This window comes from Cryobacterium frigoriphilum (genome assembly GCF_004403305.1).
GTDB lineage: Bacteria > Actinomycetota > Actinomycetes > Actinomycetales > Microbacteriaceae > Cryobacterium > Cryobacterium frigoriphilum.
Map to the genome: position 1 here is coordinate 1 of NZ_SOHE01000060.1, position 56,621 is coordinate 56,621.

The 56,621-nt window shown below is 68.1% G+C and carries 50 protein-coding genes and 1 pseudogene; 19 read left to right on the forward strand and 32 right to left on the reverse strand.

Annotation, left to right across the window (positions count from 1 at the left end; all coding sequences use genetic code 11):
- The 3 genes and pseudogenes from E3T55_RS14100 to E3T55_RS20955 form a co-directional block, all read right to left on the reverse strand.
- Window positions 1-241 (reverse strand): annotated as a pseudogene (locus E3T55_RS14100) (hypothetical protein); the annotation flags it as partial.
- Window positions 241-789: an orotate phosphoribosyltransferase gene (gene pyrE / locus E3T55_RS14105; RefSeq protein WP_134520204.1), complete on the reverse strand. Its 549-nt coding sequence runs from the start codon at window positions 787-789 to the stop codon at window positions 241-243. The pseudogene E3T55_RS14100 and the gene pyrE, both read right to left, overlap by 1 nt.
- Before the next feature lie 75 nt (window positions 790-864).
- The gene (locus tag E3T55_RS20955; RefSeq protein WP_255455395.1) at window positions 865-987 is read right to left on the reverse strand and encodes a hypothetical protein; all 123 of its coding nucleotides are present in this window, start codon (window positions 985-987) and stop codon (window positions 865-867) included.
- Window positions 988-1,133: 146 nt separating this feature from the next.
- Here E3T55_RS20955 and E3T55_RS14110 point away from each other — a divergent pair, with 146 nt between their 5' ends.
- The gene (locus E3T55_RS14110; RefSeq protein ID WP_134520205.1) at window positions 1,134-2,066 is read left to right on the forward strand and encodes a LysR family transcriptional regulator; all 933 of its coding nucleotides are present in this window, start codon (window positions 1,134-1,136) and stop codon (window positions 2,064-2,066) included.
- Window positions 2,067-2,487: 421 nt separating this feature from the next.
- Here E3T55_RS14110 and E3T55_RS14115 read toward each other — a convergent pair whose 3' ends face one another.
- The 9 genes from E3T55_RS14115 to E3T55_RS14155 are packed head-to-tail and all read right to left on the reverse strand — an operon-like array spanning window position 2,488 to window position 12,490.
- Window positions 2,488-3,996 carry a CoA-acylating methylmalonate-semialdehyde dehydrogenase gene (locus E3T55_RS14115; protein WP_134520206.1) on the reverse strand — a complete coding sequence of 503 codons (1,509 nt, stop codon included), beginning with the start codon at window positions 3,994-3,996 and terminating at the stop codon, window positions 2,488-2,490.
- A gap of 21 nt (window positions 3,997-4,017) precedes the next feature.
- On the reverse strand, window positions 4,018-5,349 hold the full coding sequence (locus tag E3T55_RS14120) for an aspartate aminotransferase family protein (protein WP_134520207.1): 1,332 nt from the start codon (window positions 5,347-5,349) through the stop codon (window positions 4,018-4,020).
- Complete coding sequence (locus tag E3T55_RS14125; protein WP_134520208.1) at window positions 5,349-6,515, reverse strand: ABC transporter substrate-binding protein; 1,167 nt, start codon at window positions 6,513-6,515, stop codon at window positions 5,349-5,351. The genes E3T55_RS14120 and E3T55_RS14125 overlap by 1 nt, the downstream gene beginning before the upstream one ends.
- 58 nt (window positions 6,516-6,573) lie before the next feature.
- The gene (locus E3T55_RS14130) at window positions 6,574-7,350 is read right to left on the reverse strand and encodes an ABC transporter permease (protein WP_134520209.1); all 777 of its coding nucleotides are present in this window, start codon (window positions 7,348-7,350) and stop codon (window positions 6,574-6,576) included.
- Window positions 7,347-8,213, reverse strand: a complete 867-nt coding sequence (locus tag E3T55_RS14135) for an ABC transporter ATP-binding protein (RefSeq protein ID WP_134520210.1) — start codon at window positions 8,211-8,213, stop codon at window positions 7,347-7,349. Before E3T55_RS14135 ends, E3T55_RS14130 begins: the two co-directional genes overlap by 4 nt.
- The gene (locus tag E3T55_RS14140) at window positions 8,210-9,082 is read right to left on the reverse strand and encodes an ABC transporter permease (RefSeq protein ID WP_134520211.1); all 873 of its coding nucleotides are present in this window, start codon (window positions 9,080-9,082) and stop codon (window positions 8,210-8,212) included. Before E3T55_RS14140 ends, E3T55_RS14135 begins: the two co-directional genes overlap by 4 nt.
- Window positions 9,083-9,120: 38 nt before the next feature.
- Entirely contained in the window at window positions 9,121-10,137 is a 1,017-nt protein-coding gene (locus tag E3T55_RS14145; protein WP_134520212.1) for a TIGR03842 family LLM class F420-dependent oxidoreductase, read from the reverse strand.
- 9 nt (window positions 10,138-10,146) lie between these two features.
- Window positions 10,147-11,586, reverse strand: a complete 1,440-nt coding sequence (hydA, locus tag E3T55_RS14150) for a dihydropyrimidinase (protein ID WP_134520213.1) — start codon at window positions 11,584-11,586, stop codon at window positions 10,147-10,149.
- Between the two features lie 46 nt (window positions 11,587-11,632).
- The gene (locus tag E3T55_RS14155) at window positions 11,633-12,490 is read right to left on the reverse strand and encodes a nitrilase-related carbon-nitrogen hydrolase (RefSeq protein ID WP_134520214.1); all 858 of its coding nucleotides are present in this window, start codon (window positions 12,488-12,490) and stop codon (window positions 11,633-11,635) included.
- A gap of 272 nt (window positions 12,491-12,762) precedes the next feature.
- Between E3T55_RS14155 and E3T55_RS14160 the strand changes: the two genes are divergently transcribed.
- From E3T55_RS14160 to cofD, 4 genes are read left to right on the forward strand one after another with little or no spacing between them, the layout of a single operon-like run.
- Window positions 12,763-13,770: a putative F420-0 ABC transporter substrate-binding protein gene (locus E3T55_RS14160; RefSeq protein ID WP_134520215.1), complete on the forward strand. Its 1,008-nt coding sequence runs from the start codon at window positions 12,763-12,765 to the stop codon at window positions 13,768-13,770.
- 5 nt (window positions 13,771-13,775) lie between these two features.
- A complete protein-coding gene (locus tag E3T55_RS14165; protein ID WP_420898006.1) occupies window positions 13,776-14,864 on the forward strand; it encodes a putative F420-0 ABC transporter permease subunit in 1,089 nt (362 codons plus the stop codon).
- On the forward strand, window positions 14,855-15,691 hold the full coding sequence (locus E3T55_RS14170) for an ABC transporter ATP-binding protein (RefSeq protein ID WP_134520216.1): 837 nt from the start codon (window positions 14,855-14,857) through the stop codon (window positions 15,689-15,691). Before E3T55_RS14165 ends, E3T55_RS14170 begins: the two co-directional genes overlap by 10 nt.
- Window positions 15,688-16,689, forward strand: coding sequence for a 2-phospho-L-lactate transferase (cofD, locus tag E3T55_RS14175; RefSeq protein WP_134520217.1), 1,002 nt, complete (start codon window positions 15,688-15,690; stop codon window positions 16,687-16,689). Before E3T55_RS14170 ends, cofD begins: the two co-directional genes overlap by 4 nt.
- A gap of 423 nt (window positions 16,690-17,112) precedes the next feature.
- Here the strand turns inward: cofD and cofC are convergent, their stop codons facing one another.
- The gene (gene cofC, locus E3T55_RS14180) at window positions 17,113-17,757 is read right to left on the reverse strand and encodes a 2-phospho-L-lactate guanylyltransferase (protein WP_134520218.1); all 645 of its coding nucleotides are present in this window, start codon (window positions 17,755-17,757) and stop codon (window positions 17,113-17,115) included.
- 175 nt (window positions 17,758-17,932) lie between these two features.
- Here cofC and E3T55_RS14185 point away from each other — a divergent pair, with 175 nt between their 5' ends.
- Window positions 17,933-18,304, forward strand: coding sequence for a nuclear transport factor 2-like protein (locus E3T55_RS14185; RefSeq protein ID WP_134520219.1), 372 nt, complete (start codon window positions 17,933-17,935; stop codon window positions 18,302-18,304).
- A 136-nt stretch (window positions 18,305-18,440) separates the two neighbouring features.
- On the opposite strand, the gene cofE is transcribed toward E3T55_RS14185, so the two are convergent.
- The 3 genes from cofE to E3T55_RS14200 form a co-directional block, all read right to left on the reverse strand.
- Window positions 18,441-19,217, reverse strand: coding sequence for a coenzyme F420-0:L-glutamate ligase (cofE, locus tag E3T55_RS14190; protein WP_241993070.1), 777 nt, complete (start codon window positions 19,215-19,217; stop codon window positions 18,441-18,443).
- Window positions 19,217-20,218, reverse strand: a complete 1,002-nt coding sequence (locus E3T55_RS20465) for a TIGR03557 family F420-dependent LLM class oxidoreductase (protein WP_174775472.1) — start codon at window positions 20,216-20,218, stop codon at window positions 19,217-19,219. The genes cofE and E3T55_RS20465 overlap by 1 nt, the downstream gene beginning before the upstream one ends.
- A 114-nt stretch (window positions 20,219-20,332) precedes the next feature.
- On the reverse strand, window positions 20,333-20,728 hold the full coding sequence (locus E3T55_RS14200; RefSeq protein ID WP_134520222.1) for a hypothetical protein: 396 nt from the start codon (window positions 20,726-20,728) through the stop codon (window positions 20,333-20,335).
- A gap of 146 nt (window positions 20,729-20,874) precedes the next feature.
- Here E3T55_RS14200 and E3T55_RS14205 point away from each other — a divergent pair, with 146 nt between their 5' ends.
- Both E3T55_RS14205 and E3T55_RS14210 read left to right on the forward strand, forming a co-directional pair.
- On the forward strand, window positions 20,875-21,711 hold the full coding sequence (locus E3T55_RS14205) for an exodeoxyribonuclease III (RefSeq protein ID WP_134520223.1): 837 nt from the start codon (window positions 20,875-20,877) through the stop codon (window positions 21,709-21,711).
- 80 nt (window positions 21,712-21,791) lie between these two features.
- Window positions 21,792-22,397: an antibiotic biosynthesis monooxygenase gene (locus tag E3T55_RS14210; RefSeq protein WP_134520224.1), complete on the forward strand. Its 606-nt coding sequence runs from the start codon at window positions 21,792-21,794 to the stop codon at window positions 22,395-22,397.
- A 12-nt stretch (window positions 22,398-22,409) separates the two neighbouring features.
- On the opposite strand, the gene E3T55_RS14215 is transcribed toward E3T55_RS14210, so the two are convergent.
- The gene (locus E3T55_RS14215; protein ID WP_134520225.1) at window positions 22,410-23,330 is read right to left on the reverse strand and encodes an AEC family transporter; all 921 of its coding nucleotides are present in this window, start codon (window positions 23,328-23,330) and stop codon (window positions 22,410-22,412) included.
- Between the two features lie 87 nt (window positions 23,331-23,417).
- On the opposite strand from E3T55_RS14215, the gene E3T55_RS14220 reads away from it, so the two are divergent.
- The gene (locus tag E3T55_RS14220; RefSeq protein WP_134520226.1) at window positions 23,418-24,233 is read left to right on the forward strand and encodes an alpha/beta fold hydrolase; all 816 of its coding nucleotides are present in this window, start codon (window positions 23,418-23,420) and stop codon (window positions 24,231-24,233) included.
- 250 nt (window positions 24,234-24,483) lie between these two features.
- On the opposite strand, the gene E3T55_RS14225 is transcribed toward E3T55_RS14220, so the two are convergent.
- The 10 genes from E3T55_RS14225 to arsD all read right to left on the reverse strand — a co-directional run bounded on the left by E3T55_RS14225 (window position 24,484) and on the right by arsD (window position 37,219).
- Complete coding sequence (locus E3T55_RS14225) at window positions 24,484-25,659, reverse strand: glycoside hydrolase family 1 protein (protein WP_134520227.1); 1,176 nt, start codon at window positions 25,657-25,659, stop codon at window positions 24,484-24,486.
- Window positions 25,660-25,667: 8 nt separating this feature from the next.
- On the reverse strand, window positions 25,668-27,434 hold the full coding sequence (locus E3T55_RS14230; protein ID WP_134520228.1) for an ABC transporter ATP-binding protein: 1,767 nt from the start codon (window positions 27,432-27,434) through the stop codon (window positions 25,668-25,670).
- A complete protein-coding gene (locus E3T55_RS14235) occupies window positions 27,431-28,354 on the reverse strand; it encodes an ABC transporter permease (RefSeq protein ID WP_134520229.1) in 924 nt (307 codons plus the stop codon). Before E3T55_RS14235 ends, E3T55_RS14230 begins: the two co-directional genes overlap by 4 nt.
- Entirely contained in the window at window positions 28,351-29,331 is a 981-nt protein-coding gene (locus E3T55_RS14240; protein ID WP_134520230.1) for an ABC transporter permease, read from the reverse strand. The genes E3T55_RS14235 and E3T55_RS14240 overlap by 4 nt, the downstream gene beginning before the upstream one ends.
- Window positions 29,332-29,407: 76 nt before the next feature.
- The gene (locus E3T55_RS14245; protein WP_134520231.1) at window positions 29,408-31,063 is read right to left on the reverse strand and encodes an ABC transporter substrate-binding protein; all 1,656 of its coding nucleotides are present in this window, start codon (window positions 31,061-31,063) and stop codon (window positions 29,408-29,410) included.
- Window positions 31,064-31,260: 197 nt separating this feature from the next.
- Window positions 31,261-32,820: a glucoamylase family protein gene (locus tag E3T55_RS14250; RefSeq protein WP_241993071.1), complete on the reverse strand. Its 1,560-nt coding sequence runs from the start codon at window positions 32,818-32,820 to the stop codon at window positions 31,261-31,263.
- 100 nt (window positions 32,821-32,920) lie between these two features.
- Entirely contained in the window at window positions 32,921-34,024 is a 1,104-nt protein-coding gene (locus E3T55_RS14255) for a LacI family DNA-binding transcriptional regulator (RefSeq protein WP_134520233.1), read from the reverse strand.
- A gap of 74 nt (window positions 34,025-34,098) precedes the next feature.
- Complete coding sequence (locus tag E3T55_RS14260) at window positions 34,099-34,938, reverse strand: class II glutamine amidotransferase (RefSeq protein ID WP_134520234.1); 840 nt, start codon at window positions 34,936-34,938, stop codon at window positions 34,099-34,101.
- A gap of 36 nt (window positions 34,939-34,974) precedes the next feature.
- Window positions 34,975-36,786 carry an arsenical pump-driving ATPase gene (gene arsA / locus E3T55_RS14265; RefSeq protein WP_277613504.1) on the reverse strand — a complete coding sequence of 604 codons (1,812 nt, stop codon included), beginning with the start codon at window positions 36,784-36,786 and terminating at the stop codon, window positions 34,975-34,977.
- 7 nt (window positions 36,787-36,793) lie between these two features.
- Complete coding sequence (gene arsD, locus E3T55_RS14270) at window positions 36,794-37,219, reverse strand: arsenite efflux transporter metallochaperone ArsD (protein WP_134520235.1); 426 nt, start codon at window positions 37,217-37,219, stop codon at window positions 36,794-36,796.
- Window positions 37,220-37,326: 107 nt separating this feature from the next.
- Here arsD and E3T55_RS14275 point away from each other — a divergent pair, with 107 nt between their 5' ends.
- The 6 genes from E3T55_RS14275 (at window position 37,327) to E3T55_RS14300 (ending at window position 42,914) form a co-directional block, all read left to right on the forward strand.
- Complete coding sequence (locus tag E3T55_RS14275) at window positions 37,327-37,749, forward strand: SRPBCC domain-containing protein (protein WP_166791797.1); 423 nt, start codon at window positions 37,327-37,329, stop codon at window positions 37,747-37,749.
- Window positions 37,750-37,837: 88 nt separating this feature from the next.
- On the forward strand, window positions 37,838-38,650 hold the full coding sequence (locus E3T55_RS14280) for a methionine ABC transporter ATP-binding protein (RefSeq protein ID WP_134520237.1): 813 nt from the start codon (window positions 37,838-37,840) through the stop codon (window positions 38,648-38,650).
- Window positions 38,643-39,308 (forward strand): methionine ABC transporter permease, encoded by a 666-nt coding sequence (locus E3T55_RS14285; protein ID WP_134520238.1) that lies wholly within the window; start codon window positions 38,643-38,645, stop codon window positions 39,306-39,308. The genes E3T55_RS14280 and E3T55_RS14285 overlap by 8 nt, the downstream gene beginning before the upstream one ends.
- A 27-nt stretch (window positions 39,309-39,335) precedes the next feature.
- Window positions 39,336-40,784 carry an NtaA/DmoA family FMN-dependent monooxygenase gene (locus E3T55_RS14290; RefSeq protein WP_134520239.1) on the forward strand — a complete coding sequence of 483 codons (1,449 nt, stop codon included), beginning with the start codon at window positions 39,336-39,338 and terminating at the stop codon, window positions 40,782-40,784.
- Window positions 40,781-41,995: an acyl-CoA dehydrogenase family protein gene (locus tag E3T55_RS14295; protein ID WP_134520240.1), complete on the forward strand. Its 1,215-nt coding sequence runs from the start codon at window positions 40,781-40,783 to the stop codon at window positions 41,993-41,995. The genes E3T55_RS14290 and E3T55_RS14295 overlap by 4 nt, the downstream gene beginning before the upstream one ends.
- A gap of 34 nt (window positions 41,996-42,029) precedes the next feature.
- Window positions 42,030-42,914, forward strand: coding sequence for a MetQ/NlpA family ABC transporter substrate-binding protein (locus E3T55_RS14300; RefSeq protein WP_134520241.1), 885 nt, complete (start codon window positions 42,030-42,032; stop codon window positions 42,912-42,914).
- Window positions 42,915-42,963: 49 nt separating this feature from the next.
- On the opposite strand, the gene E3T55_RS14305 is transcribed toward E3T55_RS14300, so the two are convergent.
- The 3 genes from E3T55_RS14305 to E3T55_RS14315 form a co-directional block, all read right to left on the reverse strand.
- The gene (locus E3T55_RS14305) at window positions 42,964-45,105 is read right to left on the reverse strand and encodes a hypothetical protein (RefSeq protein ID WP_241993072.1); all 2,142 of its coding nucleotides are present in this window, start codon (window positions 45,103-45,105) and stop codon (window positions 42,964-42,966) included.
- A gap of 211 nt (window positions 45,106-45,316) precedes the next feature.
- A complete protein-coding gene (locus E3T55_RS14310; RefSeq protein ID WP_134520242.1) occupies window positions 45,317-46,930 on the reverse strand; it encodes a carboxyl transferase domain-containing protein in 1,614 nt (537 codons plus the stop codon).
- Between the two features lie 169 nt (window positions 46,931-47,099).
- Entirely contained in the window at window positions 47,100-48,485 is a 1,386-nt protein-coding gene (locus E3T55_RS14315; RefSeq protein ID WP_134520243.1) for an LLM class flavin-dependent oxidoreductase, read from the reverse strand.
- A 112-nt stretch (window positions 48,486-48,597) separates the two neighbouring features.
- On the opposite strand from E3T55_RS14315, the gene E3T55_RS14320 reads away from it, so the two are divergent.
- Window positions 48,598-49,902, forward strand: coding sequence for an ATP-binding protein (locus E3T55_RS14320; protein ID WP_134520244.1), 1,305 nt, complete (start codon window positions 48,598-48,600; stop codon window positions 49,900-49,902).
- Here the strand turns inward: E3T55_RS14320 and E3T55_RS14325 are convergent.
- On the reverse strand, window positions 49,899-50,621 hold the full coding sequence (locus tag E3T55_RS14325; protein ID WP_134520245.1) for a DedA family protein: 723 nt from the start codon (window positions 50,619-50,621) through the stop codon (window positions 49,899-49,901). The genes E3T55_RS14320 and E3T55_RS14325 overlap by 4 nt on opposite strands.
- 123 nt (window positions 50,622-50,744) lie before the next feature.
- On the opposite strand from E3T55_RS14325, the gene E3T55_RS14330 reads away from it, so the two are divergent.
- Window positions 50,745-51,758, forward strand: a complete 1,014-nt coding sequence (locus E3T55_RS14330; RefSeq protein ID WP_134520246.1) for an acyl-CoA thioesterase — start codon at window positions 50,745-50,747, stop codon at window positions 51,756-51,758.
- A gap of 9 nt (window positions 51,759-51,767) precedes the next feature.
- Here E3T55_RS14330 and E3T55_RS14335 read toward each other — a convergent pair whose 3' ends face one another.
- Complete coding sequence (locus E3T55_RS14335; protein WP_134520247.1) at window positions 51,768-52,028, reverse strand: hypothetical protein; 261 nt, start codon at window positions 52,026-52,028, stop codon at window positions 51,768-51,770.
- Between the two features lie 197 nt (window positions 52,029-52,225).
- On the opposite strand from E3T55_RS14335, the gene E3T55_RS14340 reads away from it, so the two are divergent.
- On the forward strand, window positions 52,226-54,760 hold the full coding sequence (locus E3T55_RS14340) for an excinuclease ABC subunit UvrA (protein ID WP_134520248.1): 2,535 nt from the start codon (window positions 52,226-52,228) through the stop codon (window positions 54,758-54,760).
- Window positions 54,761-55,049: 289 nt separating this feature from the next.
- On the forward strand, window positions 55,050-56,447 hold the full coding sequence (locus E3T55_RS14345) for a DHA2 family efflux MFS transporter permease subunit (protein WP_241993087.1): 1,398 nt from the start codon (window positions 55,050-55,052) through the stop codon (window positions 56,445-56,447).
- The last annotated feature ends 174 nt before the right edge of the window (window positions 56,448-56,621 follow it).

Consider the following 56,621-nt stretch of genomic DNA (forward strand, 5'->3'; position numbering starts at 1 on the left):
CAGGCTCTGCGGGGTCTGCGGGGGCGGCGGGGGCGGCGGGCTCCGCGGGGTCGGCAGGCCCTGCCTGGGCGGCAGGCCCTGCGGGGGCGGCGGGAGGTGCGTCGTTCTGCGAGGCGGGACCCGGGCCATCCGTCGGCTGCGTCGGCGTCGGCGTCGGCGTCGATGCAGGCTCGGACTCGTCGGCGCCGAGCTGAGCGCTCAGCCAGCGCAGATCGCCGTCGCGATCGTCGTCGCGGGGCACTAGCTCAGTCCCAGGTCCTCAAGGGAGATGGCGGCGAAGTAGGGGTAGCCGGCGGCTTCGATGATTTCGCGGGCGCCGGTGGCGCGGTCGACGACCACGGCGACGCCGGCGATGATGGCGCCGACCTTGAGCAGGGCCTCGATGGCGGCCAGGGGGGATCCGCCGGTCGTCGACGTGTCTTCGAGCACGATGACCCGCTTGCCGTCGAGGTCCGGGCCCTCGACCTGGCGGCCGCGGCCGTGGTCCTTGGGCTCCTTGCGCACGACGAAGGCGTCGTAGGTCGCACCGCGAGCGGCACCCTGGTGCAGCACCGCGGATGCGATGGGGTCGGCTCCCATGGTGAGGCCGCCGACGGCCGCGACATCGGGGATGTCCTTGATCAGGTCGAGCATGACCTGCCCGATGAGGGGGGCGACCCGATGGTCGAGGCTCACGCGGCGCAGGTCAACGTAATACGTTGCCTTCTTGCCGCTCGTGAGGGTGAAATCCCCGTGGAACACGGCCTCGGCCGCGATGTAGTCGATGAGCTGCTGCCGTGTATCCGTCACAGTAAGTACTGTACCGGCTCCCGGTCTGCGCCGGCACGGTGCCGCGAGACGGGGAGCGCGCGAGAAGGGGTGCTGTTAGAAGGCGCGAACGAGGTTGCGCTCGGGGAGCTTGCGGTAGCCGTCGCGGGAGACCTCGCCGACGAGGGCGGTGAGGGAGGTGAGGGCGACGATGACAATGACAGCAATGAGGACGAACACGAGAATGCCTTTCGGAAGGGGGTGGATGGCCGCGCACGGAGGCACCATTGCTCGTGTTGACCCTTCAGTTGACCACGCCGCACTCTTCACCACAATCGTATTGTTCTGCACTTTATATGTAGCTCTGCTACCGATAGATTGGCTGAATGGACGTGCAACGGCTCGAACTCCTCCGCGAACTCGCCGACCGGGGCAGCGTGACCGCGGTCGCCGCCGCTACCCACCGCACCCCGTCGGCGGTGTCGCAGCAGCTCAAGGTGCTCGAACGCGAGGCCGGCCTGCCCCTCACCGAACGCCGCGGTCGGGGCCTCGTGCTCACCGATGCCGGTCGCGCCCTCGCCCGCAGCGCGGCGGATGTCGCGGTGTCCCTCGCGAAGGCCACCGCGCTCTGGGACGAATTCCGCAACCAGGCCACCGGCGAGGTGAGCCTCGTCACCTTCCCGACGGCCGGCCAGATGCTGCTGCCCGGCGTGATCCAGGACCTCTCGGCCGTCACCGGCCTCGTGCTCAACTGCTCCGACGAAGACCCGGAACTCAGCGACTTTCCGGCCCTCACCGCCGACTACGACATCGTTCTCGCCCACTCGATGCGCGGCGCTCTCTCGTGGGCCGGGCGCGGGCTCACGGTCGTACCGCTCATGACCGAGCCCCTCGACGTGGGCGTGCCGGTCGGACACCGTCTCGCCGCCCGCGCGTGGGTCGCTCCGCGTGACCTCGACGGCGAGACCTGGATCGGGGTGACCGACGGATATCCGTTCGAGCGGGTGCTGCAGGCGATCGAACAGGAGGCCGGCACCCGGCTCTCGATGGCGCAACGCTTCGCCGACCTGTCACTGATCGAGTCATTCGTGATCGCCGGGCTCGGCATCGCGTTGGTGCCGCGCTATACCTCGAGCGGCGGGCGGCCCGGCCGGCTCGCACTGATCCCGCTGCGCGGGGTCGAGGCCGAGCGGCAGATCGTGGCACTGATGCGACCCGATCGGGCCGAACGCCTCGCCGTGCGCACCGTCGTCGATCTGCTGCGCACTCGCGCCTCTCGTGTGCAGGCGGCGCACGCGCATCCGTCGCCTGCCGTCTGAGTCCCCCCTCGCTGGTTGAGCCGCGAGCTTGCGAGACAAGCCACAGTCCGAGGGTCGGCCCGCTAGGTTTCGACCAGCGCGCTTCGCGCGCAGGCTCAACCAGCGAGTCTCCGCTGGTTGAGCCGCGAGCTTGCGAGACAAGCCACAGTCCGAGGGCCGGCCCACCAGGTTTCGACCAGCGCGCTTCGCGCGCAGGCTCAACCAGCGAGTCTCCGCTGGTTGAGCGGCGAGCTTGCGAGACAAGCCACAGTCCGAGGGTCGGCCCGCCAGGTTTCGACCAGCGCGCTTCGCGCGCAGGCTCAACCAGCGAGTCTCCGCTGGTTGAGCGGCGCCCGTTTTTGGCGCCGTCGAAACCCCGCAAGCCGACCCACAGTCCGAGGGCCGGCCCACCGGGTCGACCAGCGGAAATTGGGCGGGGCCGCTAGTCGTGCTGGGGGAAGCCGAGGTTGATGCCGCCGTGGCTCGGGTCCAGCCAGCGGCTCGTGACGGCCTTCTCGCGGGTGAAGAAGTCCACCCCGGCCGGACCGTAGGCCTTCGAGGCGCCGAACAGCGAGTCCTTCCAGCCGCCGAAGGAGTGTGACGCGACCGGCACCGGAATCGGCACGTTGATGCCGACCATGCCGACCTGCACCTCGTTCTGAAACCGCCGGGCGGCCCCGCCATCGTTGGTGAAGATCGCGGTGCCGTTGCCGTAGCGGCTGCGGTTGATGAGCGCGAGGCCCTGAGCGTAGCTGTCGACCCGCACGATCGACAGCACCGGGCCGAAGATCTCGTCTATGTACACGGCCGAGTCCACGGTGACCCGGTCGAGCAGGGTCGGTCCGAGCCAGAAACCGGATGCCTCGCCGTCGACGGCGACGCCGCGTCCGTCGACGACGACCTCGGCGCCATCCGCCGCCGCCACGTCGATGTACCCGGCAACTTTGTCGCGGTGCGCCTGGGTGATGAGCGGGCCCATGTCGCAGCCCCGCAGGCCGTCGCCGACCCGCAGGCCCCTCATGCGCTCGGTGATCTTCGCGATCAGATCGTCGGCGACCGGTTCAACGGCGACAATCACGCTGATGGCCATGCAGCGTTCCCCGGCCGAACCGAAACCGGCGTTGACGGCCGCATCCGCTGCGAGGTCGAGGTCGGCGTCGGGCAGCACCAGCATGTGATTCTTCGCGCCGCCCAGGGCTTGAACGCGTTTGCCGTGCCCGGCGGCGGTCTCGTAGATGTACTTCGCGATCGGCGTCGACCCGACGAAGCTGATCGACTGCACGTCGGGGTGCACGAGAAGCGCGTCGACGGCCTCCTTGTCGCCGTGCACGACGTTGAAGACGCCGTCGGGCAGGCCCGCCTCGGCGAGGAGGGCGGCCATCCAGTTGGCGGCGGACGGGTCCTTCTCGCTCGGCTTGAGCACGACGGTGTTGCCGGCGGCGATCGCGACCGGGAAGAACCAGAGCGGCACCATCGCGGGAAAGTTGAACGGGCTGATGATGCCGACCACGCCGAGCGGCTGCCGCAGCGTGTACACGTCGACGCCGGTCGACACGTTCTCGGAGTAGGCCCCCTTCGACAGGTGCGGCATGCCCAGGGCGAACTCGACGACCTCGAGCCCGCGGGCGATCTCGCCGAGCGCGTCGGCGGTGACCTTGCCGTGCTCGGCGGTGAGGATGTCGGCGAGCTCACCCTTGCGGGCATTCAGCAGCTCGCGAAAGTTGTACATCACGCCCTGGCGCCTGGCCTGGCTGGCGTCGCGCCAGCCCGGGAACGCGGCGAGCGCCGCGGAAACGACGGCGTCGACATCCGCCGCGCTGGCCAGGCTGACCCGTTTCGCGACCCGGCCGGTCGCGGGGTTGTAGACGGGGGCGGTGCGCGTCGACGCGCCGGCGAACGCCGCGTTGCCCCGCCAGTGCGCAATGGTCGGGGTGGTGGCGGTGCTGGTCATGGCACATCCTTCTCGTGGGGGTCAGGCAAGCAGGTCAAGGGCGAGCACCTCGTCGATGATCGCGATGCCCTCGGCGACCTCCTCGTTGGTCACGACGCACGGCGGCACGACGTGGATGCGGTTGTCGATTAGAAACGGCAGCAGCCCGCGGCCGAGCAGTTCGGCCTTGATGCGGGCCATCACGGCCGCGCCCACCGGTTGCCGGGTCACCGGGTCGGCAACCAGGTCGAGTGCCCAGAAGACGCCCTCCCCGCGCACCTCACCGATGATCGCGTGCTTCGCCTGCAGGGCGGCGAGCGCCGGGCCGAGCACATCACGCCCGATGCGAGCGGCGTTCTGCACGATGCCCTCGGCGCTCATCGCGTCGAGCGCGCCGACGATCGAGGCCATGGCGAGCGGATGCCCGCTGTACGTCAGCCCGCCCGGGAAGACGGTCTCGTCGAAGTCGGCCGCGATCGGGTCGGAGATCAGCACCCCGCCGGTGGGCACGTACCCCGAGTTCACCCCTTTCGCGAAGGTGATCAGGTCGGGAACGACCCCGTACCCCTCGAAGGCGAACCAGCGGCCGGTGCGGCCGAAGCCGCACATGACCTCGTCGAGGATCAGCATGATGCCGTAGCGGTCGCAGAGTTCTCGCACCCCGGGCAGGTAGCCGGGTGGCGGCAGCATTACCCCGGCGGTGCCCGGGATCGTCTCGAGCAGCACCGCGGCGATCGAGGCGCTGCCCTCACCCACGATGACGTGCTCGAGGTGCTGCAGCGCACGCTCGCACTCCTGTTCCGGGGTCGTCGCCCAAAACTCGGAGCGGTACAGGAACGGGCCGAAAAAATGCACGTGCCCGCGGGCGTACTCGTTGGGCACCCGCCGCCAGTCCCCGGTCGCGACGATGGCCGCACCGGTATTGCCGTGATACGAGCGGTACGTCGACAGAATTTTGTCGCGCCCCGTGTGCAGGCGGGCCAGGCGGATGGCGTTCTCGATCGCATCCGCCCCGCCGTTGGTGAAGAAGACCCGGTTGAAGCCCTCCGGGGCGCGGGCCACGATGCGCCGGGCCGCCTCGCCGCGGGCGAGGTTCGCCGTCGCCGGCGAGATGGTGGTGAGCAGGGCGGCCTGATCGGTGATCGCCTTCACGACCTTCGGATGCTGGTGGCCGATATTCACGTTCACCAGCTGACTCGAGAAATCCAGGTAGGTGCGGCCGTCGTGGTCCCAGACCCGACAGCCGAGGCCCCCGGCGATCACGAGCGGTTTCACGGCGGCCTGCGCCGACCAGGAATGGAACACGTGCGCCCGGTCGAGCGCGGTGGTGCGGGCGTTGAGGCTGGTTGTGGTGGTGTTCGTGGTGCCGGTCATCAGTTACCGCCCTCCTTCAGGGTCACGTCGATGGGCTCCCAATCGGCGCCCTTAACGTCTACTCCCTCGGTCTCCAGTTCGTCGAGCGCCTGTTGCACATACTCGTTGGAGAACGCCGTGGCGCGCGGGTCGGCCGTGATGATCGTCGCGCCGGTCTCGTTCGTGGTGCCCATGGCGATGTCGACGGTGTTGTCCCACGCGGCCTGGTCGATCAGGCCCACACCGTTCGTGGACGGAAAGATGAGCTTGCTGATCTCGTTGGTCATCCACAGCTGGTGGCTCTGGCCGAGGGTCGAGCCGGCGGCTGTCACGATACCGGCGGCCTCTTCGGGGTTCTGCGAGGAGTAGATCCAGCCGCGGATCGAGGCCTTGATGAACTTGACCGTCGTGTCGGCGTAGTCCGCGTCGTCGGCAAGCCGGTCGGCGTCGGCCCAGATGGCATCCTGCAGCATCGCGGTGCCCTCGTCGTTCCAGTCGATCACGTTGAGGTCGTCGGGCTGGTAGAGCTCCCCGGTGTCGGGGTTCACGGTCTCGAGCACCTGGGCGTACTCGTTGTAGGTCATCGCCTGGGCGGCGTCGATGTCCCCGCTGAGGAATCCGCTCATGTCGAAGGCCTGCTGGATCAGGGTGATGTCATCGAGCGTGACGTCGGCCTGCTGCATGCCGGCGAAGAGTTCCCACTCGTTGCCGAAGCCCCAGCTGCCCACGTTCTTGCCGGCCAGGTCGGCGGGCGTCTCGATGCCCTTGTCCGCGAAGGAGATCTGCGTCGTGGCGCTGCGCTCGAAGATCTGGGCGACATCGGTGATGTTGGCGCCCTGTTCGATCGAACCGAGCACCTTGGGCACCCAGGAGATGGCGTAGTCGGCGTCGCCGGCGGCGAGCACGTCCTGCGGAACGATGTCGCCGCCGCCCTCGGCGATGGTCACGTCGAGGCCCTCGTCTTCATAGAAGCCCTGGTCGACCGCGGCGTAGTAACCGGCGAACTGGGCCTGGGCGACCCACTGCAGCTGCAGGGTAATCGGGGTCAGGTCGCCCGAGGCATCCGTGTCGCCGTTCGGGCTGGCGGCGCCGCTGCTGCAGCCGGCGAGGGCAAGCGATCCAACGCTCAGCAGGCCGATCGTGGCGAGAAAGCGGATGCGGCGGGTCTGGCGGGTCAGGTCAGTCATGTGAGTCCTCCAATAGCGGTGCGAAAGGCGGTGCGACAGAAGCGGTGCGGGGTGAGGTTCAGGTGCGGCGTAACGCCAGGCGTTCGAGGCCGAGGGATCCGCCGTAGAAGACGAGCCCAAGAATGACGGACCCGAGCACATAGGCCCAGGCCAGGCCGTAATTACTGCTCGCGGCGGCCGACGTGATCGACTTTCCGAGGCCGCCGACCGGACCCCCGAAGTACTCGGCGATGAGCGCGCTGATCACGGCGAGCGACGACGCGATACGCAGTCCCGTGAACACGAACGGCAGCGCCGTCGGCAGGGTGACGGCCCGGGTGGCCTGCCAGCTTGAGGCTGCGTAGGAGCGCATGAGGTCGCGGTGCACCGGGCGAACCTGCCGGAGGCCCTTGAGGGTGTTGAAGTAGACCGGCACGAACACGGCGAGCGCGGCGACGAGCTGTCGGGCGGTCTCGGCACCGGCGCCGAACATCGTGTAGAGCACCGGGGCGAGCGCCACGATCGGCACGACGGCGATCGCCGACACGATCGGTGCGGCCATTGCGTCGAAGACCCGCACGAGGGCGGACACGATGGCGAGCAGCACCCCGATCACGACTCCGAGCAGCAGCCCGACGAGGGCGTTGCGGCCGGTGACGGTCATGCCCGCGACCACGCTCTGCAGGTTGCCCGCAAATTGCGCGCCGATCGTGAACGGAGCCGGCAGAATGAACGGTTTGATCGCGAAGGCGAGAACGGCCCCCTGCCAGGCCAGTACGACGATCAGCCCGAGCACGATCGGGGCGAGCACGGCCTGCAGGGGCCGCGCCCGGCGCGGAGAGGCCGCCGTGCTCATCGCGTCTCCACCCCGCGCGGCAGCCCGGGGCCGGGCCGGTCGTCTCCTGATGGATCGCCGTGCTCGTCAGCGTGCAGCAGATCGCGCACCGTGCTGAGCGAGCGGAAGAAGTCGGCGTCTTCGCGCAGGCCCTCCCCGCGGGTGGTCACGTCGCCGAGGCCGACCGGAACGATGGAACGGATGCGTCCCGGTCGCGGCGACATGACCACCACTCGGTTGGAGAGAAACACCGCCTCGGGAATCGAGTGCGTCACGAACACCACGGCGGCGGCGGTTTCGGCGCAGATGCGCACGAGTTCGTTCTGCATGCGCTCCCGGGTCATCTCGTCGAGTGCTCCGAAGGGTTCGTCCATCAGCAACAGGCTCGGGCGTTCGGCGAGGGACCGGGCGATCGCCACCCGCTGCTGCATGCCGCCCGAGAGCTGGTCGGGATAGTGCCCGGCGAACTCACTCAGCCCGACCAGGTCGATGAGCTCCGCGCCCCGGGCGCGTCGGCCGGCCCGGTCAACGCCGTGCAGTTCGAGCGGCAACTCGATGTTGCCGGCGACCGTGCGCCACGGCAGCAGTCCGGCCTGTTGAAAGGCGATTCCGTAGTCCTGGTCGATGCGGGCCTGCCGGGCCGGCTTGCCGAACACGCGGATGTTGCCGCTCGTGGGCACGTCGAGGTCGGCGATCAGTCTCAGCAGCGTGCTCTTGCCACATCCGCTTGGTCCGATCAGCGACACGAATTCGCCCGGCGCGACCGTGAGGCTCACCCCGTCGAGCGCGATGACGGATGCCCCCCTGCGCCCCGCGAAGACCCGGCCCACGCTGTGCACATCAACGGCGGGTACAGCACCGGCGGACCCGCTGCCGGCGGTCATGCGCTGACCTCGTCCCGACGAAAGCGACGCAGGAACAGGCCGATCAGACCCACAAAACCAGCGGCGACGAGGCCGACCAGCACCGATCCGAAGATGGGCGCCCACGGCTTGCCGGGGTCACCGCCGGCGGCTCCGGCGTACTCCACGATCAGCCGCCCGATGCCGCCGCGCAACCCGATCGAGACCTCGGCGACGACGCTGCCGATGACCGCGCTGACCGCCGCGAGGCGCAGCGCCGGCAGCAGGTAACCGACGCTCGCGGGCAGGCGCAGCCGCCAGAGGGTCTTCCACCAGCCGACCGCGTAGCAGTGCATGAGGTCGACATGGTGGGCATCGGGTGAGCCGAGGCCCCGCAGGGCGCCGACGGACACCGGGAAGAAGGCGAGGTACGAGGCGATCAGGGCCACCGACATCCAGTTCTCCCAGGCGAAGGCCCCGATTTCGACCTGGGCGCCCCAGCGGCGCACGAGCGGCGCGATCGCGATGAGCGGCACGGTCTGGCTGAGCACGATCCACGGCAGGATGGCCGATTCGGCGAGGCGAAACCGCTGCATCAGCAGCGCGAGCGCGAGCCCCACGGTGACCCCGACGATCCAACCGACGGCGGCAATGCCGAGCGTGAAGGCGCACGCCCCCAGCACGGCCAGCCAGAGCGGCAGCGCCGTGGCTGCCCCGGTCACGGGCTCGAACAGCCGCGCCACCATCGTGGCCAGGTGCGGCATGGCCAGGTCGCTCGTGCGGGGCAGCACGGTCAGGTCGCCGATCACGACACCGTTGCCCGGGCCGAAAAACTTGTATAGCTCCCAGACCAGTGCGAGACCGACCACGCCGAGAACGCCGAACAGCGCGGGGCGGGCGAAGCGCGGCATCCGTCGATCGCGAACCGCCGCGCGCGTGGCAGGCGGCGTCACTGCGTGGCCACGATGTGCTCGGCGAGCGCGGGAATCACGGTCTCGCCGTAGACGCGCAGGGTCTCCTCTTTGTTGTCGTGCTGCAGGTAGCCGGCAAAGTGGTCGACGCCGATGGCCTGCAGCGCCCGCAGCTTCTCGATGTGGTCGTTCGCGGTTCCGAGCAGGCAGAACCGGTCGACGATCTCGTCGGGCACGAAGGCCGCGTGCTCGTTGCCGACCCGGCCGTGCTGGTTGTAGTCATAGCCGGCGCGCCCAGAGATGTAATCCGTGAGGGCCTGCGGAACCGCAGAGTCGGTGCCGTATTTGGCGACGATGTCTGCGACGTGGTTGCCGACCATGCCGCCGAACCAGCGGCACTGGTCGCGCATGTGGGCCAGGTCGGTGCCGATGTACATGGGCGCGGCGACGCAGAATTTAATGGATGCCGGATCCCGGCCCACATTCGCGGCCGCGGCCCGAACGGTGGTGATCATCCATTCGGCCACGTCGAGGTCGGCCATCTGCAGAATGAAGCCGTCGCCCACCTCGCCCGCGAGCTTCAGGGCGAGGGGGCCGTAGGCGGCGACCCAGACGTCGAGGGTGGAGCCACTGCTCCACGGAAACCGCACGGTCGCGCCGTTGTAGTGCACCGGGCGGGAATTGGCGAGCTCACGAATCACATGGATGGATTCGCGCAGGGTCTTCAGCGTCGTCGGCGCGCCGTTGGTGGCGCGCACCGCGGAGTCGCCGCGGCCGATGCCGCAAATGGTGCGGTTGCCGTACATCTCGTTGAGGGTCGCGAAGGTCGAGGCGGTGACCGTCCAGTCCCGGGTGGCGGGGTTCGTGACCATGGTGCCGACGATGATTCGACTGGTTTCGGCCAGAATACGGCTGTAGATCACATAGGGCTCCTGCCAGAGCAGGTGCGAGTCGAAGGTCCAGACGTGGCTGAAGCCGTGCGCCTCGGCCAGCCTGGCCAGCTGCACCGTGCGGGCCGACGGCGGATTGGTCTGCAGTACTGCTCCGAAGTCCATGGGGCTCCCTTAGATGAGGTACTGGCTCAGGCCGCGCTTGATGAACCGGCCGTCACCCTTGGCGCCGAGGTACTCTCCGCGGTCGATCACGACCTTGCCGCGGCTGATGACCGTGTCGACGTGGCCGTCGATCTCGAACCCCTCGTAGGCGGAGTAGTCCATGTTCATGTGGTGGGTTTTGCCTGGCCCGACTCCGATGGAGGTGTGCCCGTTCGGGTCGTAGACCACCACGTCACCGTCGGCACCGGGCTGCAGCACCCCCTTTGTGCCGTGCATGCCGAACATGCGTGCCGGGGTCGTGGAGCAGACCTCGACCCAGCGCTCGAGGGAGATCTTGCCGTCGACCACGCCCTGGTAGAGCAGGTCCATGCGGTGTTCGACCGAACCGATACCGTTGGGAATCTTTGAGAAGTCCGCGAGGCCCATGTCTTTCTGACCCTTCATGCAGAACGGGCAGTGGTCGGTGGAGACCATCTGGATGTCGTTGGTCGCGAGGCTCTGCCACATGTGGTGCTGATGCCCCTCGGCGCTGGCCCGCAGCGGGGTCGAGCAGACCCACTTCGCGCCCTCGAAGCCGCCCCACTCGTCGCTCCGGGCGCCGAGGTTGTCTTCGAGCGAGAGGTACAGGTATTGCGGGCAGGTCTCACCGAACACGTTCTGGCCCCTGTCACGGGCCTGGGCGATCTGATCGACGGCCTGCTTCGCGCTGACGTGCACAACATAGAGAGGAGCGCCGGTGAGGTTGGCGAGCATGATCGCCCGATGGGTGGCCTCCTCCTCGGCCTGCCAGGGACGGGTCAGCCCGTGATACAGCGGGCCCGTGTTGCCGGCGGCGACCGCCTGCTGCACGAGCAGGTCGATGACGCTGCCGTTCTCGGCGTGCATCATGATCATGCTGCCGTTGCTCGCGGCGCGCTGCATGGCCTTGACGATCTGGCCGTCATCGCTGAGAAACACGCCCTTGTAGGCCATGAACAGCTTGAAGCTCGACACCCCCTCGGCGACGAGCTCGTCCATCGCGGTCAGCGAACTGTCTTGCACGTCGGAAAGAATCTGGTGGAAGCCGTAATCGATCGCGCACTGACCGGATGCCTTCTCGTGCCATTTTCGGTACTGCTCCAGCACGTTCTCCCCCGCGTACTGCACCACGAAGTCGACGATGCTCGTCGTGCCGCCCCACGCCGCCGCACGGGTGCCGGTCTCGAAGGTATCGCTGGCCTCGGTGCCGCCGAACGGCATCTGCATGTGGGTGTGGGCATCGATGCCGCCGGGAATCACATACTTTCCGCGGGCGTCGATGACGCGATCGACGTTGGCTTCCACGTCGAAGCCCAACAGCGTCGAGCCGGGCGCCAGCACCGCGGCGATGGTCTCCCCGTCGATCAGCACGTCGGCCGTGGCAGAACCCGTGGCGTTCACCACGGTGCCGTTTTTGATGAGCGTCTTCATGGCATCCTCTGTTTCGGTGCTGAGTCAGAAACGGCTGGCGAGAGGGTTAGGGCGCGACGAGTTCCTCATAGCTGTCGGGGCGACGGTCGCGGTAGAACTGCCAGGAGTTGCGCACCTGACGGATCAGGCCGAGGTCGAGGTCGCGGATGACGATCTCCTCGGTGTCGGTCGAGGCGACCGCGCCGACGTAGTTGCCCTGCGGGTCAACGAAGTAGGAGCTGCCGTAGAACGTGACGGCCTCGTCGCCGAACTCGCCGTTCTCGGTGCCGATGCGGTTGTTGGCGCCGATGTAGTACTGGTTGGCGACCGCCGCGGCGGGCTGCTCGAGTTCCCACAGGCGGTTGCTGAGACCGGGTTTGGTCGCCGAGGGGTTGAAGACGATCTCGGCGCCATTGAGGCCGAGCGCCCTCCAGCCCTCGGGAAAGTGCCGATCGTAACAGATGTAGACGCCGACCTTGCCGACCTTCGTGTCGAAGACGGTGTAGTCGGTGTTGCCGGGGCGAAAGTAGAATTTCTCCCAGAACTGCGGCAGGTGCGGAATGTGATGCTTGCGGTACTTGCCGAGAACCGTGCCGTCGGCGTCGATCACCACGGCCGTGTTGTACAGCACCCCGGGGCGTTCCTCCTCGTACATCGGCACAATGATCACCATGCCGAATTCGCTCGCGAGCTTCTGGAAGCGCGCCACGATCGGGCCCGGAATCGACTGGGCATAGTCGTAGTAGTTGGCGTCCTGCACGATGCCGAAGTACGGCCCGTGAAACAGCTCCTGAAAGCAGATGATCTGCGCGCCCTGCGCGGCGGCCGTGCGCACGAATCCCTCGTGCTTGGCGATCATCGACTCTTCGTCGCCGGTCCAGGTCGCCTGGGTGATTGCCGCTCGCACGATGTTCGTGTCGCTCATACTGTGCCTTCCGCTTGAGTTGCTCTGGCCGTGTTCGTCAGTCTGTGTTCGTCAGTATCTGGGGTGCAGATTTCTATATTGTTTCTGCCGGTGACGCGCGCATTAAGCATCCTGTCGGCGCCGGGGCCCGCGGGCAAGCAATTTCTCGTCGCGTGTCCAGATTGGAATAGGCTGAGTTACAGACCGCCGGTTGGCTATGACCGGTCGAGCTGACCTGGATTTGGGCAGCAGTCCCGCACCTGCCCGCACCACCTCTGACTCGAAAAGGTCTCATGACACGTCGCTCTGTCCGCGCGCGCACCGTTCTTGCCCTGCTTGCCGGTTCGGCCCTGTTGCTGAGCGGCTGCGCCACTGACCCGGGCTCGCCGCCCGAGGGCCAGGTGGCGACCCGGGAGGCGGGGTATCCGCTGACCCTGAGCAACTGTGGTGTGCAGGTCACCGTGCCGGCCGCGCCGGAGCGCGTCGTGACGATCAAGTCTTCGACGACCGAGTTGATGCTCGCGCTCGGACTCGGCGACCGCATTGTGGGTTCGGCCTTTCTCGACGGCCCGCTGCCGGACTCTCTCGCCGACGCCGGCGCCGACCTCACCGTGATCAGCGACTTCGTGCCCGGGCCCGAGGCCACACTCGGCCTGACCCCCGATTTCGTCTACGGCGGCTGGGAGTCGAACTTCTCCGCCGACGGCGTCGGTGAGCGGTCGGCCCTGACCGAGATCGGCGTGGGCAGCTACGTCTCCCCCGCCGCCTGCAAGGGTGACTTCATGCCCGACCCGCTCACCTTCGACACGGTCTTCGACGAGATCAGGGAGGCCGGCGCCATCTTCGGGGCAACGGATACCGCGGCCGAGCTGGTCCAGAGCCTCGAGTCCGACCTGGCCGCCCTCGCGCCCGTCGACACTGCGGAGTCTCCGACCGCCCTCTGGTATTCCAGCGGCACAACGACACCATATGTCGGTGCGGGCATAGGTTCACCCGCGATGATCATGCAGGCCGCTGGGCTCACGAACATATTCCAAGATGTGCATGACACCTGGAGTTCGGTGGGCTGGGAGTCGATCATCGAGGCGAACCCCGACGTAATCGTGCTCGTTGACGCCACCTGGAACACCGCGGCCGACAAGATCACGAACCTCGAAACGAGCGCCGCAACGCAGAACCTCGACGCTGTGCTGAACGAGCGCTACATCGTGCTGCCGTTCGCGGCGACCGAAGCAGGCATCCGCAATGTGGAAGCCGCCGCGTCGACGATCGACCAGCTCGCCGCATTCGACCTGGACTGAGGGCGATGATGGGTCGGGCGATTCGGCAGGCACCGGGCAGGGCGCCGCGCACCACGAGGTCGCTCGCGCACGCCCGATTTCTGCTCGCGCTCACCCTCGCCGTGGTGGGCCTCGTGCTGATCGTGATGCTCGCGGTGACCATCGGACCGGCGAATGTGAGCCTCGCGCAGGTGAGCGGCAGCATCCTGGGCCATCTGGGGCTGGGCGCAACCGGCACGGATTCCGGGGCGGTGCCGCTGCTGATCGACTCGATCGTCTGGGAGCTGCGGCTGCCGCGGGTGCTGACGGCGGCGATCGTCGGTGCCGGGTTGGCCGTGAGCGGCGCGGTCATGCAGAGCGTCACCCGCAACCCGCTCGCCGACCCGTACCTGCTCGGGCTCTCGAGTGGCGCGTCGCTCGGCGCGGTCTGCGTCGTCATTCTCGGTGTCGGCTTCGCGCTGCCGGCCGCCGCGTTTCTCGGCGCCCTCGCCGCGCTCTTCGCGACGCTCAGCATCGCCAGGGTCGGCGGCACGATCACGCCAGCGCGGGCGGTACTCGCCGGCCTCGCGATCGCCCAGCTCGCCGGCGCCGGAACCTCGTTCATCATCTTCTGGTCGGCCAAGGGTGATTCCTACCGGGAGATTCTGAACTGGCTGCTCGGCTCCGTTGCCGGTGCCACCTGGAACAGCGTCATCATCAGCGGCACGGCCCTCGCGCTCGTCGGTACCGGCGTGGTGCTCGCCGCGACCCGGCTCGACGCCTTCGCGTTCGGCGACACCGCCGCCGCGAGCCTCGGCATCAACGTGAACGCGACCCGCTGGGCGCTGCTCGGCTCGGTAGCGCTGCTGACCGGCGCGATGGTCGCCGTGAGCGGGGCGATCGGCTTCGTCGGGCTGATTCTGCCCCACCTCGTGCGCGGCCTGAGCGGGCCGAGCCATCGTCGGCTGCTGCCGCTCGTCGCGGTCTGCGGCGCCCTGTTTCTCGTCGTGGCCGACACCCTCGCCCGCACCATCTTCGACCCGCGCGAACTTCCGGTGGGCATCATCACCGCCTTCATCGGCGTTCCGGTCTTCATTGTGCTGATCAAGAGAAAGAAGTCCTCCGCATGGTCGTAGCAGTACCGGGGTCAACCGCGGGGGTCGTGATCGAGAACCTGAGCTTCTCGATTGACGAGCAGGTCATTCTGGCGGGGGTGAGCGCATCCGTCGCCGCCGGAACCGTGACCGGCCTGCTCGGGCCGAACGGCGCGGGCAAGTCCACCCTGTTGCGGCTCGTCGGCGGGCTCGCCACGCCGGCCTCGGGGTCGGTGACCCTGGGCGGCGATGAGATCGGTGCCATGCCGCGGCGGGAGGCGGCCCGGCGCATCGCGCTGCTCGAGCAGAACACCGCGCCGAGCGTCGACCTGTCGGTCGAGGATGTCGTGCTGCTCGGCCGCATTCCGCACCGCACCCGCCTGCTCGGCACCTTCGGCGGCGATGACGACCGGGCCGTCGCGGCCGAATCACTCGCGGCCGTCGGGGCCGGTGAACTCGTCGACCGGATGTGGCACACCCTCAGCGGCGGCCAGCAGCAGCGCGTGCAGATCGCCCGCGCACTCGCCCAGCGGCCTAGCCTGCTGCTGCTCGACGAACCGACCAACCACCTCGATGTCAGCGCGCAGCTCTCGCTGCTGAGCCAGGTCGGCGGCCTGGGGACCACCGCGATCATGGCGCTGCACGACCTCAACCTCGCGGCCGCGTTCTGCGACCACATCCTGCTGCTGCAGGACGGAAAGCTCGTCGCGGCCGGAACCCCCGCCGAGGTACTCGTGCCCGAGATCATCGGCGAGGTCTACGGGGTCGAGTGCGACATCATCGAGCATCCCCGTGACGGACATCCGGTGATCGTGTTCTCGGCGCCGCGCACCGCCGTGGCACCCATGCGTGCGGCGGCGTCGGCATGAACATCGTGCTGCTCGCCGGCGGCGTCGGCGGCGCCCGCTTCACCCGCGGACTGCTGGCCGAACTCGCGCAGACTCAGCCGGGGGCATCCGTCACCGTGATCGTCAACACCGGCGACGACATGTGGCTCGACGGCCTGCGCATCTGCCCCGACCTCGACACGGTCATGTACACGCTCGGCGGCGGCATCAACGAACAGCAGGGCTGGGGCCGGCCCGAGGAGACCCGGCGGGCCTCTGCGGAGATCGCCGCGTACGGGCGCGGCTGGTCGTGGTTCACGCTCGGCGACCTCGACCTGGCGACCCACATCGTGCGCACCGACCTGCTGCGCTCCGGATCGACGCTCTCGCAGGCGACCGAGTTTCTCTGCCGGCGCTGGAAGCCCGGCGCGCGGCTTTTGCCGATGAGCGACCAGCCCGTCGAGACGCATGTGCGCCTTGAGGCGGATGCCGACGAGCACCGGGCGGGCGAGCTGATCCACTTCGAGGAGTGGTGGGTGCGCTACCGGGCGGCCGTTGAGGCGACCGAGTTCGTGCAGCGGGGGCTCGCTGACGCCGTGCCAGCGCCCGGGGTGCTCGCGGCGATATCCGAGGCCGACCTGGTGGTGCTGCCGCCCTCGAACCCGGTCGTGTCGATCGGCACGATCCTCGCTGTTCCGGGCATCCGCGCGGCACTGGCCGCCACGTCGGCGCGGGTCGTGGGGGTATCGCCGATCATCGGCGGCGCGGCCGTGCGGGGCATGGCCGATGCCTGCCTGCGCACGATCGGCGTGGAGACGAGTGCGCTGGCGGTGGGGCTGCACTATGGCGGGCGTACTGGTTCCGGCATTCTCGATGCGTGGCTGATTGATGAGACGGATGCCGCGGCGCTGCCCGAGCTCGCGGCCGCCGGCATCCGCTCGGTCGCCGTGCCGCTGTGGATGCACGACGCGGCCACCACGCGGGCCCTTGCCGCCGCGGTGCTTGCGGTGGCGGGCCTCAGCCCAGTGCCCCAACCCTGAACCGGCAGCGAGCTGCGCGCACTTGAGCACAGCAAGGGCGCAAATATGGCATGCGCGGGGTGCTTTTCGTGGCCATCGAGCGTCGGCGAGAAGACTCTGACGCGCGGTGGTGCAGGTGACCCCGTGCCCCGCTCACGAGTGGGCTCAAAAGGCCCCATGCGAATTCAAGGAGCTATGTGCGCCCACTCGCGGCGGGCGCGTCCCCCTCAAGGGGCATATTTTGGCTTCTCGTCAGCGAGACGCCAACAATGGCCCCTTGCGGGGTATCCGCACGCAGCGAGAAGCCAACAATGGCCCCTTGAACTCGATCCAAGGGGCGTATGTTGGCGTCTCGCGGTGGCGCGGGGTGTCCCAAGGGGCATATTTTGGCTTCTCGTCAGCGAGATGCCAACAGTGGCCCCTTGAGCACGCAGCGGCCCAGCGTCATCGGGGCTGTCCGGCGGGGAGGGCATCCGCTGCCAGGAGTGCGGCGGTGTGCGGGCCGAGGCCGAGCGTTCGCGCCACCTCGAGGTCGGCGGGGGTGTCCACATCACGACGGATGCTCGCGGTCGCCGCCACCTCGAGCGGCACGTGCCCGGCCGCCTCGTGAGCGGCGCGGGATCCGAGCCCGAACCGGGGGGTGAGGCTGACGCCGACCCGCGCGAGCAGCATGGTCGTGCCCGTCCCCTCCGCGTCGGGCATCATCGAGCATTCGTGCCTCGCGGCGAGGCGCAGGGCGTGGTCGACATCATCGCTGCGGAGGGCGGGCAGGTCGCCGGTGACGATGGCGAGGTGGGCCGTCGGTGCCAGGCGGCGCGCGGCATCCGCCCCCTGAACGATCGCGGCGTTGAGCGGATCACCCGCCGCACGCGTCTCGGGCACAATCACGGCGCCGAGCGCGGCCAGCCGGACGCCCAGGGCGGCGTCGGCCGTCACCACGACGACCCGCTCGACAGTGGATGCCGCCACCAGCGCAGCAACGGTGTCGAGCGCGAATGCATCGGCGAGCGCCGCCCGTTCCGGCAGCGCCTCGAGTCGGGTCTTGGCGCCCGGGTTGCCCTTGACCGGCACGACCACCACCCAGCTCACTGCGGGTTAGACCTGTCGTCGAGCGTTGCGTCCATGAGAAAACGCTACCAGCGCCGGCCGCGCAACCCCCCGCAACGTGGGGCAACGCCGCGCGGGCGGCGACCGCGGTACCCTCAAGGGTCGGCCGCACGCATCCGTCGACTCGATTTTTCAGATGAGCGGCCCAGGAGGTCCCATGTCACCGTCACTCACGTCCGAGCCCGTCGCCACGCAGTCCCCCGTGCTGGCCACCGCGATCGTCACCTACCTCGACCGCAGCGTCAGCGCCCGTCCGCAGTCCGCCGCCCTCACTTTCGTCGACGATGCCGTCGTCGTGGATGACGGCAAGACCTACAACGGCCAGGCGGCCATTGCGACGTGGCTGTCCGCCACCGCCGCGGAGTTCGAGTACACGACGACGCAGCTGAGCATTACGAGCGACGACACCGCGGTGACCGTGGTCAACCGCATCGAGGGCAACTTTCCGGGTCGTAGCGTCGACCTCAAATACCGGTTCGAGCTGAACGCCGAGAGCGGCCTGATTCAGAAGCTGACGATCTCGCTCTAGGTCGCGCTTCGGGTCTCGCCGCAGCGCTCACGAGGCCGGGCGCAGGTTCGTTACGCGGGCGCAGGTAGAACCTGCGCCCGCGTAAATAAGGTGTGCCACGGCATCCGCAAGTCGTGTTCCCGCGCCAGAGCGGGGCTCAGCGCGCCCGGCCGGCGGTCTGGCCGGCGGCGAAACCTTCGGCGTAGGCCTCGGCGGTTCCGAGGCGAAACATGTCGGTGGCGCTCGGGCGCTGCAGGGCGCGGGCGCCGACGGATGCCGCGGCATCCGTCGGCGCTACCACCAACTGCCCCAGCCCGCGCACGACGGCGACGGGGTTGCCGCTGGTCTTGCCCTTGACCAGGTCGGCGGCTCCCGCGATCTCGTCGCCGACCGCGGCGACCGTGACCTCGAGGCGGCGACCGGAGGCATCCGTCTGGCCGCGGAGGTCATCGAGCACGAGCAGGCCGGCGGCGCCGATCGCGATGTCGGTCTGGCCTTCACGCCAGGGGCGGCCGGCGGTGTCGGTGATGACGACGCCGAGGCGCAGGCCGGTCGCCGCGACCAGGGCACCGAGCAGCGAGCGCGCGGAGGCATCCGGATCGACCGGCAGCAGCAGCACGACCCCGTCGGGCGCGTTGCTGGTGTCGACGCCGGCGGCGGCCATCACGAGGCCCTGTCGATTTTCGACGATGCGGGTGACTCCGCCGGGATACTCCCGACTCGCCACGACCCGCACGGTCTCGTCGGTGATCGCCTGCTCGCGGTCGGCGGCCGCGACGGCGCGCCCCTCGGCCTTCGAGACGATTTTGCTGGTCACGGCGAGAATGTCGCCGTCCTGCAGCAGGCCGGCCGCGGCATCCGCGATCAGGGCGGCGAGATCGTCACCCGCCGCGATCTCGCCCAAGCCCGTGAGAGCGAAAACGCTGAGTGGCACTAGCGAACGAGCTTCGGCAGCACCTGCGCGCCGAAGACGTCGATCCACTGCTTCTGGTTGCGGCCCACGTTGTGCAGGTAGATGCGGTCGAAGCCGAGGTCGACGAACTTCTGAATGTACTTTCGGTGCTCGTCGGGGTCGGCCGAGATGATCATGCGGCCCTCGAAGTCCTCGGGGCGCACGAGCTTGGCGATCTGCTCGAACTCGAAGGGTGAGCGGATGTCCCCCTTCGGAAACTTCATGCCGCCGTTCGGCCATTCGAGCAGTGCGTTCTTCATGGCTTCTTCGTCGGTCTCGGCCCAGCTCATGTGCAGCTGCAGCACCTTCGGCATCGTGGACGGGTCCTTGCCGGCATCGCGGGCGCCGTCATCGAACTTGCCGAAGAGCATCGAGATCTTCTCGAGCGGGGCGCCGACCGTGATGAGGCCGTCGGCGTGGCGGCCCGCGCGCTTGGCCGTGACGGGTCCGGCGGTCGCGACGAGAATCTCGGGGGCGACCTCGGGCATCGTCCACAGCCGGGTCGACTCGAGCTTGTAGAACTGGCCGGAGTGCTTCACGTCTTTGCCGGCGATCGAGCCGGTGAACAGCTTAGAGATGATCTCGATGGCCTCGAACATGCGGTTGATGCGCTCGGGGGCCTCGGGCCAGTAGGCGCCCACAATGTGCTCGTTGAGGGCTTCGCCCGAGCCGAGGCCGAGCCAGTGCCGGCCCGGGTACATCGCCGCGAGGGTCGCGGAGGCCTGGGCGACCATCGCGGGATGCCAGCGAAAGGTCGGGGCGGTCACGCCGGGGCCGAGGTCACCCGTGGTGCGCTCGGCGATCGCGGCGAGCACGCTCCAGACGAAGCTCGACTGCCCCTGCTGCGGCACCCAGGGCTGAAAGTGGTCGGCCGCCATGACGCCGCTGAAGCCGTGCTCTTCGGCGTAGGCCGAGAGGGCCACCGCCTCGGCGGGGGCGAACTGCTCCAACATGGCCGCGTAGCCAATCTGCAACTCCGTCATGAATGACCCTTCTGGTGTCGATCGCTGGTCCGTGAACGTGTGCTCACCAGTTAACCGCAACACGAGCCGGGCCGACTTCGTTACCCGACCCGCGGCATCCGCTTCGATCAGAGATCAGAACCAACGCAGGCGGCGACGCGAGAGTCCAGTGCGGTCGGGTGCGGGATGGACGATGCGCGGTCCGAGAGCACCAGCCTCGTCGACCGCGTAAAAGCCGGTGCCGAATCGATCGGTCAGCGACAGGGCGGTGATGGCGGCGGCGCAGCCCACGGTCACTCCAGCGATGAAGAAGTCCGGAAATCCCAGTCCCAGCCCGAGCATGGTTGCGGCCAGCACGAGTGCGGCGAGCTGTGCCCGCCGCCCGTTGATGTGTACCGCGAACACGAGCCTCGCTGGCGAGCCAGGAACCACGTCGTCGCACCAGATGGTGTGCGCCGCGAGTGCCGGCGGCAGCTCCGCCCCTGGCAACAACGCGTGGGCCGTCGATAAGTGTGTGCGTTCCCCGGTCATGCGCCCCCTGGCTCCCCGGCGCCCTGCGCGCCACCCCAAGCATACCGACTGACCCGGTTATCGTGTCCGATCAGGGCGGCGTCCGCGAACAGCCCGTCCCCGAACGGCCCGTCCCCGAACGGCCCGCCCCCGAATAGGCTGGGTGCATGCGTATTGCCACCTGGAACGTCAACTCCATCCGTGCCCGCGTCGATCGCACTGTGGACTGGATGGTGCGCGAAGACGTCGACGTGCTCGCGATGCAGGAGATCAAGTGCAAGCCGGAGCAGTTTCCGGCCCAGGCCTTCGAAGACGCCGGCTACGAACTCGCCATCCACGGGCTGAACCAGTGGAACGGCGTCGCGATCGCGAGTCGGCTGCCGATGACGGATGTCGTCACCGGCTTCCCCGGCATGCCCGGCTTTCTGAAAGGCCAGGAAGGGCCGGACCAGCCCCTTGAGGCCCGGGCGCTCGGCGTGACCGTGAACGAGCAGCGACTCTGGAGCCTCTACGTGCCCAATGGCCGGGCGCTCGGCGACCCGCACTACGCCTACAAGCTCGACTGGCTCGCCGCCCTGCGCGAGCACGCCCGCGCCGAATTGGCCGCGAACCCGCGGCTCGCCCTGGCGCTGATGGGCGACTGGAACGTGGCGCCGCGCGACGAGGACATGGGTGACCCGAGTTTCGTACCCGGCGAATCGACGCACATCTCCCAGCCCGAACGCGATGCCTTCGACGCCTTTGAGAGCGCCGGCCTGACCGACGTGGTGCGCGAACTCGTGCCGGAGGGCTTCACCTTCTGGGACTACAAACGCCTGCGGTTTCCGCGCAACGAGGGCATGCGCATCGACTTCATCCTCGGCTCCCCCGCCTTCGCCGAACAGGTGACGGATGCCAGCATCCACCGCAACGAGCGCAAGGGTGAAGCCCCGAGCGACCACGTTCCGGTACTCGTCGACCTGATCACCGCTGATGAAGACGACGACCGGCCGATGATCTTCTAGCAACTGCTCGTCATCCGCGGCGCTTCTGATCGTGACACGGTTGACATCTGGCGTGTAGGCGGCTCCGTGATACTGAGTGGATGACTTCACAAGAGTCGGATCTGCTCACCCCGGCGTCACCCCCGCCCGCGTCAGCATCCGTCACCGTTTCCATCACCCGAACCGTCGACCCCGCCCGGTTCACCGAGGCGAGCGAGTGGGTGCAGTTCGGAATCAATCTGGCCCACAAATACCCGGGCTTTCTCGGGTCGGGCTGGGTGCGCGGCAGCGAGGACTCCGCCACCTGGAACATGCTCTACCGCTTCTCGAACAGCGACAGCCTCGAGGCCTGGGAGAACTCCGACGAGCGTACCGAATGGCTCGAGGCCGGCACCGACATCGTGCTCGACGCCCACGTCGAGAAACGCACCGGCATCGAGGGCTGGTTCGACGGCATGCAGCCGGGGGCGCCCGCACTGCAGCCGCCGCCGCGGTGGAAACAGGCAGTGAGCATCTGGCTGGGCTTCTTTCCGGTCAACCTTGTTTTCACGCTGCTCGTCACTTGGCTGGTTCCGGGCTGGGGCGACCTCAACACCCTGCTCAAGGTGCTGCTGACGACGCTCGTGTTGACCCCGTTGATGGCCTACTACGTTCTGCCCTGGGTGACGCGGATGCTGCGGCCCTGGCTGCAGCGCCCGCCGCACTAGTTCTGGCTCGCGTTACGCCAGCAGCGCCGCCACGATAATGAGCGCGGGCACCGAGGCGAGCGTGGTCAGCAGCACCGTGTCCCGGGTCGCCACGACCGCGCGGTTGTACCGGGAAGCGAAGTTGAAGATGTTCTGGGCCGTGGGCAACGCCGACACGGTCACGACGGCGAACAGCTCCGCTGCGTCGAGGTCGAAGACGAAACGACCGAACAGGTACGCGATCACCGGCATCAGGGCGACCTTGATGACCGTCGCGACGATGACCTGAGCACGACCCGAGCCCGCCTCGAGCAGGCGCTGGCCGTGCAGGGACATGCCGAAAGACATCAGCACCATCGGAATCGCGGCCCCGCCGATCAGGTCGAGCGGCGCCATCACGGCCTCCGGGACCGGCACCTCCAGGGTCGCCAGCAGCACGCCGGCGACGGATGCGATGATCATCGGATTGCGCAGCGGCTGGGTGAGAATCGACCGCACCGAGACCTTGCCGCTCGTGGTCATGTCGAGCACGGCGAGGGTGATCGGCGCCAGGATCAGCAGCTGCAGAAGCAGCACCGGCGCCACATACTGGGCGCTGCCGAGCACGTAGATGGCGACCGGCAGACCGATGTTATTGGCGTTCACATACGTCGCCGACGTCGCCCCGAGCATAGATTCCGGAACCGGCATACGAAAGAAAATGCGCGAAACCACGAGATAGAGCAGCATGCCGAGCAGCACGCTGCAGAGCACGGTCACCAGGAATGACGAGAATAGCACGCGCACGTCGGAGTGCACGAGCACGGTGAAGAGCAGTGCGGGCGTCGCAACGAAGAATGCCATGCGGTTGAGCACTCGGCCGGCGCCTGGCCCGGCCACGCCGAAACGCTCGACGAGATAACCCACCAGGATCACGAACCCGATGATCGAGAACCCGATCAGTACTCCACCCATTTCACTCAGCCTAAGCGACAAGCCGAGGCACGAAATTCTTGCCCGCGGGCCCTACTCGGTTGCGACGAGCGCTACTACGCTCGGACCATGCCGAACCTCAACGTTGCGGGAGCCGAGCTGTACTACGAGATCGACGGCGACCCGGCTGCGCCCGCGCTGCTGCTCATTCACGCGGGCATCGCCAATCTGCGCATGTGGGATCCCCAGATCACCGCCCTCGCCCGGCACCACTTCGTCGTGCGCTACGACACCCGCGGTTTTGGCCACACGGTGACCCAGAATGTGCGGTTCTCCAACCGAGCGGATGCCCTCGCGGTGCTCGATCACGTCGGGGTTGACGCGGCGACCCTCATCGGGTGTTCCCGCGGGGGGTCGATTGCCATCGATGTGGCCGTCGAGCACCCGGAACGCGTGACCGGGCTCGTGGTCATCGGCGGCGGCCCGAGCGGGTTTCCCGAGGTCGAGCTGACCGATGCCGAGGATGCCCTGTTCGACGCCCTCGACGAGGCCTTCGATGCGGGCGACTGGACCAGGCTGGCCCGGCTCGAGGTAGAGCTGTGGGCGGTCGGTCCGCAGCGCCGCGCGGCCGACCTCGACCCGACGTTCGTCGCGGCCGCGCAGACGCTGAATCTGGGCAACGTCGTTCACGCCGGGGAGGCTCCGGTGCCGGAACCGCTGGATCCGCCGGCCGTCGACCGGGTCATCGACCTGGAGGTGCCGGCCCTGATCACGGTCGGCGAGTTCGACATCACGCCCGCGTTGGCCCAGTACGAGTACCTGCTCGAGACCGTGCCCCTGGCCAGCGGATGCACGTTTCGCGACACCGCGCACCTGCCGAGTCTGGAGCATCCGGAGGAATTTCAACGGGTGCTGATCTCCTGGCTTGCCCAGAATGACCTCTAGAGCAGAATGACCGATAGCTGAGGCATAGTGAGGCACAAAAAGGCCGGAGCCCCGGTCTCGTGGTCACCATCCCTCTCGGGTCAGTGCCGACAATTATTGACTCGGGACTCCAGCTACAAAGAATAATAATCCGCTCCCGAACGGTGTCAAGTGGTCCGGAGAAAAAATCCGGAGATTCGCCGAACCGTGAGTTAAGCATCCATTTCGGGTCAGAACGGATGCTTAACTCACGGTTCGGCGACAGAGGAGACTAGGGCAGGGCGTTCGCGCGGGCGATCCCCCCGAGCCAGGCGAGGCTCGGCTTGGGGGTGCGCACGAATGTCTCCCGGTCGACGGCGATGAGGCCGAAGGTCGGGCGGAATCCGCTCGCCCACTCGTAGTTGTCGAGGGCGCTCCAGTGCTCGTAGCCGATGACCTCGATGCCGTCTTCGATCGCGGCGTGCAGGCCGCGCAGGGCGCCGTCGGTGTAGTCGATGCGGCGGCTGTCGTCGGCGGTCGCGATGCCGTTCTCGGTCACGAAGACGGGCACGTGCTCGGTGAGCTCCCAGGCGGCGCGCACGCCGAGTTCGAGGGCCGGCGGGAAGTACTCCCAGCCCGTGAGGGTGGTCTCGACGTCGCTGCGCACCGGGATGGGGCCGTCGGGGCCGATAAAGGTGCGGGTGTAGGCCTGCACGCCGATGAAATCGTCGCCGCGGGCGTTTTCGAGGTACCAGTCGTCGCTCGGGTAGGCGTATTCGCGCAGCTTCTCGTCGGCGCCGGGTTCGCCGGTGGAGTGGAACGCCTGCGTCGCAACCGTCCAGCCGCTCTTCAGGCCGGGGACCGAGGCCAGCACCTCGCGGCTGGCCTTGTGGGCGGCGAGCAGGGCATCCGCTACCTGCAGATCGGGCCGGGGCAGGCCGAACGCGACCAGGTTCGCGGCGGTCTCGCCGCCGGCGAGCATCGCGGCGATGTTGGGCTCATTGATGGTGCAGACGTAGTCGACGCCGTCGTTGACGATCGGCAGGGCTGCCTCGGTGAACCGGGCGAACAGGTTCGCGGCGTCGGGGTTGCGCCAGAATCCCTGCTCGAACATCCACTGCGGAACGGTGAAGTGCAGCAGCGAGACCACCGGGTTGAGGCCGAATTCGCGGGCGGTGTCGACCATGCGGCGGTAGTGGTCGATTTCGGCGCGCGAGACGAAGCCCGGTTCTGGTTCGATGCGGCTCCATTCGAGGCTGAAGCGGTACGAGGTGAGGCCGGCGTCGGCGAGCAGGCGCATGTCTTCGCGGTAGCGATGGTAACTGTCCATGGCGTCGCCGCTCGGTTCGACGATCGTCGTGCCGGGGGCGTGCTCTTTGACCCACCAGTCGTTGTTGGTGTTGTTGCCTTCGACCTGGTGGGCGGCCGTGGCGGCGCCCCAGAGGAATCCTTCGGGAAAGTTAAGCATAGGGTTCCTTAGTTGTGTTCGGGCGTGGGAGTGGTGGGGTGCGGAATGGCGTCGAGCAGCCGGATCGTGTATTCGTCCCGCGGGTTTTGCAGAACGGATGCCGTGGCCCCCTCTTCGACGACGGCTCCCTGATTGAGCACCATGATCTGGTCGGTGACCAGGCGTGCCGAGAGCAGGTCGTGGGTGATGTAGAGCATGCTCACGCCCCAGGTCTCGCGCAGGCTGTCGAGCAGGGCGAGCACCCCGGCACGGAGCGACACGTCGAGCATCGACACCGGCTCGTCGGCGATGATCACCTGCGGGTCGCTCGCGAGCGCCCGGGCGATGACGACGCGCTGCCGCTGCCCGCCGGAGAGCTGGTGCGGCAGCCTGGCCGCGAACTGTTCCACCGGGGTCAGGCCCACGGTTTCGAGCAATTCGAGCATGCGGCGGCGGGCGTCGCGGCCGCGCAGTTTGGAGAAGTTCACGATCGGCCGGGTCAGCGTGTATTCCACGGTGTGCAGCGGGTTCAGGGCCGAGTACGGGTCCTGGAACACCATCTGCACCTCGGTGTGCAGGCGTTTCAGTGAGCGACGCTTGATGCGGTCGACCTGCAGATCACCAAAGGTAATGGTGCCGCTCGTGGGGTGTTCGACGCCGGTGATCATCTTCGCGATGGTGCTCTTGCCGCTGCCGCTGGCACCGACGAGCGCCATCGACGCCCCCGGTTCGAGGGTGAAGGAGACATCGTTCACGGCCCGCACGGGCTTCTCGCCGCGGCGCGGCGGCGGGTAGATCTTCGACACGTTGCTGACGACGATGGCCTCGCGGGCGGCGCGGCCCTCGCGGCGCTGCACGCCCTCGGTGCCGGCGGCCCGGGCGCGAGCCTCGGCGGAAACCGGCACGAAGTCGGTCTTCAGGTGCGATACCTCGGGGGCACGTTTGGGTCCGCGGGCGGCGAGCCCGGGCACCTCGACGATCTCGGCCCGCGGGTCGCCGTAATGGCTGAGCAGCATGCGGGTGTACGGATGCTGCGGCGACGCGAGAACGTCGGCCGCCGGCCGGTCTTCCACGATCAGTCCGTTGTGCATGACCATGACCCGTTCGGTGACCTCGAGCACCATGCCGAGGTCGTGGCTGATCAGCACCGCGGTGAAGCCCTCCGACTTCTGCAACTCGCGAATCGTGTTCATCACGGCGTGCTGCACGAGCACGTCGAGGGCCGTGGTGGGCTCGTCGAAGATCATCAGCTGGGGTTCGAGCGACAGGGCGAGGGCGATCGACACGCGCTGGCGCATCCCGCCGCTGAGTTCCCCGCTGAACCGGTCGAGTACCCCGGCGGGCAGTTCGACCTTGCCGACGAGTTCGATGGCACGGGCCTCACGCTCGCCGCGGCCGATGTGGCCGTGCGCGGCGAAGATGTCGTAGAAGTGGTTGCGGATGCTGCGCACCGGGTTGAGCGCGTTCATGCCCGACTGCAGCACCATCGCGAAGCCGCCCTGCCGCTGCACGCGCAGGTCTTCGCTGCTCATGCCGGCAATGTCGACGCCGTTGAAGAGGATGCTGCCGCCGCCGACCCGCGCCGGCGGCTTCGAGAGACCGGTCAGTGCAAAACCGAGCGTCGACTTTCCGGAGCCGCTCTCGCCGACGAGTCCCACGAAATCGCCGCGGCCGAGGTCGAAGGTGGCGCCGCTGACGGCGTGCACCGGCTCGCCGCCGGTGGGTTCGTAGACCACGGAGAGGTTCTGCACGCTCAGCAGGGTCGCGGCCGGGGCCTCGGTATCGGTGGCGCTCATCGTTTCGCTCCTTCGCGCAGGCGCGGATTGCTGAGGCCGTCGACGCCGAAGTTGATCAGGCTCAGCGAGGTCGCGAGCAGGGAGATGCACAGGCCGGGGGCGAAGAGCAGGATCCACTGCCCGGTGAGCAGCGCATTGCTGTTCTGGGCCCAGAACAGCATGGTGCCCCAGCTGATCGTGGTGGAGTCGCCGAGTCCCAGAAAGGACAGGCCGGCCTCGGCGAGAATGGCGGCGGTCGCGGCACCGAAGAAGCTGCCGACGATGAGCGAGGTCATGTTCGGCAGAATCTCGCGGAACACGATGCGCCCCGAGCTTTCACCGCTGAAGATCGCGGCGGTCACGAAGTCCCGTGAGCGCAGGGACTGGGTCTGCGAGCGCAGCACTCGGGCGCCCCAGGCCCAGCCGGTGATTACGACGACGAGGATGATCATGCCGATGCCACCGTTTTGCAGGTAGGCGGCGATCACGATCATGAGCGGCAGCGCCGGAATCACGAGGAACAGGTTGACGATGAAGTTGATCACGTCGGCCGTCTTGTTACGCAGGTAGCCCCAGCTGAGGCCGATCAGAACGGCGATGATCGTCGAGAACAGACCGGCGATGAAGCCGACGAACACCGAGACGCGGGCGCCGTAAATGACCTGGGAGAGCACGTCCTGGCCGGCGGCGGTGGTGCCGAGCAGGTGCGCGGCGGTCATGTCCTCGCTGCGGCCGAAGTCGTTGTTGGTGGGGCTGTACGGCGCGATGAGCGGGGCGAAGAGGGCGCCCAGCACGAAGACGCCGAGCATGACCACGCCGATGCGGGCCTTCGGCACGCTCCAGATCGTGGTGACCGCCCGCCAGAGCACGCCGAGCGGATGCGCCGGGCCGGCAACATCCGTCGCCGGCTTCTGGTCAGGACTTTTGTCGGTGAGGGTCATCGTCTCGTCCTCGGGTCCAGGATGCCGTACAGAATGTCGACAATGAAGTTGGCCAGGAGCACGCTGATCGTGATGATCAGAAAGAGCGCCTGCATGAGCGGAAAGTCCTGGTTGGTGACGGCGGTGTAGAGCAGATAACCCACGCCGGGGTAGGCGAAGACCCGCTCCACGAGCAGCGATCCGCCCACGACACCTCCGAGCGCGAGCCCGAAGCTCGTGAGGTTCGGCAGAATCGCGTTGCGGGCGGCGTAGCGGATGGCCACGGTGCGGGGCTTGAGTCCGTTCGCTTCCGCAAAGGTCACGTAGTCGTCACCGAGGGTGTTGATCATGGTGCTGCGCATGCCGAGGATCCAGCCGCCCAGCGAGGTGATGAGAATCGTGGTCGCCGGCAGGATCGCGTGGTAGATCGCGTCGAGCAGAAAGGCGGCGCTGAATTCGGGGGTCGTGCCGCGACCGTAGGCTCCGCTGGTGGGAAACCAGCCGGCGACGTAGCCGAGAAAGAACAGCAACAGCAGGGCGGTCCAGAAGTAGGGGAACGCGCTCGCGAAGGTGCCGCCGACGGTCGGCAGGGTGTCGAGCCAGGTGCCGCGCTTCCAGGCGGCGAGCACGCCGAGCAGGGTGCCGAAGATGAAGGCGATGATCGTGACGAGGCCGACGAGCACGAGGGTCCACGGCAGAGCGGCGGCGACGAGGCCGGCGACGGGCTGCGGAAAGAAGGTGTACGAGACCCCGAAGTCGAAGGTGGCCACGTTGCCGAGGTACTGCAGGTACTGGTCGAACATGCTGCCGGTCGGTACGCCGAGCTGCGCCTCGATGGCGGCCTTGGTCGCGGGGCTGACCGGGCCGTTCTGGGCGAGTTTGGCGAGGGCGGCATCCGCCGGCGATCCCGGCATCAGCCGGGGCAGCAGAAAGTTCAGCGTGACGGCGGCCCACAGGGTGAGCAGCAGCAGGCCGATTTTAGTGAGGACGAAACGCACGGGGACAGCACCTTTCTCGAAGAGCCCCGCTGGGTGGGCCCGCGCTCACGTGAGAGCGGGCCCGTCAGCGTACGGGTTAGTTGGCCTTCTCGAGGTTTGTCAGAATCAGCAGCGGCGTCGAGTTGTACGTGTTCGGCGGCGCGTAGGGGTCTTCCTCGGTGGGCCAGCCCGTGTAGTTCTCGTCGGAGTAGAGACCCCAGAGGCCGCCGTAGAACATGCTGATCACGGGCAGTTCCTCGTAGACGGTCTGCTGCAGCTGAGCGGCAATGGTCTTCTGCTCGGCCTCATCGGTGGAGGCCTTCAGGTCGGCGAGCAGGGCATCCGTCTGCGGGTCGCTGAAGCGGCCGAAGTTACCCGTCGTGGTGGTGCCGATCGGGGTGGCGAACTCGCTGTTGAGCAGCAGGTTCATGTCCTGGAACACGCTGCCGGTGCCGCCGAAGCCGGTCATCGCCATGTCGAAGTCGCCGTTGCCGAGGGACTGCTGGTACGCGGCGGGCTGCGGCTGGCTGAGGGTGACCTCGATGCCGATGGCGCCGAGCTGGGTCTGCACGGTCTGCAGGCCCTGCAGCCAGTCGGTGTAGCCGTTGGCGGTCATGATGTTGATCGCCAGCTGGGTTCCGGAGGCATCGACGAGCTTGTCGCCGTCCATCGTGTAACCGGCCTCTTCGAACGCCGCGAGGGCGGCATCCGTGTCCTGGGCGATCTCGCCGCCGTCGGGGAGGTCATCGCTGAGCCAGGCTTCCTGGTTGGGAAGCAGCAGGCCGCTCTGGCCGGCGGCGTCAACGTAGCCCTGCTCGGCGTCGTCGGCGATCTTCTCGCGGTCGAGCGCGAGGCTCAGGCCTTCACGAAAGTTCACGTCGTTGTAGGGCGCCTTGGTGAGGTTCGGTACCAGGGCGATGGTGCCTCCCGGCGGGAACCAGTAGTCGTTGTGCTCCTGGTTGGCGTTGACCCAGGTGCCCTCGACATCGGTGATGAAGGCGTACGCCCAGTCGTAGCCGTTGTTGACGACGTCGAGCTGGCTGTTCGCGGCCGGCAGGATGAGCTCTTCGACGGCGACCTTGTCGGCCTGCCAGTAGTCCTGGTTCTTCGCGAGCTTGTACTGGTTCGGGGTGAAGTCGCCGAGCACGTACGGCCCGGTCGCGATGGGGTCTTCGTTCGTGAAGGTGAGCGGGTCTTCCACATCGGCCCAGATGTGCTCCGGCACGATCAGCTGCTGGTCGATGATCGACGCGGCGGGCACGTCCTCGGCCAGCAGGTGGAAGACGACGGTGTTGTCGACCACCTCGAGGCTTTCGATGTGCTGCCAGACGCCCTTGTTGTCGAGGCCAGGAACCTCCTTCATGAGGTTGAAGGTGAAGAGCACGTCGGCGGGCGTGAAGTCGGTGCCGTCTGACCAGGTCACGCCCTCGCGGATCGTGTAGATCAGCGTCTTCGCGTCGACCTGCTCTGAACCGGTCGCCAGAAACGGGGTCGACTTGCCGTCGAGGGTGTTGACGACCTGCAGCGGCTCGTACATGTACGTCGCGGTGACGCGTTTGCTCGTGGAGAAGGGGTTGAAGTTCTTCTCAAAGGTCGGGGATCCGTTATCGGCGGCAACGAGCATGGAGCCCTCGGTGCCGGTGTTGTCGGACTTGCTGTCAACGTCGATGCTGCAGGCGCTCGTGGCCAGGACGGCTGCGACGGTCGCTACGGCGAAAACCGTGCGTGTGCGGCGCCCTCTCGTGTGCTTCATTGCGGGGAACTTCCTTCGTGTCGTCTTTGACCGTGCGGGGTGTGTGGGAGGCCAGGGGCCTGCACACGCATTAGAGCGAGTGTATGCGCATACATCACGCATTGCAAGGATTTCTCGAGTTCTTTTTCGCGAGCGGATGCCGCGGCCGCCGTGAGCGGGAAGAGCTGCGCGGGAGGCGAGCGCCCGTGTCGCGGCAGCTACTCCAGCTTCGACCCAAACACCTGGGCCTCGACCAGCGGCTTCACGGCCGCCTCAAACCCGGGGTCGACGAAGTACTCCTTGAGCCGATCGTCGAGCAGCTCATTGGCGATCGCGCCCATGATCATCGACTGGTCCAGCGACAGGTACCGGTCGGCGAGGGTTCCACTCTTCGTCGCCACAGCGTCATAGAACCCGCCGGGCCCATAGGCCGCCAGCTCATCCTTGATGCCGGCGAGGTTGCTCATGACGGCGGGCTTGTCGTAGGGCAGCGCGAGGAACGAGGCGTGCGGGGTGACCACGCCGTCACCGAAGGTCGGCGTCGGGTTGGTGGCTTCGCGGCATCCGTCGTAGCCGGCGTCAACGTTGGTGCGCTCCCGGTCGGAGGCGTAGCCGTCGGTCGACATGCCGATTCCCTCGACGCCGTATTCGGCGTACTCGCCGAACGGATCACTGGCCGGGGAGAAGCCCCAGTAGCCGTAGCCGGCCTCGTCGATGCCGTGCTCGATCTGGGCGCGAACGGATGCGGGGTGGTTGACCGCCCAGGACTGCGTGCCCCAGTCGCTCTCTGGCACGAGCAGGTCGGGCATCAGCGCCTCGAACATGCTGCCGCCCCAGGCCGGAACGAGCTTCATGCCGCGGTACTCGTAAACACCCTCGTAGACGCTGACGCCGAGGTACTCGCGGGTCTCGCCGGTGGGCTTCTGTTCCTGCCAGGAGAAGTCGCAGCCCTGATCGGGCATCGTGCGCAGGGTGCCGTAGTACGCCTCGGCCGGGATCTGGCCGTTCGCGATGCCGAGGTAGGTCGCGATGCGGGCCTCACTCACGGTCGTGTCGTAGTGGTGGCAGGTGTAGAACACGTCGGCACCCTCGTCGCCGTAGTTGCCGGGAACGCTGCAGCCGGGGGGCGGGGTCACCCAGAATCCGCCACGGTTCAGGCCGACCTCGGCCCGGGCGTCGAGGTTGTGGAACCAGCCGAAGTCCATGCTCGCGTAGAGCGCGTCGGCCTGCTTGTCGAGGCGGGGCTCGGCCTCGCCGACCATGCGGAAGGCCGCCGCGAGCCATCCGTTGTCGACGGTGCTGAGGAACGGATCGACCGGGTCGCCGCTGCCGGGCCAAGTGGTGAGCTTGTGGCCGTCGAGGGGCGAGTACCAGTTGTAGAACATGCCGCTCGGCTCGTGCCGCTCGATGTCCTCGAGCGTCTTGAGCGTGGTCTTCATGCGGGTGAAGGCTTCGCTCGTGCTGATGATGCCGAGATCACGGGCCGAGATGGTCGACCACAGGTAGCCGCCAATGTTGGTGGGGCTGGTGTTGTCGCTCGCGACGGTGAGGTCGCCGGAGAGCTTGTCGGCGGGCAGACCGGTCTTCTTGTCGGTCATGGCCGCGAGGGACTTCCAGGTGTCGGCGGCGTAACCGCGCAGCACGGCGTCGTCACCGCCCGTGGCTGGGCCGCCCGTGGCTGGGCCGCCACCCGGGGCCGCGAGGGCGGCTGGAGTGATGAGGAGCGTGCCCGCCACAATGGCGGCGCAGACCGCGGCGAACGTGGATGTTCGTTTCACAGGGTTTCCTTCGTGTCGTCGTTGACCTTGGTGCCCTGAGTGTAAGCGCATACATCTGAGAAAGCAACGATTCCTCGACAACGTCGAGCGAGACATCAGGCTAGCGGCGCCCCTCGGAGCTTTCGCGCAGTAACACTTTCACCGGCAGCCGCAGCGAAATCGGGGGCTGTTCCGGGTTCTCGAGGCGGCTCAGGATTGCCCGCATTGCCGCCCGTCCGAGGTCAACCATCGGCTGACGCACGGTCGTCAGGCGCGGCGCGGCCTGCCGTCCGGCCTCGATGCCGTCGAACCCGGTGACGATCACGTCGCCCGGAACGTCGACGCCGTGGGCACCGAGCACGTCAAGCACGCCGAGCGCCATCTGGTCGTTCGCACAGACGACGGCCCGGGGCATCCGCCGGCCGGCCAGTAGGGTATCGGCGACGGCCCGACCGCGCAGCCGAGAGAACTCGCCGCGGTGAACCGGCACCGCCCTCGGGTCGAGGCCGCGGGCGCGCAGGGCCGCCACGAATCCCGCGTGCCGTTCGGCGTCGTCGGGGGAATCTGGGGGGCCGGCGACGTAGGCGAAATCGGTGACGCCGCAGCCGTCGATGAGGTGCGTCGTGAGGGCCTTCATGCCCTCGGTATTGCTCACGCTGACGTGGTCGAAGTCGTCGCCGCGGCGAGGGCCGGCGATCAGCACGACCGGGATACGTCGGGACACGTGCTCGAGCACCTCGTCGGAGACGCTCTGCGCGAGAATCGCCATGCCGTCGACACGGCCGGCGATGTCGTTGACCATGTCCGTCGGATTACTGCCGCGCCCGACGCCGACCATGAGGGCGAAACCCTGACGCCAGGCCTCGAACTCGCTGCCGCGCAACACCTCGTCGAAGTAGAGGTTGGGTGGGCGCACCGCACCGGAGTCCGGCATGTCCACGACCAGGTCGACGAGCGCAGCCCCCGGTCCGGGCAGAAACTCGGCGTCGTCGAGCTCTTCCATGGCGTCGAGCGACGGAAAGTACAGCCCAAGAACACCGGTGCGCGAGGCCGCGAGGCCGCGAGCTGCCGCGCTCGGTACGTAGCCGAGCTCGCGCACCGAGGCGAGCACCCGCTCGCGAGTGGATGCGCGTACATCGTCCGGCCGTCGCAGCACTCGGGAGACGGTGGCGATGGAGACACCCGAGTGGGCGGCGACGTCATAGACGGTCGAGGCCTTGGCCACATGTCCCCACTTCCATCAGTCGAGAGTCTAGCCCCCGCCTCGACGACCACTGAGACTGCGGCTGAGGCGGCGGCTCAGACGGCGGAGAGCACCCGGGTTTCCGTGACGAGGGTCGCCAGATCGACCCGGGTGACGCTCTCGGCGGGCAACGGCTCCCAGCCCACGATGTCGAGGCCGCTCGAGGCGAAGATCATCGTGCCGTCGTCGAGGCGGCGCTGCCGCATCAGGTAGTAGGCGGTGCGGTGGTCCTGGGGCAGGTCGGCCTCCGAGAGGCCGCTCGCGTCGAACAGGTCGTGCGGAACCTCGGCGTCGGCGCTCGCGTGCACCGCCACGAGGGCGTCGTGGGACAGGATCAGGGCGTTCATGCTCGCGTCGGGAAAAAGCGGGCGCAGCTCGGCGACGGTCTCGCAGACGGCGTCAAAGAGGTCGAGGCCGGCCGCGATCTTGCTGCGAATCACCGCGAAATAGCGTTCGCTGTCGGTGTCGCCGCGCAGGCCGGCGAAGATCCTCGGATCGATGAACGCGTCGATGCTGGCCGCGGGCGTCAGGGATCCGTTGTGCGCAAAGGCCAGGCCGTCGACCAGAAACGGATGCGTGTTCTCGGCGTGGCAGGCCATGCCGTCGGTCGCCATGCGCAGGTGCACGATCTGGGCACTCGAGAGCCGTTCGGCGAGGGCCTGGGTCAGGTCGAGGCTGCCGGCCCCGGTTTCGGGCGAGCGCTGCTTGTGCACGGTGGTGGGGGCATCCGTCGGCGCGCCCCCGGCGGCGGGCGCCGCATCGGCGGCGAGCCAGGCGCTGCCCCAGCCGTCTTTGTGCAGCTGGGTCATGTCCTGAAAGACGGCGCTCTGGTTACCGCTCAGAACCGAGCGGGTGGTGCGGGGCGACGGAGCCGCGTAACCGAGCAAGCGGCACATGTGAAACCCTTCTTCTTCCCCGTGGATCGCTTAAGGTTACCCATGATTGTGTTGCGCAAGAGCCTGCAGGGCGCGGATGCCCACGGGCACCTCCCGCTGCAACGGTACGATCGCGAGGCGGGCCGCGTGCACCGCCCGAACCCGCGTAATTTCGGCGACCTCACCCCGGGCACGCTCCCGCAGCAGCAGTGCGTCAGGATTCGCCGCCGCGAGCGAGTTATTGACGATCCAGGCCCACGGCGTGATTCCGGCGCGCTGCAGCTCGGCCTGCAGACCCACGGCCTCGAGCACCGGGGTCGTCTCGGCGAGGGTGACGATGATGACCTTGGTCTGCGCGGGGTCCTGCAGTTTCATCATCGGTGTGCTCTGGTTCAGTCCCGGAGCGAGCTGGCGTTTCACCTCGCGGTCATAGCTGCCGGTGGCGTCGATCAGCAACAGGGTGTGGCCGGTCGGGGCGGTGTCCATGACCACAAAGGTGTCGCGGGCCTCGCGCGTCGCGCGGGAAAAGGCCTGAAAGACAGCGATTTCCTCGGTGCAGGGCGAGCGCAGGTCTTCACGCAGCATCGCGCGGCCGGCGTCGTCGAGGGCGGCGCCGCGGGTGCGCAGCACGCGTTCGGTGTAGCGGGCGATTTCGACGACGGGGTCGATCCGGGAGACCTTCAGGGTGGGCAGGCCCGCACCCGCTTCTTCGCCCAGCGTCTGGCTCAGGTGCGCGGCGGGATCCGTCGTCGTGAGGTGCACGGGCAGCCCCCGCTCGGCGAGGGCTACCGCGATGGCCGCGGCGAGGGTCGTTTTGCCGACGCCGCCCTTGCCCATCAGCATGATCAGGCCGTGGCCATCGGCCGCGATGTCGTCGATCAGGGCCGAGAGCGGGGCACCCGCGAGTTCGACCGGAACATCCTTCGGGCCGGTGACCGCGGTCGCAGCGCCGTCATCGTCGCCGAACAGCCCACGCAGGGCCGCAACACCGACCATGTTGCTGCTGTGCAGGGCGACCCGGTCGAGCTTCAGCGCCGCGAGGTTCGCCGGCAACGCGGCCAGGGCGCGCTCTTCGCGCGCGTGAATGGCCGCGGCGAGCGGGTCGGCGTCGACGGCCGCGGTCGGCAAAATGCCGTTCACGACGAGAAACTGGCGTCCGAGCCCAATGCCGGCGAGTTCGTCATGGGTGCGCGACGCCTCGGCGAGGGCGCTGGCCGCCGGTCGCGCGACAAGCACGAGGCGGGTGCGGGCGGGGTCGGCGAGGGCCGCGACGGCGTCCGCGTAGATGCCGCGTTGCTTGTCGAGGCCCGAGAGCGGCCCGAGGCAGGAGGCGTCCCCGGTTCCCTCGGTCAGAAAGTCGGTCCACGATCCCGGCAGTTGCAGCAGGCGGATCGTGTGCCCGGTCGGTGCCGTGTCGAAAATGATGTGGTCGTAGGCCGCGGTCCAGGCGGCATCGGTGAGCAGGTCGGTGAACTCGTTGAACGAGGCAATCTCGGTCGTGCAGGCCCCCGAGAGCTGTTCCTCGATCGCGGCGACCTCGATCGCGGGCAGCAGGCCACGCACCGGACCGACGATGCGCTCCCGGTAGGCGCGCGCGGCCTCGGCCGGATCGATGTCGAGCGCCGACAGCCCGGGCACCGCGGCAATCGGCGTGACGTGCGCGCCAACGGTCACCCCGAAGACCTGGCCCACGTTCGAGGCGGGGTCGGTACTGACGAGCAAGACGGATGCCCCGCCAGCGGCCAGTCGCACGGCCGTCGCACACGCGATCGACGTCTTACCCACGCCGCCCTTGCCCGTGAAGAAGAGAAACCGCGGCGGATCCCGCAGAAAAGCGGGTGTCGTGCTCACACTCATGGTGGCCGTCATGGTGGGCTCAGCAGCATCCGCTGCCCACGGCGCAACTGGTGCCGTCGGCGTCGGGGGCCATCATCAGCAGGCGCGGGGAGGCATCGGGCTGCAGAGCGGCGTTCTTAGAGGCGGCATCCTGCCCGCCCGCGGCGATGCCGGCCCACTTCGCGAGCTCGGCCCGCGACGGGTAGCGCCCGGTGAGGGCGGTCATGCCGTCGACGAGGGTGAGCGGCAGGCCGTCCTGACCGACGGTGTGCACGAAGGCGCGCACGAGTTCGTTGTCGACGAAGGCGAGCGGTTCCTGGGCGAGGTTGAAGCGCGTGACGGGTGCGCCCTGGGCGCGCAGCCAGTCGAGGTCGGCCGATACGGTCACGAGGCTCTGGTCGACGTCAACCCCACAGATGCCGGTGCCGCAGCACAGACCCGGTTCAAAAATCTCGATCTGCGCCATGGCTGCCCCTGTCTTCGTTCCCGTTGAAGTCTGTGCCCCCACTATATCGACAAACATCGATAAAGCCTGTGGGTCCACCGGACTCGACGCGGGCTAATATGACTCCCATGAAGCGCTTTGCAGCCGACATTCAGATTGATGCCGAACCCGACGCCGTGTGGGAGGTCATCACCGACGCCGGCCGCTACACCGAGTGGGATTCCGGAGTCACCCGCGTCGACGGCGAGATCCGCGACGGCGAGAAGATCGTCGTACGCGCCGAAGTCGGCGGCGACCGGGCCTTTCCCGTCAGGGTCGAGCAGGCGCCCACGCACCGGTCGATGACCTGGACCGGCGGCATGCCGTTCGGCCTGTTTCGCGGCGTGCGCACCTTCACGCTCACCGGGCAGGGCGGCGGCACCCACCTCGACCTGCACGAGGAGTTCACCGGCCCCCTGCTCGGGCTGATCGGCCGCTCGATGCCCGACCTCGGACCCTCGTTCACGCGGTACGTGCGCGGGGTCAAGGCCGAGGCCGAGCGCCGCCCCTGACTGCGCCGCTCGATCCGTCCCGGCGCAGATTACGCTTCGCGTCACGCTGGCGAGCGGCGGTGCCGCTGCCTTCACTAGCGTGACGTGCATGATTGACATCCAGAACGTGTCGAGCGTCTTCGACACTCCAGACGGCCAGCTCACCGCCGTCGACGACGTCTCCCTGCACGTGCCTGAGGGCTCCATCCAGGGCATCATCGGCTTCTCCGGGGCGGGCAAGTCGACACTGCTGCGCACCATGAATCTGCTCGAGCGACCACGCAGCGGCCGGGTGATCATCGACGGGACCGACCTGCTCGGCCTCGACGTGCACCAGTTGCGCACCGCGCGCCACGGCATCGGCATGGTCTTTCAGCACTTCAACCTGCTGAACAACCTGACCGTGCAGAAGAACGTCGAGCTGTCGCTCAAGTTCGCCGGCGTCGGCCGCACCGAGCGGCGCCGGGCCGCCGCCGAGGCCCTCGACATCGTCGACCTCGCCGACAAGGCCGGCTCGTATCCCGCACAACTGTCCGGTGGCCAGAAGCAGCGCGTCGGAATCGCCCGCGCCCTGGCCACCCAGCCCCGCGTGCTGCTCTGCGACGAGCCAACGAGCGCCGTCGACCCGCGCACCACGGCCTCGGTCCTGCAGTACCTGAGCGACGTGAACGCCCGCCTCGGCATCACCCTCGTGATCGTGACGCACGAGATGAACGTGATCAAGGCCATCGCCGACAATGTCGCCGTGATGGAAGACGGCCGGGTCGTCGAACGCTTCGACCTCACCGCTCTGCAGAACCCCGGTTTCGTGCCCGCCACGCCGATCGGCCGTTACCTGATCACCGACGACATCGAGCTTGATCGCCGGCCCCGAGCGAATACCGTAGCCCCAGCGGATGCCGCGAGGTACAGCCGTGTTTGACCGCCTGATCGAACTGTGGCCCGAGATCGTGCTGGCCCTGGCGCAGACCGGCACCATGCTCATCGTCTCGATTCCGCTGGCCATTCTGCTCGGTACCCCCCTCGGCATCCTCTTGTACGGAATCGGGCCGACCGGGCTGCACCATCGGCCCCGGCTGCACCGCGTGCTCGACGGCACGGTCAACGTGATCCGGTCGTTCCCGTTTCTGATCCTGCTGATCGCGATCATCCCGATCACCCGGTTCATCGTGGGCTCGTCAATCGGTACGGCGGCGGTCATCGTGCCGCTGACCATCAACGCGATCCCCTACTTCGCTCGCTTCGTGGAGCAGAACCTGAGCCAGCTCGACGGCGGCGTGGTCGAGGCGGCCCGGTCGATGGGCGCCAGTCGCGGCCAGATCATCCGCGACGTTCTGCTCGTCGAGGCCCGCCCGGCTCTCGTCACGTCGATCACGATTATGACCGTGAGCTTCATCTCCTATTCGGCCATGGCCGGACTCGTCGGCGGCGGCGGCATCGGCGACTTCGCCATTCGCTACGGCTACTACCGCTACGAGACCGACATCATGATCGCCGCGATCGTACTGCTCGTCGTGATCGTGCAGATCGTGCAGGTCAGCGGCAGCCGACTGTCCCGCAGCCTCGACAAACGCCTCTAGTCCACCGCTCCAACCCCGTAGGGAATCATGTCTGACACCGTTCGCCCCTCCACCCGCACCTCCACTCGATTCCCGGGCGGCCCCCGCCCGCGCCTGCTGCTCAGCGCCTTCGTCATGAACACCACGAGCCACATTCTCGGCGGCCAGTGGCGCCACCCCGACGCGCAGCAGCACCGGTTCAACGAGCTGTCGCTCTGGGTCGACCTGGCCAAACAACTCGAAGCCGCCAAGTTCGACGCGATCTTTCTCGCCGACGTCGTCGGACTCTACGGCGACCACGAGGGCGGCTGGGCCTCGCACATCAAGCGCGGCCTGCAGGTTCCCTCGAACGATCCGCTGATGCTGCTCGCGGCCCTCGCCACGGCGACGAGTGACATCGGGCTCGCGGCGACCTCCTCGGTCGTGCAGTCGCATCCGTTCCAGTTCGCCCGTCAGATCTCCACCCTCGACCACCTCAGCGGCGGGCGCGCGGCGTGGAACATCGTCACGAGCGCCCTCGAGAACTCGCACCGCAACTTCGGGTCAGACGGCCTCGCGGGCCATTCCGACCGCTATGACTGGGCCGACGAGTACGTCGACGCCGTCTACAAGCTTTGGGAAGGCTCGTGGGACGAGGGCGCGCTCGTTCAGGACAAGGCCACCGGCCTGCACGCCGACCCGGCCAAGGTGCACAAGATCAACCACCGGGGTGAGCGCTATTCGATCGAGGGCCCGCACCTCGTGTCGCCCTCACCGCAGCGCACCCCGCTGCTGTTTCAGGCCGGCAGCTCCGGTCGCGGCCAACAGTTCTCCTCCGCGAACGCCGAGGCCACCTTTCTGTTCGCGCCGAACACCGCCTACGCGGCGAAGGTGTCGGCGGCGGTGCGCGCGCAGGCCGTCGCGGCCGGTCGGCAGGCGAACGACGTGAAGCTCTTCACCGGGCTGAGCTTCGTGGTCGGCAGCACCGAGGCCGAGGTGGCGGCGAAGAAGGCCGACCTCGAGCAGTACCTCGACCTCGACTCCCTCATCGCGCACATCGGCGGCGGGCTCGGCATCGACCTCGGCGGGCTGCCGCTCGACACCCCGCTCGGCGACGTGCAGACCGAGGGCGGCCAGGGCCTGCTGCAAGCCATCCTCGACTCGACCCCCGGCGGCAACCCGACCCTGGCCGATGTGGCGCAGTACCGGGCGAGCGCGCAGCAGATCGTGGGCACCCCTGAGCAGATCGTCGACGCCCTCGAACTCTGGCAAGACGCCGGAATCGACGGCATCAACATCATCAACCAGACCATTCCGGGCTCCTACACCGACTTCATCGACGGTGTGCTGCCCGAACTGCGCCGCCGGGGCCTCGCCCAGACCGAGTACACGCCCGGAACCCTGCGGCAGAAGATGTTCGGCGCCGGCCCGCACCTGCCCGCGAGCCACCCCGCCGCCGCCTACCGCGGGGCGTTCGTCGACGCCGACGCATCCGCCGACGCCGTGGCAAGCCGATGACCGCGAGCATTCTGCGCCGTTACGGCGCCACGCCGACGCCCGCGCAGACCGCCCTGTTCGACCGAGCGGATGCCGTAGCCCAGGTTCTGGCCGTCGACGTGCGCGAGCGCGACGCGGCCAACAATCCACCGTTCGCGGAGCTCGAGGTGCTGCGGGAGGCGGGCCTGCTGCCGCTGACGGTTCCGACGCGGTTCGGCGGCGCCGGCATCGACTGGAGCACCGCGTTCGAGGTCGTGCAGCGCATCGCCCGAGCCGACAATTCGATCGGCCAGCTGCTGGGCTACCACTACATCTTCCAGGCCTTCGCCTACATCGACCTCGACGACGACCGCGCCCAGCTGCTCGCGACCGACACCCTCGCAAACCAGTGGCTGTTCAGCTCGACCGGCACGCCGCAGGGACCACAGGCCCAGGCCGTGCGCGTCGACGGCGGCTACCGGGTGACCGGGCGCAAGCCGTTCGCGACCGGCAGCCGGGTCGCCGACCGCATCTACGGCCGGGCCGTGCTGGGCGACGGATCGCGCCTCGCGGTGCTGATCGACACCGAGTGGGAGGGCGTGGTGCGCCACGACGACTGGGACGTGCTCGGTTCCCGTCTCACGGCAACGAACACGATCGAGTTTCGAGACGTATTCGTTCCGGATTCCGCGGTGATCGTCAATCTCGGTGCCGACGACTCGGAGCGCGACCCGCACCAGGTGCTCACCACCCCTGGGTTTCAGCTGCTGTTCAGCCACTGCTACCTCGCCGCGGCCGAGGGTGCGGTGGCGGCCGCCCGCGACTACACCCGCGCCGAGGCTCGGCCGTGGTTTCACTCCGAGCTCGACTCCGCGACCGAGGACCCGTTCATCGTCAACCACTACGGCAGCTTCGTGGCCCGCCTGCAGGCGCTGTCGGCGGTCGTCGAGCAGGCCACCACGGCGCTGCAGTGGGCCTGGGACCGGGGAACCGCACTCGACGCCGCCGAGCGCGGCGGGGTCGCCGAGCAGATCGTGGCGGCGAAGATCACCGCCCACCACACCGCCCTCGAGGTGACGGCGACGATCTACGACGTGATCGGCGCCCGGGCCGCCGGCACCAAGTACGGCTTCGACCGGTACTGGCGTGACGTGCGCACCCATACCCTGCACGATCCGGTCGCGTGGAAGATCAACGAACTCGGCCGCTTCTACCTCAACGACGACGCCCCGGTGCCGTCCGCCTACCGCTAGCCCCTCCTCTCGTACACCCTTCCCCAGGAGAACCATGTCCCGCAACAGAATTCTGACCCGCACCCTCGCCGGCCTCGCCGTGTTGGCCGTGACGACGCTGACCGGCTGCGGCCTCGCCGGCGGCGGATCCGCTGACGACAACGCCGACGACAAGAGCATCAAGCTCATCGTGACCGAGTCGGCGCCGTACCAGGAGCCCACCAAGATCGCCCAGGGGCTGCTCGAGGCCGACGGCTGGGACGTGAGCGTGACCTATGTCACCGACATCGTGCAGCCCAACCTCGCCGTGGCCGAGGGTGAGTACGACGCCAACTTCTTCCAGCACGGCGCCTACCTGCAACAGTTCAACACCGACAAGAACCTCGACCTGGTCGGACTGTTCTACGAATACGGCTCCCCGGGCGGCATCTATTCGACCGAGTACGGCTCGCTCGAGGAGCTGCCCGACGGCGCGGAGATCGCCCTGCCGGTCGACCCGGCCAATAATGGTCGGGCCCTGTTTCTGCTGCGCGACGCCGGGCTGATCGAGCTCGAAGACGGCGTCGATGTGATTCACGCCTCGCAGGCCAGCATCACGAAGAACCCGCACGACTTCCAGTTCGTCGAGGTCGACCAGCAGTCGCTCAAGCAGACCCTACCCGACGTCGACGCGGCGTTCCTGTTCGTACGGCTCGCCGCCGAATCGGGCCTGACCGACGAGAACATCCTCGCCTTTGAAGAGGACGCCGACCAGATTCCGTTCCGCTGCGTCGTCGCCGCCAACCCCGAACTCGTCGGCACCGAGAAGGGCCTCGCCCTGCAGGCCGCGTACCAGTCACCCGAGGTCGCCCAGTGGTATGCCGGCTACATCGGCGGCATCCTGCCGCTGCCGTGGGACGAGAACCCGACCGAGCAGCTGCCGCTCTGGCTGAATTCCTGACCACGTTCCGGGCGCAGGTGCGAGAGCACCTGCGCCCGTGGTCGACCGATCAGCGACGGGTGAGCGTCACGAGCGTGAAGCCGCCCGGGGCGATCGTGACCCGGCCGGCCCGGTCGTGTCCCTTCTGGCCGGCACGCTCGGCCACGGCCTGCCCGGTCGCGTCATATCCGCGCTGGGTCAGCACGAAGCCGTTCGGCACCGCGACCTGTTGCGTGCGCGTCTCCGTCGTCGCGCTCACGTAGAGCGTCGAGTCACCGCCGGCACCCGACACGGCGACGGTCGAGATCTGCGGCTGCAGCAGCAGCGCATCAATCGCCGCCGCTCCCGTCGTCGTTCCCGTCACGTTCGTCGCTCCGCCGGGCAACGCCCGGTCGAGGCTCAGCGGGGAGAGCTTGCCGGGGGCATCCGTGATGCCCTGGCCGCCCGCATCACCGTTCAGGGTATCGCCGAGCGTCGTGCGGCCCGTGGTCCAGGTGGTGCTGCCGGAAGCGGCCTCGGTCTGGTTCACGATCGGGTACACGTTGCGGTCCTGATCGCTCGCCGGCACGGTGAGGGAGAGGGTGTCGCCGGCGTTCAGCGCCGCGTAGGCACCGCCGGACCAGTTGGCCTCACCGGTCCATGCCGATTCGGGAATGTTATTCATTCCCGTACCGGAAATTATCCCGGCCTCGGCCTCGACGACGCTGAGCCCGCTCGTTGACACCGTCGTGTCGATGCCGAGGGCCGCGGCCTTCAGCGTCGGGTTGGCATCGAGGGTCAGCATCGAGAACAGTGCGTGAATCGTCGATTCCGCGCCGGAGTTCGGGTTGACCCGGCCATCGCGCTCGATGCCGTCGACGGCGGTTCCGGTCGCCGGGTTGTAGGCCGGCTCTCCGCTGCGGTTGGCGCCGAAGTACCAGCCGGCCGTGATCGCGGCGAGGTCGAGCAGGCCCGGCGCCTTCGCGGCCTCCGCGGTCTGCACGAGGCTCTGCAGGCGTGAGTCAACGCCATAGGCGATCTGCGCCTCGCCCGGGGTGGGCGACCACGCATTGTCGGGCCCGCCGGCGGCGAGCAGCTGCGGCGTGAAGGTGGCCGAATCGGTCACCGCGGCCGCGAGCAGGTCGGCCCGGTCGAGGGCGACGGATGCGTCGGCCACCGCCGCCGGGGCGAGGCCGCCCCAGGCATGCCACAGGCTCTGCGACTTGTTCCACGGCATGATCGCGCCGAACGGCCACTCGCTCGCCGAACCGCTCGACATGGCCGCGACACCCTCGGCGAGCTGGGTCAGCGCGGTCCGGGCGAGTTCATCGCCCGGTTCGACGGCCGTGTAGGCGGAGAGACCGAGAACGGCCTCGGCGGAGGCATCCGCTCCCCCGGCGATCAGCCAGGCCGGCACCTGAGTGCCGTCGGCCACGTCGTACTCGCCGTATTGTGCCAGCGACTGCTCGTTCAGCGAGTCGAGCGAGAGGTGCAGGCGGTCCTGCAGAAACGCGGCGAACTCCGGATCATCGTGCTGGAAGGCGGCGTAGCCCTCGCCCAGCGCCCAGACCGTGCGGGCGACCCAGTAGGACTCGGCCGAGTCGCTCGGATCCGGAAGTTCGATTGGTTTCGCGCTCGGCGTCAGGGTGCCGTCGGCCTGCTGCCAGAGCACCACGTTGCCGGCGTTCGGGCCGCTGTCGGTCTGCAGATAGGTCAGCGACCGCAGGGTCTGGAAGGCGTTCTCGCGGCTGGTCTGGTCGCCGGTCTGCTGCCAGTGACGCAGGTAGACGACGGCGGTGCGGGCGATGTCGTCGGCGTTGTAGGCGCCCTGGGTCCAGTATCCGGTGGCCGGGTCAAGGACGCCGCCGCCGACGCGGGTGTAGACGCCGTCGGTGTTGTCGGCGTAGGTCCACGGCGCGAGAACGTCGGGGTGTTCGGCGAGCCGATAGGTGGTGTGGCCGGGCACCTCCGTCAGCGGCACGGTGTCGAGCAGAAAGTTGAGGTGTGCCAGGTTGGTCAGCGGTGCGTCGGCATCGGGCGCGCCGGCGGCGACGGATGCCCCGCCGTGCGGCCCGGGCGCCGCCTGCGCCGACAGCCCCCCGGTTGCGGCGAGCATCAGGGCGAGCGCCCCGGCGAGGGCAAGCGGCGCCCGCCGCCTCCCGGGGCGCGGCGTTGAGCCTGGCGTTTCATCATGTGGTGAGTGTGCGGGTGAACGTACGGCAGTGTGCGTCATCAAAATCTCCTGGGTCAGTGTGCACGTCGGTGTGCACGCCGGCTCGTCCCCCGTCTGAACCGGTTCAGCCCTCTCAACTAAACCGGTTCAGATGTCATAAGTCAAGGATGCGCGCAGAGAGTGGGCGCTGAGATACGGACTTCGCACCCTCGCTGCGAGATTGAGGGTGCGAAGTGCGCGACTCACCCGCACCCGGCAGGCCACAGACGGCTCAGGTGCGCCCCAGCCGGCGGTACTTCTGCACGCGCGCCACAAGCAGCTCGTCGAGAGGTACCACGCGCAGCCGGGAGAGCTCGAACTCGATGGCCCGGGACATCCGTTCGCAAAACGCGCGGGGCTCGAGGGCGGCATCTGGCCGTTCGTCGACCACATGCTCGACGAGGCCGGCGGCCCAGAGCGCCGCCCCGTGCACGCCCTGGGCAGCGCTCATCTGCGGCGCGAAGTCCACGCTGCGGTGCACGATCGCACTCGCACCCTCGGGAGGAAGCGGCGACAGCCAGGCGTGCTGCGCGGCGATGGTGCGGTCGGCGGGCAGCAGGGCGAGCGCCCCGCCGCCGGCCCCCTGACCGAGCAGCACCGACACGCTCGGGGCCCGCAACCCGATCAGGTCGTGCAGTGAACGGGCGATCTCCCCGGCCAGGCCACCCTCTTCGGCCTCCTGCGACAGAGCGGCCCCGGAGGTGTCGATCACCGTCAACAGCGGCAGGTGCAGCTCTTCGGCCAGCCGCATACCGCGCCGGGCCTCACGCAGGCTCGCCGGACCCATCGCGTTGTCCTGCGAGGGTCGGCGCCGATTGTGCCCGAGTACCACACACGACTGGCTGCCGAACCGGGCCAGGGCGAGCAACAGCCCCGGATCCTTCTCGCCCTGCCCGGTGCCGTTCAACGGCAGCGCGTCGATCGCACCGAACGCGAGCAGCTGACGCAGGTCGGGTCGCCTCGGATTGCGGGAGATCAGCACCGAGTCCCAGGCCGCTACCGTCGCCGGACGCACCGCGAGCGTTGCCGGCGGCGGCACCGGGGCAGCGGATGCCGGCACCAGAATTCCGAGCGCCCGGTCGAGAATTTCAGGTAGCTGGGCGGGCGCCACGACCGCGTCGATCAGGCCCTTGTCGAACAGATTCTCGGCGACCTGCACCCCCTTCGGGAACGGCCGACCGTACAGCGCCTCGAAGACTCGCGGGCCGAGAAAGCCGAGCAGTGCGCCCGGCTCGGCAACGGTCATGTGTCCGAGCGAACCCCAGGAGGCCATCACCCCGCCGGTCGTCGGATGCCGCAGGTACACGAGGTAGGGCAGCCCGGCCTGGCGATGCGCGCGCACCGCCGCGGTGATGCGCACCATCGACAGAAACGCGAGGGTGCCCTCCTGCATGCGGGTTCCGCCCGAGGCCGGTCCGGCCAGCAGCGGCAGGCCCTCCCGCGTCGCGCGTTCGATCGCGGCCACAATGCGATCCGCGGCGGCCTGCCCGATCGAGCCGGCGAGAAAGGCGAACTCGCTCACGATCACTCCCACACGGCGACCCCGGATGCGGCCTTCGCCGGTGACGACGGCTTCGTCGCGTCCGCTGCGGGCTCGCGCTTTGACGAGGTCGGCTCGGTAGCCGGCGTCGATCGTGGAATCCCCCGCTGGGTCGGGTACCGGTTCGTCCCAGCTCACAAACGACTCGGGGTCAACGACCACGTCGATCAGTTCGGCGGCACTGAGATGGTCGGCGGCACTGAGGTGTTCGGCGGCACTGAGATGTTCGGCGGCACTGCGGTGTTCGGAAACACTGAGGTGGTGGGGCGCTGGCTGCTGCGGGGAGGGGGTGGGTGTCGAGGCCATGCCCCGAGCCTCCCACACCCCGAGCTCCCACACCCCGCCGACCCATCACCCGGCGTCCGACCCATCACCCGGCGTCCGACCCAGTTACGCGGGTAGTGCGCCGCTGCGCGGGTGGCGCACTACCCGCGCAGCGGCGCAGCACCCGCGCATCTCCGAAACGCCCGGCCGGCTACCCGGCGAGCACACCCGCCCCGACCCGATACCCGGCGCCGCGGTGTTCCTCCGGCAGGCGGTCGCCACGCCCGTGCAGCTTCTGCCGCAGGGTTCCGTCGGCATATTCCGTGGGGTACACGCCGCGCTTCTGCAGCTCAGGCACCACCCAGGTCACGACGTCTTCGAAGCTGCCGGGAGTGATCGCATAGGCCAGGTTGAAGCCGTCGACATCCGTCTCGGCAACCCAGTCCTCGAGCTGGTCGGCGATCTGCACTCCCGAGCCCACGATGAACGGGCCGAGGCCGCCGATCGCGCCGGCCCGGGCAATGTCGCCCACGGTCCACTCGCCACCGTCGGGACGGGCGGCCTGAAAGTTCGCCACGGTCGACTGGATCGCGTTGCTCTTGACGTTGCCGATCGGCTCGTCGAGGTCATACGTCGACAGGTCCACGCCCATCCAGCCCGACATGAAGACGAGGGCGCCCTCCTCGCTCGCGTAGCTCAGGTAGTCGCGGTACTTCGCCTCGGCCTGGTCCGGGGTCTCATCGGTGATGATCGTCAGCAGCGTGTAGATCTTCGCCGAGTACCGGTCGCGACCCTCGGCCTCGAGGGCATCCCGAATCTTGCTGACGGTGGCCTTCAGGCCGGGCTTGGTCGAGGCGGCCACAAAGATCGCCTCGGCATTCCCGGCGGCGAAGGCGATTCCCCGAGCGGATGCCCCGGCCTGATAGATCACGGGCGACCGCTGCGGACTGGGCTCGGACAGGTGAATTCCCGGCACCGTGAAGTGCTTACCGGAGTGATTGATCGAGTGCACCTTGGCGGGGTCGGTGAACACACCGGTTTCCCGGTCTCGCACGACCGCGTCGTCTTCCCAGGAGCCCTCCCACAGCTTGTAGAGCACCTCGAGGTACTCATCGGCGTGGTCGTAGCGGTCGTCGTGTGCGAGCTGGTCTTCGTTGCCCATGTTGCGGGCGGCCGACGGCAGATAGCCGGTGACGACGTTCCAGCCGACGCGACCCTTGGTCAGGTGGTCGAGGGTGGACATCCGTCTCGCGAAGGGATACGGGTGTTCGTACGCCGTTCCGGCGGTGACGCCGAAGCCGAGGTGCTCGGTGACGTAGGCCATCGCCGGAATAACGAGCAGCGGGTCCGCCACCGGAATCTGCGCTCCGTTCCGAATAGCGGCCTCGTTGGTGCCGCCGTACACGTCGTAGGTGCCGAGAACGTCGGCGAGAAAGATGCCGTCGAAACGACCGCGCTCAAGCGTCTTGGCAAGCTCGGTCCAGTACTCGAGGTCGGTGTAGTTCTGCGACCGGTCGTCGGGGTGCCGCCACAGCCCGGAGGACTGGTGCGCGACACAGTTCATGTCAAAGGCATTGAAGCGAATCTGTCGAGGCATGGCGCCATCCTGACGAAAGCCGCCCGAGATCGCACCCCCGGCCGCAACACCACGTCACACTCTGCGTATTTGCTGCGTGCTCTAGGTTGGAGACAGAACCAAGGGAGCTTTCATGACCGGCTGGCGTTTGCGTGATTTCCACTCCGATGACCTCGACGGCGTGCTGCGCCTCTGGGAAGAGATCAAGGCCGCCAAGACCGAGCCGGTCTACGGTCTGCCCGAGGTGCTCGCCTCCTGCCAGAAAGACCACGCCGTCGTGGCGATGCACGGCGAGGAACTCGTCGGCGTCGCCGTCGGCCGTGCCGCCCACGCCCAGGGCTGGATCGTCTTTCTCGCGACGGCCCAGAAGTGGCAGAGCCAGGGCATCGGCTCGGCGATGCTTGCCGCGCTCGAGAACCGGATGGCGCCCTACGGCCTCACGAAGCTGTCCGCGCTGATGCCCGAATCGGCCAGCAGGGTCGACGCGTTCCTCAACCGCGGCTTCGAGGTGAAGAAGAACCTGCGCTACTTCGAACGGCACATTCCGGTACAGCGCGAGGAGCTCAAGGCCCTCTCCGAGCTGGGCGGGCGGGTGCTCTCCCGCGACCTGTGGACCGCGGTCGGCGGCATGAAGCGTGAGAAGGAGTTGCTCGAACGACGCCTCGTGATGCCGCTGGCCAACCCCGACAAGGCCGAGGAGTTCGGCGTCGTGCCGCCGAAGGCCGTTGTGCTGTTCGGCCCTCCCGGAACCGGCAAGACGACCTTCGCGAAGGCGATCGCTTCGCGGCTGGAGTGGCCGTTCGTCGAGGTCTTCCCGTCGCGGCTCGCCGCCGATCCCCAAGGCCTGGCCGGCGCGCTGCGCGAGACGTTCATCAAGATTTCCGAGCTCGAACACGCGGTCGTGTTCATCGACGAGGTCGAAGAAATCGCCGCGCAGCGCGGCGGTGAGCCGCCGTCGGCCCTGCAGGGCGTGACCAACGAGCTTCTGAAGATCATTCCCGCGTTCCGCGAGCAGCCGGGCCGGCTGCTGGTCTGCGCGACGAACTTCGTGCGCGCCCTCGACTCCGCATTTCTCCGGCACGGCCGCTTCGACTACGTCATTCCGATCGGCCTGCCCGACCAGGCCGCGCGGCGGGCGATCTGGGAGCGCTACATACCGGAGGCCGTCACGGGCGTGGTCGACCTCGAACAGCTCGTCACGGCGAGCGACGGCTTCTCACCCGCCGACATTGAGTATGCCGCCCGCCGGGCGTCCCAAGAGGCGCTCGAACGCGCGCTCTTCGGCGGCGGTGAAACGGATGCTGCGGGTAAGGCCGAGGCCACCACCGGCCCGAGCACCGCCGACTATACGAGCGCGATTCTCGCCACCCGAACGACGGTCTCGCCGCAGGTCGCCGCCGAGTTTCTCGAAGACATCGACACCCTCGCCCGGCTCTAGTCGCGAACGGCGGGCTCGCGCGGTTCGACGGTCTCGACGAGCTCCGCGGGCAGCGTCGGGCTGACGGATGCCGCGGCACGGCGTTCCTTACGGGTCGCGTTGGCCGCCTTGTACAGCTCGGACAAAATAGGCAGGCCCGAGAGCAGAACGATGCCGATGATGAAGTACTCGGAGTACTTCTCGACGAACTCGATCTGGCCCAGGAGGTAACCGACCAGGGTCAGGCCCACTCCCCAGGCGAACGCACCGATCATGTTGAAGGTCACGAAGGTGCGGTACTTCATGTGGCCGACGCCCGCAGCGACGGGCACAAACGCACGAAAGACCGGCAGGAAGCGGGCGATAATGATCGCCTTTCCGCCGTGCTTAGCGAAGAAGGCGTTGGTGCGTTCCACGTTCTTCGGGTTGAAGAAACGGTTCTTCTCGCGGGAGAACACCGCAGGCCCGGCCTTGCGGCCGATGACATAGGCCAGCTGGTCGCCCGAGAACGCAGCGATGAAGATCACGAGGCAGGTGACCCAGATCGGAAACGGTACGTCGCCGGTCGCGGTCAGCAGCCCGACAGTGAAAAGCAGGGAATCGCCCGGCAGGAACGAGAGCACGAGAAAACCGGTTTCGATGAATACGACGGCGGCGACGCCGAGCAGAACGAAGGACCCGAACCATCCGATCAGCCATTCCGAGTCGAGAAAGTCGATTCCAAAGAGCATGGGCTGCATGAAGGTTCCTGACTGTCGGGGGTAGACCCTGAGTAGGGTAGCGCACCCACGGCCGAACACCCTGCACGCCCCGCGACCGGGGTGTGTGATTCTTGATGCAGACGACAAGCATCAGGAGACACCATGCCCATTGCAGCCAACCCGCTCGACCAGCCCGAATCGGCCGAGGCCCGCCACAGCGATCGCATCACGCTGCGGTTCATGGCGGTCCCGCAGGATGTCACCGCGGCCGGCACCACGGTCGCGGCCGGCAGCGTGCTCGAATGGATCGACAAGGCGGGCTACGCCTGCGCGGTCGGCTGGGCGGCATCCTTTTGCGTCACCGCGTACGTCGGCAACGTGCACTTCACCCGCCCGATCGAATCGGGACACCTCGTCGAGGTGCACGCGCGCATCATCCACACCGGACGCACGAGCATGCAGGTGCTCGTGACGGTCGAAACGACGGATGTGCGCGAGCGCGCCTTCACCCCCGCCACCCACTGCATCCTGGTCTTCGTCGCGATCGACGATGACGGCAAGCCCCGCGAGGTTCCCACCTGGCAGCCCGAGAATGACGCCGACCGCACCCTGCAGGCCAACGCCATGGAGCGACTCGAGCCGCGCCGGCGCATCCAGGCATCTATGCGCGCGCAGGAATATACGGTCGGCGGCACCGCCCCGCGCACCGTATTCCGCTTTCTGGCGGCCCCGGCCGACGCCAACTGGGGCGGCAACGCCCACGGTGGAACCGTGATGCGCTGGATCGACGAGGCGGCCTACGCCTGCGCGGCGAGCTGGAGTTCCGAGGCCGCCGTCGCCGTCTATGCCGGGGGCATCCACTTCTACCGGCCGATTCACATCGGTCACATCGTCGAGGTCGACGCACAGCTGATTCGCACCGGGGCGCGCAGCATGCACATCAGCGTGCGCGTGCGCTCGGGCAGCCCGCTCACACCCGACGACTTGCAGCTGACGACGCAGTGCATGAGCATCTTCGTGTCGGTCGGTGCCGACGGCCGGGCCGAACCGGTCGAGCCGTTGCCGCTCACGACGGAACAGGACCTGAGTCTCGACGCCCACGCCCGTGAACTCATGGTGATGCGCGAACCCATGAAGACCATGCCGGTCAACCTCGTGCGACGGCACCGGCCCTAAAGTGACGGACTAGTGCCCGGCGGTAACATCCGTCGGGCTCTGGGATGCGACGAGGGCGGCCAGTTCGGCGGCCTCGGCCGCATCCGCCTGCACGGCCGCATCGGCCTGCACCGCTTCCTCCGCCTGCACGGCCTGCTCGACGGAGGGCGCCGTGAGCGCCGGGCGGGCGCCGAGGGCATGATGACGACGCAGCACGAAGTCACGCTTCAGTGCTTCCCAGCGCAGCGTTGACGTCGTGTGCAGGAGCGGGTCGTGCGGTGCGTCGGTCATCACGGTTTCTCGTCATCTTCGATGTCACAGGCGTTCTGTGGCAGCAACGCGGATAACACCCTGGTCAGCGCCACAGGTGACCCGCATGCCCCGACCGAAGCAGGAGAACCGCGCCCTTAATGGTACCGCGGCCGCCGGGCGCAGAACTCGAGTCGTCTCCCCTTCAACCCCCAGTCAGGGAAACTACAGTGGGACGAATGCAGCCCAACTCCGTCCCCGATGCATCCGTCGCCCCGAATCTGCGCGGCGGCTTTGTGCGCGTGCGCGGCGCCCGCGAGAACAACCTCCGCAATGTCGATGTCGATGTGCCCCGTGACGCGATCGTCGCCTTCACCGGTGTGAGCGGATCAGGCAAGTCCAGTCTCGCCTTCGGTACGATCTTCGCCGAGGCGCAGCGCCGCTTCTTCGAATCGGTCGCCCCCTACGCCCGCCGACTGATTCAGCAGGGCCACACCCCGCACGTCGACGAGATCACCGGCCTGCCGCCGGCGGTTGCCCTGCAGCAGCGCCGCGGCACTCCGAGCTCCCGTTCGAGCGTTGGCACGGTGACGACCCTGTCCAATTCGCTGCGGATGCTGTTCTCCCGCGCCGGTCTGTACCCGGCGGACACCGCCGGCCGCCTCGAATCGGACTCGTTCTCGCCCAACACCGCGATGGGCGCGTGCCCGCAGTGTCACGGTCTCGGCATGGCGCACACCGTCACCGAGGCCTCGCTCGTGCCCGACCCGAGCCTCAGTATCCGCGACGGTGCAATCGAGGCCTGGCCGGGAGCCTGGCAGGGCAAGAACCTGCGCGACATTCTGATCGAGCTCGGCTACGACGTGGACACGCCGTGGCGACACCTCGACCGCACGACCCGGGACTGGATTTTGTTCACCGAAGAACAGCCCGTCGTGCAGGTCACCCCGCAGCGCGACCGTATCGCCAAGCCCTACCAGGGCCGGTTTTGGAGCGCGAAAAGCTACGTGCTGCACACCCTCGCCGACTCGAAGAGCCAGAGCGTGCGCGCCCGCGTGCTGCGCTATGTGGAGACCGGGCCCTGCCCGCTCTGTGGCGGTGCCGGGTTGCGCCCCGATGCCCTCGCCGTGACCTTCGCCGGGCAGAACATCGCCCAGCTCAACTCCCTGCCGATGTCCCAGCTGGTCGGCGTGCTGAAGAGCGGCGCCGACTCGAGCGAGGTCGCCGGCACGATCACGGCCGACCTCGGCCGTCGCATCGACGTGCTGCTCGACCTGGGCCTCGGCTACCTCAGCCTGGGGCGGCCCACACCCACCCTCTCCCCCGGCGAGATGCAGCGGCTGCGCATCGCCACCCAGCTGCGCTCCGGCCTGTTCGGCGTGATCTATGTGCTCGACGAGCCCTCGGCCGGGCTGCACCCGGCCGACGCCGAGCCGCTGCTCGTGGTGCTCGAGCAGCTCAAGCTCTCGGGAAACTCCGTTTTCGTGGTCGAGCACAACATGCAGGTCGTCGCGCAGGCCGACTGGGTCATCGATGTCGGCCCGCGCGCCGGCGAGGGTGGCGGGGTCGTGCTCTACAGCGGCCCGACCGCCGGCCTGGCCGATGTGCCGGCATCCGTCACCCGGGATTACCTGTTTCCGGCACACCCGTCAGCACCCGGCGCTGCGCGTATCTTGCGCGAGCCGAGCGACTGGCTCACCCTGCACGGCATCACTCGGCACAACCTGCGCGGCCTCGACGCCGAATTTCCGCTCGGCGTGCTCACCGCGGTGACCGGGGTCTCCGGCTCGGGCAAGTCCACCCTCGTCAGCCAGGTGCTCGCCGAGGCCGTCGGCGAGCGGCTGCACCCCGGCGCGGAGGCGACACCCGCCGAAGATGACGCGGCCGACACCGCCATCACTGCCGGCGAAGACGACACCGAGGGCACCGAAGCCCGAGTCGAGCCCGACGAGGGCGTCACGGTCGAACACATCGACGGTCTCGACGCCGTCGACCGGCTCGTGCGGGTCGACCAGAAGCCGATCGGCCGCACCCCGCGTTCCAACCTCGCGACCTATACCGGGCTCTTCGACGCCGTGCGGGTGGCCTTTGCCGCGACGGATGCGGCAAAGAGTCGCGGCTTTGGCGCCGGCCGGTTCTCGTTCAACGTCGTGGGCGGTCGCTGCCCCACCTGCCTCGGCGAGGGGTCGGTCGCCGTTGGGCTGCTCTTCCTGCCCGGCAGCTACGCTCCCTGCCCCGAGTGCCGTGGCTCACGCTACAACCCCGAGACGCTCGAGGTCACCTACCGCGGCAAGACCGTCGCCGATGTGCTGGGCCTCACGGTGGATGCGGCTGCCGAATTTCTGGTCGACGTCGCATCCGCTGCCCGCAGCCTCGCCACCCTGCGCGAGGTCGGCCTCGGATACCTCAGACTCGGGCAGCCGGCCACCGAGCTCTCCGGGGGTGAGGCGCAGCGCATCAAGCTCGCGACCGAGCTGCAGCGCGCCCGCCGCGGCCACACCCTGTACCTGCTCGACGAGCCGACGACCGGGCTGCACCCGGCCGACGTGGAGCTGTTGCTCGCGCAGCTGAACCGTCTCGTCGACGCCGGCAACACCGTGGTCGTCGTCGAGCACGACATGCGCGTCGTCGCGGCCGCCGACTGGGTGATCGACCTCGGACCCTCCGGCGGCGATGCCGGCGGTCGCATCCAGGTCGCCGGCACGCCCGCGCACGTTGCCGAGCACCCGACGAGCGCGACCGCCCCCTACCTGCGCGCCGCCCTGCCGCGCTGACAGAGCTCGGCCAACTCGGCGGCACGACCCCGAACGTTCACCGTTTCGGGGGAATATTCGGGCCCCGCCGAGCGCTGGGCCTGAGAGTGCAGATCGAAGCCCCGCCGCGGGCCGGCGGCACGACTCGCCCATTGACGCCGTAGAAGGAACCATCATCACCGAATCCACCCTCACCGGGCCCCCGACCGCTGCACCCAGCGCGGCCGACCAGCACAACGCTGTCGAGCAGCACAACGCTGTCAAGCAGCACAATGAACACACCGACCCGAAGCACGAGGCTCGCAACACCCTGGTCATTCGGCTGTTGCTCGTCTCCGCGTTCGTCGTCATTCTCAACGAGACGATCATGGGGGTGGCGCTGCCGCACCTGATGACCGACCTCAGCATCACGGCCACCGCGGCGCAGTGGCTGACGACGGCGTTCATGCTCACCATGGCCGTCGTGATCCCGATCACCGGTTTTCTGCTGCAGCGCTTCAACACCCGCCCGGTCTTCATGGCCGCGATGGCGTTGTTCAGCACCGGCACCCTGATCGCCGCGATCGCGCCCGGCTTCGAGGTGCTGCTCGTCGGCCGCATCGTTCAGGCCACCGGAACCGCGATCATGATGCCGCTGCTGATGACCACGGTCATGACCCTCGTCCCCGCATCGTCGCGCGGCAAGACCATGGGCAACATTTCCATCGTCATCTCGGTTGCACCCGCGATCGGCCCGACCATCTCCGGCATCATCCTCAGCGTGCTGGACTGGCGCTGGATGTTCATCCTCGTACTGCCGATCGCCGTCGGAGCGCTGGCCCTCGGCGCCGCGCGCATCAAGAACGTGTCCACGCCGCGCGCCGTTCCGCTCGACGTGCTCTCGGTCGTGCTCTCCGCCTTCGGTTTCGGTGGCTTCGTCTACGGCCTCAGCAACCTCGGCACCGTTGAGGGGTCATCCAGTGCCGCCGGCTGGCTGCCGCTCGGAGTCGGCATCGTGGCCCTGGCAGCGTTTGTGCTGCGTCAACTGTTCTTGCAGCGCAGCGATCGCGCACTGCTCGACCTGCGCACGTTCCGTTCCCGCACGTTCACCATCGTGGTTGTGATGCTGAGCGTGAGCATGATGGCACTGTTCGGTACCATCATCCTGCTGCCGATCTACATGCAGACCGTGCTCGGCCTGGACGCCCTCGCGACTGGCCTGCTGCTGCTTCCCGGCGGCCTGACCATGGGCATCCTGGCCCCGTTCGTGGGTCGAATCTTCGATCGTTTCGGCCCGACGGTGTTGCTGGTACCCGGCACCATCGTGGTCAGCGCCGCACTCTGGTCAATGACCCTGATGACCGAGCGCACCGAGCCGTGGATGCTGCTGCTGGCCCACGTCGGCATGAGTGCGGGCCTCGCCTTCATCTTCACGCCGCTATTCACCTCCGGGCTCGGGTCGCTGCGTCCGTCGCTCTACTCCCATGGCAGCGCCGTGGTCGGAACGGTGCAGCAACTCGCCGGCGCCGTCGGAACGGCACTCTTCATCGCGGTCATGAGCTCGCAGATCGCCACGCTCACGGCGCAGGGCGCCTCCGAGGCCTCGGCGACGGCATCCGGTGTGCACTCGGCGTTCCTGGTGGGCGCCTGCGTCTCGCTGCTCGCGATCCCCGCCGCGTTCCTCGTGCGCCGCCCCGTGGAGTCGCCCGAGAGCGCGTACGCGCACTAACCTGACCCGGTCAGGACGCAGAAACGCACCGCGCCAGTTGGCGAGGTGCGTTTCTGCGTTCCGGTGCGCGGTGTCACTCCCCCGATCGGTGGCTAATTCAGGAGATTCGCCGCCGAGCAGAGCCCCGACCGCCGGACCAGTGCCGGCGCCGGGCCGCCGACGGGCGGATCTCCT

Bases quoted from the DNA above. Each gene is read 5' to 3' on its own strand.
- E3T55_RS14185 (WP_134520219.1), top strand. From the start codon at position 17,933: ATGTCACCGTCACTCACGTCCGAGCCCGTCGCCACGCAGTCCCCCGTG.
- hydA (WP_134520213.1), bottom strand. From the start codon at position 11,586: ATGAAGACGCTCATCAAAAACGGCACCGTGGTGAACGCCACGGGTTCT.
- E3T55_RS14300 (WP_134520241.1), top strand. From the start codon at position 42,030: ATGTCCCGCAACAGAATTCTGACCCGCACCCTCGCCGGCCTCGCCGTG.
- E3T55_RS14170 (WP_134520216.1), top strand. From the start codon at position 14,855: ATGGTCGTAGCAGTACCGGGGTCAACCGCGGGGGTCGTGATCGAGAAC.
- E3T55_RS14230 (WP_134520228.1), bottom strand. From the start codon at position 27,434: ATGAGCGCCACCGATACCGAGGCCCCGGCCGCGACCCTGCTGAGCGTG.
- E3T55_RS14225 (WP_134520227.1), bottom strand. From the start codon at position 25,659: ATGCTTAACTTTCCCGAAGGATTCCTCTGGGGCGCCGCCACGGCCGCC.
- E3T55_RS14160 (WP_134520215.1), top strand. From the start codon at position 12,763: ATGACACGTCGCTCTGTCCGCGCGCGCACCGTTCTTGCCCTGCTTGCC.
- cofD (WP_134520217.1), top strand. From the start codon at position 15,688: ATGAACATCGTGCTGCTCGCCGGCGGCGTCGGCGGCGCCCGCTTCACC.
- E3T55_RS14135 (WP_134520210.1), bottom strand. From the start codon at position 8,213: ATGACCGCCGGCAGCGGGTCCGCCGGTGCTGTACCCGCCGTTGATGTG.
- E3T55_RS14115 (WP_134520206.1), bottom strand. From the start codon at position 3,996: ATGACCAGCACCGCCACCACCCCGACCATTGCGCACTGGCGGGGCAAC.
- E3T55_RS14155 (WP_134520214.1), bottom strand. From the start codon at position 12,490: ATGAGCGACACGAACATCGTGCGAGCGGCAATCACCCAGGCGACCTGG.
- E3T55_RS14315 (WP_134520243.1), bottom strand. From the start codon at position 48,485: ATGCCTCGACAGATTCGCTTCAATGCCTTTGACATGAACTGTGTCGCG.
- E3T55_RS14205 (WP_134520223.1), top strand. From the start codon at position 20,875: ATGCGTATTGCCACCTGGAACGTCAACTCCATCCGTGCCCGCGTCGAT.
- E3T55_RS14235 (WP_134520229.1), bottom strand. From the start codon at position 28,354: ATGACCCTCACCGACAAAAGTCCTGACCAGAAGCCGGCGACGGATGTT.
- arsD (WP_134520235.1), bottom strand. From the start codon at position 37,219: ATGGCGCAGATCGAGATTTTTGAACCGGGTCTGTGCTGCGGCACCGGC.
- E3T55_RS20465 (WP_174775472.1), bottom strand. From the start codon at position 20,218: ATGACGGAGTTGCAGATTGGCTACGCGGCCATGTTGGAGCAGTTCGCC.
- E3T55_RS14335 (WP_134520247.1), bottom strand. From the start codon at position 52,028: ATGACCGACGCACCGCACGACCCGCTCCTGCACACGACGTCAACGCTG.
- E3T55_RS14280 (WP_134520237.1), top strand. From the start codon at position 37,838: ATGATTGACATCCAGAACGTGTCGAGCGTCTTCGACACTCCAGACGGC.
- E3T55_RS14295 (WP_134520240.1), top strand. From the start codon at position 40,781: ATGACCGCGAGCATTCTGCGCCGTTACGGCGCCACGCCGACGCCCGCG.
- E3T55_RS14165 (WP_420898006.1), top strand. From the start codon at position 13,776: ATGATGGGTCGGGCGATTCGGCAGGCACCGGGCAGGGCGCCGCGCACC.
- E3T55_RS14330 (WP_134520246.1), top strand. From the start codon at position 50,745: ATGCCCATTGCAGCCAACCCGCTCGACCAGCCCGAATCGGCCGAGGCC.
- E3T55_RS14200 (WP_134520222.1), bottom strand. From the start codon at position 20,728: ATGACCGGGGAACGCACACACTTATCGACGGCCCACGCGTTGTTGCCA.
- E3T55_RS14260 (WP_134520234.1), bottom strand. From the start codon at position 34,938: ATGTGCCGCTTGCTCGGTTACGCGGCTCCGTCGCCCCGCACCACCCGC.
- E3T55_RS14110 (WP_134520205.1), top strand. From the start codon at position 1,134: ATGGACGTGCAACGGCTCGAACTCCTCCGCGAACTCGCCGACCGGGGC.
- E3T55_RS14325 (WP_134520245.1), bottom strand. From the start codon at position 50,621: ATGCAGCCCATGCTCTTTGGAATCGACTTTCTCGACTCGGAATGGCTG.
- E3T55_RS14320 (WP_134520244.1), top strand. From the start codon at position 48,598: ATGACCGGCTGGCGTTTGCGTGATTTCCACTCCGATGACCTCGACGGC.
- E3T55_RS14215 (WP_134520225.1), bottom strand. From the start codon at position 23,330: ATGGGTGGAGTACTGATCGGGTTCTCGATCATCGGGTTCGTGATCCTG.
- E3T55_RS14220 (WP_134520226.1), top strand. From the start codon at position 23,418: ATGCCGAACCTCAACGTTGCGGGAGCCGAGCTGTACTACGAGATCGAC.
- E3T55_RS14245 (WP_134520231.1), bottom strand. From the start codon at position 31,063: ATGAAGCACACGAGAGGGCGCCGCACACGCACGGTTTTCGCCGTAGCG.
- arsA (WP_277613504.1), bottom strand. From the start codon at position 36,786: ATGACGGCCACCATGAGTGTGAGCACGACACCCGCTTTTCTGCGGGAT.
- E3T55_RS14340 (WP_134520248.1), top strand. From the start codon at position 52,226: ATGCAGCCCAACTCCGTCCCCGATGCATCCGTCGCCCCGAATCTGCGC.
- E3T55_RS14130 (WP_134520209.1), bottom strand. From the start codon at position 7,350: ATGAGCACGGCGGCCTCTCCGCGCCGGGCGCGGCCCCTGCAGGCCGTG.
- E3T55_RS14305 (WP_241993072.1), bottom strand. From the start codon at position 45,105: ATGACGCACACTGCCGTACGTTCACCCGCACACTCACCACATGATGAA.
- E3T55_RS14120 (WP_134520207.1), bottom strand. From the start codon at position 5,349: ATGACCGGCACCACGAACACCACCACAACCAGCCTCAACGCCCGCACC.
- E3T55_RS14145 (WP_134520212.1), bottom strand. From the start codon at position 10,137: ATGGACTTCGGAGCAGTACTGCAGACCAATCCGCCGTCGGCCCGCACG.
- E3T55_RS14275 (WP_166791797.1), top strand. From the start codon at position 37,327: ATGAAGCGCTTTGCAGCCGACATTCAGATTGATGCCGAACCCGACGCC.
- E3T55_RS14290 (WP_134520239.1), top strand. From the start codon at position 39,336: ATGTCTGACACCGTTCGCCCCTCCACCCGCACCTCCACTCGATTCCCG.
- E3T55_RS14125 (WP_134520208.1), bottom strand. From the start codon at position 6,515: ATGACTGACCTGACCCGCCAGACCCGCCGCATCCGCTTTCTCGCCACG.
- E3T55_RS14210 (WP_134520224.1), top strand. From the start codon at position 21,792: ATGACTTCACAAGAGTCGGATCTGCTCACCCCGGCGTCACCCCCGCCC.
- E3T55_RS14310 (WP_134520242.1), bottom strand. From the start codon at position 46,930: ATGGCCTCGACACCCACCCCCTCCCCGCAGCAGCCAGCGCCCCACCAC.
- E3T55_RS14140 (WP_134520211.1), bottom strand. From the start codon at position 9,082: ATGCCGCGCTTCGCCCGCCCCGCGCTGTTCGGCGTTCTCGGCGTGGTC.